The sequence below is a fragment of the Streptomyces sp. NPDC049585 genome (assembly GCF_040675615.1).
GTDB classification, from domain to species: domain Bacteria; phylum Actinomycetota; class Actinomycetes; order Streptomycetales; family Streptomycetaceae; genus Streptomyces; species Streptomyces luteosporeus.
Map to the genome: position 1 here is coordinate 56,161 of NZ_JBFAPE010000008.1, position 57,264 is coordinate 113,424.

General features: G+C 72.1%; 50 protein-coding genes and 1 riboswitch (2 of these 51 cut by a window edge). Of the genes, 15 read left to right on the plus strand and 35 right to left on the minus strand.

All coding sequences use genetic code 11. The features are described from left to right. Both AB0K17_RS12185 and AB0K17_RS12190 read right to left on the minus strand, forming a co-directional pair. A protein-coding gene (locus tag AB0K17_RS12185) for a cytochrome P450 (protein WP_365982884.1) crosses the window boundary here: on the minus strand, window positions 1-423 show its 5' portion. 804 nt of this gene lie to the left of the window's left edge; the window shows 423 of its 1,227 coding nt (coding positions 1-423); its start codon is at window positions 421-423; its stop codon lies off the left edge, out of view. A gap of 94 nt (window positions 424-517) precedes the next feature. Continuing rightward, the gene (locus tag AB0K17_RS12190; protein WP_365982885.1) at window positions 518-1,117 is read right to left on the minus strand and encodes a TetR/AcrR family transcriptional regulator; all 600 of its coding nucleotides are present in this window, start codon (window positions 1,115-1,117) and stop codon (window positions 518-520) included. A 99-nt stretch (window positions 1,118-1,216) separates the two neighbouring features. Between AB0K17_RS12190 and AB0K17_RS12195 the strand changes: the two genes are divergently transcribed. Then, entirely contained in the window at window positions 1,217-2,782 is a 1,566-nt protein-coding gene (locus AB0K17_RS12195) for an MFS transporter (RefSeq protein WP_365982886.1), read from the plus strand. Between the two features lie 346 nt (window positions 2,783-3,128). Then, window positions 3,129-3,554, plus strand: coding sequence for a DUF2992 family protein (locus AB0K17_RS12200; protein WP_365982887.1), 426 nt, complete (start codon window positions 3,129-3,131; stop codon window positions 3,552-3,554). A 67-nt stretch (window positions 3,555-3,621) separates the two neighbouring features. Here the strand turns inward: AB0K17_RS12200 and serA are convergent, their stop codons facing one another. The 6 genes from serA to AB0K17_RS12230 all read right to left on the minus strand — a co-directional run bounded on the left by serA (window position 3,622) and on the right by AB0K17_RS12230 (window position 13,326). After that, window positions 3,622-5,229 (minus strand): phosphoglycerate dehydrogenase, encoded by a 1,608-nt coding sequence (gene serA / locus AB0K17_RS12205; protein ID WP_365968050.1) that lies wholly within the window; start codon window positions 5,227-5,229, stop codon window positions 3,622-3,624. Between the two features lie 231 nt (window positions 5,230-5,460). Next, window positions 5,461-6,462 (minus strand): ketol-acid reductoisomerase, encoded by a 1,002-nt coding sequence (gene ilvC, locus AB0K17_RS12210; RefSeq protein ID WP_344435850.1) that lies wholly within the window; start codon window positions 6,460-6,462, stop codon window positions 5,461-5,463. A 107-nt stretch (window positions 6,463-6,569) separates the two neighbouring features. Continuing rightward, window positions 6,570-7,094: an acetolactate synthase small subunit gene (gene ilvN / locus AB0K17_RS12215; protein WP_365968051.1), complete on the minus strand. Its 525-nt coding sequence runs from the start codon at window positions 7,092-7,094 to the stop codon at window positions 6,570-6,572. 68 nt (window positions 7,095-7,162) lie between these two features. Continuing rightward, on the minus strand, window positions 7,163-9,022 hold the full coding sequence (locus AB0K17_RS12220; RefSeq protein WP_365968052.1) for an acetolactate synthase large subunit: 1,860 nt from the start codon (window positions 9,020-9,022) through the stop codon (window positions 7,163-7,165). A gap of 197 nt (window positions 9,023-9,219) precedes the next feature. Then, entirely contained in the window at window positions 9,220-12,174 is a 2,955-nt protein-coding gene (locus AB0K17_RS12225) for an EAL domain-containing protein (RefSeq protein WP_365982888.1), read from the minus strand. Window positions 12,175-12,360: 186 nt separating this feature from the next. Beyond that, complete coding sequence (locus AB0K17_RS12230; protein ID WP_365982889.1) at window positions 12,361-13,326, minus strand: 2-hydroxyacid dehydrogenase; 966 nt, start codon at window positions 13,324-13,326, stop codon at window positions 12,361-12,363. 85 nt (window positions 13,327-13,411) lie between these two features. Here AB0K17_RS12230 and AB0K17_RS12235 point away from each other — a divergent pair, with 85 nt between their 5' ends. The 3 genes from AB0K17_RS12235 (at window position 13,412) to AB0K17_RS12245 (ending at window position 15,831) form a co-directional block, all read left to right on the plus strand. Next, complete coding sequence (locus tag AB0K17_RS12235; RefSeq protein WP_365982890.1) at window positions 13,412-14,410, plus strand: aldo/keto reductase; 999 nt, start codon at window positions 13,412-13,414, stop codon at window positions 14,408-14,410. Window positions 14,411-14,492: 82 nt separating this feature from the next. Continuing rightward, window positions 14,493-15,644, plus strand: coding sequence for a PQQ-dependent sugar dehydrogenase (locus tag AB0K17_RS12240; protein WP_365982891.1), 1,152 nt, complete (start codon window positions 14,493-14,495; stop codon window positions 15,642-15,644). A gap of 16 nt (window positions 15,645-15,660) precedes the next feature. Then, window positions 15,661-15,831 carry a DUF6191 domain-containing protein gene (locus AB0K17_RS12245; protein ID WP_365982892.1) on the plus strand — a complete coding sequence of 57 codons (171 nt, stop codon included), beginning with the start codon at window positions 15,661-15,663 and terminating at the stop codon, window positions 15,829-15,831. Between the two features lie 91 nt (window positions 15,832-15,922). Here the strand turns inward: AB0K17_RS12245 and AB0K17_RS12250 are convergent, their stop codons facing one another. From AB0K17_RS12250 to AB0K17_RS12300, 11 genes are all read right to left on the minus strand, one after another. Continuing rightward, the gene (locus AB0K17_RS12250; protein ID WP_365982893.1) at window positions 15,923-18,115 is read right to left on the minus strand and encodes an MMPL family transporter; all 2,193 of its coding nucleotides are present in this window, start codon (window positions 18,113-18,115) and stop codon (window positions 15,923-15,925) included. Between the two features lie 182 nt (window positions 18,116-18,297). Next, entirely contained in the window at window positions 18,298-18,888 is a 591-nt protein-coding gene (locus AB0K17_RS12255) for a hypothetical protein (protein WP_365982894.1), read from the minus strand. Between the two features lie 203 nt (window positions 18,889-19,091). Then, the gene (gene gatB, locus AB0K17_RS12260; RefSeq protein ID WP_365968060.1) at window positions 19,092-20,600 is read right to left on the minus strand and encodes an Asp-tRNA(Asn)/Glu-tRNA(Gln) amidotransferase subunit GatB; all 1,509 of its coding nucleotides are present in this window, start codon (window positions 20,598-20,600) and stop codon (window positions 19,092-19,094) included. 23 nt (window positions 20,601-20,623) lie between these two features. Further along, window positions 20,624-20,878 carry a hypothetical protein gene (locus AB0K17_RS12265; RefSeq protein ID WP_365968061.1) on the minus strand — a complete coding sequence of 85 codons (255 nt, stop codon included), beginning with the start codon at window positions 20,876-20,878 and terminating at the stop codon, window positions 20,624-20,626. After that, window positions 20,875-22,368 carry an Asp-tRNA(Asn)/Glu-tRNA(Gln) amidotransferase subunit GatA gene (gatA, locus tag AB0K17_RS12270; RefSeq protein WP_365968062.1) on the minus strand — a complete coding sequence of 498 codons (1,494 nt, stop codon included), beginning with the start codon at window positions 22,366-22,368 and terminating at the stop codon, window positions 20,875-20,877. The genes AB0K17_RS12265 and gatA overlap by 4 nt, the downstream gene beginning before the upstream one ends. 4 nt (window positions 22,369-22,372) lie before the next feature. Next, complete coding sequence (gene gatC / locus AB0K17_RS12275; RefSeq protein WP_344435837.1) at window positions 22,373-22,669, minus strand: Asp-tRNA(Asn)/Glu-tRNA(Gln) amidotransferase subunit GatC; 297 nt, start codon at window positions 22,667-22,669, stop codon at window positions 22,373-22,375. 202 nt (window positions 22,670-22,871) lie between these two features. After that, complete coding sequence (locus tag AB0K17_RS12280; RefSeq protein ID WP_365968063.1) at window positions 22,872-24,974, minus strand: bifunctional diguanylate cyclase/phosphodiesterase; 2,103 nt, start codon at window positions 24,972-24,974, stop codon at window positions 22,872-22,874. Window positions 24,975-25,147: 173 nt separating this feature from the next. After that, complete coding sequence (ligA, locus tag AB0K17_RS12285; RefSeq protein ID WP_365968064.1) at window positions 25,148-27,379, minus strand: NAD-dependent DNA ligase LigA; 2,232 nt, start codon at window positions 27,377-27,379, stop codon at window positions 25,148-25,150. 34 nt (window positions 27,380-27,413) lie between these two features. Beyond that, window positions 27,414-28,445 carry a methionine synthase gene (locus AB0K17_RS12290; protein ID WP_365982895.1) on the minus strand — a complete coding sequence of 344 codons (1,032 nt, stop codon included), beginning with the start codon at window positions 28,443-28,445 and terminating at the stop codon, window positions 27,414-27,416. Window positions 28,446-28,737: 292 nt separating this feature from the next. After that, the gene (locus tag AB0K17_RS12295) at window positions 28,738-29,436 is read right to left on the minus strand and encodes an SDR family oxidoreductase (RefSeq protein WP_365982896.1); all 699 of its coding nucleotides are present in this window, start codon (window positions 29,434-29,436) and stop codon (window positions 28,738-28,740) included. Window positions 29,437-29,450: 14 nt separating this feature from the next. Then, entirely contained in the window at window positions 29,451-29,990 is a 540-nt protein-coding gene (locus tag AB0K17_RS12300; RefSeq protein ID WP_365982897.1) for a TIGR00730 family Rossman fold protein, read from the minus strand. Window positions 29,991-30,210: 220 nt separating this feature from the next. Here AB0K17_RS12300 and AB0K17_RS12305 point away from each other — a divergent pair, with 220 nt between their 5' ends. Next, window positions 30,211-30,810, plus strand: a complete 600-nt coding sequence (locus AB0K17_RS12305) for a hypothetical protein (RefSeq protein ID WP_365982898.1) — start codon at window positions 30,211-30,213, stop codon at window positions 30,808-30,810. Between the two features lie 14 nt (window positions 30,811-30,824). Here AB0K17_RS12305 and mnmA read toward each other — a convergent pair whose 3' ends face one another. Further along, window positions 30,825-31,982: a tRNA 2-thiouridine(34) synthase MnmA gene (gene mnmA / locus AB0K17_RS12310; RefSeq protein WP_365982899.1), complete on the minus strand. Its 1,158-nt coding sequence runs from the start codon at window positions 31,980-31,982 to the stop codon at window positions 30,825-30,827. Window positions 31,983-32,055: 73 nt separating this feature from the next. Between mnmA and AB0K17_RS12315 the strand changes: the two genes are divergently transcribed. Next, window positions 32,056-32,715 carry an N-acetylmuramoyl-L-alanine amidase gene (locus tag AB0K17_RS12315; protein ID WP_365982900.1) on the plus strand — a complete coding sequence of 220 codons (660 nt, stop codon included), beginning with the start codon at window positions 32,056-32,058 and terminating at the stop codon, window positions 32,713-32,715. A gap of 66 nt (window positions 32,716-32,781) precedes the next feature. On the opposite strand, the gene AB0K17_RS12320 is transcribed toward AB0K17_RS12315, so the two are convergent. Continuing rightward, the gene (locus AB0K17_RS12320; RefSeq protein ID WP_365982901.1) at window positions 32,782-33,951 is read right to left on the minus strand and encodes a cysteine desulfurase family protein; all 1,170 of its coding nucleotides are present in this window, start codon (window positions 33,949-33,951) and stop codon (window positions 32,782-32,784) included. A 13-nt stretch (window positions 33,952-33,964) separates the two neighbouring features. Then, the gene (locus AB0K17_RS12325; protein WP_365982902.1) at window positions 33,965-34,990 is read right to left on the minus strand and encodes a YafY family protein; all 1,026 of its coding nucleotides are present in this window, start codon (window positions 34,988-34,990) and stop codon (window positions 33,965-33,967) included. 148 nt (window positions 34,991-35,138) lie between these two features. On the opposite strand from AB0K17_RS12325, the gene AB0K17_RS12330 reads away from it, so the two are divergent. Beyond that, a complete protein-coding gene (locus AB0K17_RS12330) occupies window positions 35,139-35,714 on the plus strand; it encodes a TIGR03086 family metal-binding protein (protein ID WP_365966654.1) in 576 nt (191 codons plus the stop codon). 29 nt (window positions 35,715-35,743) lie between these two features. Here AB0K17_RS12330 and AB0K17_RS12335 read toward each other — a convergent pair whose 3' ends face one another. The 10 genes from AB0K17_RS12335 to AB0K17_RS12380 all read right to left on the minus strand — a co-directional run bounded on the left by AB0K17_RS12335 (window position 35,744) and on the right by AB0K17_RS12380 (window position 46,887). Next, window positions 35,744-36,424, minus strand: a complete 681-nt coding sequence (locus AB0K17_RS12335; RefSeq protein WP_365982903.1) for a trimeric intracellular cation channel family protein — start codon at window positions 36,422-36,424, stop codon at window positions 35,744-35,746. A 79-nt stretch (window positions 36,425-36,503) separates the two neighbouring features. Next, window positions 36,504-37,979, minus strand: a complete 1,476-nt coding sequence (locus tag AB0K17_RS12340; protein ID WP_365982972.1) for a M1 family metallopeptidase — start codon at window positions 37,977-37,979, stop codon at window positions 36,504-36,506. A 152-nt stretch (window positions 37,980-38,131) separates the two neighbouring features. Next, on the minus strand, window positions 38,132-39,190 hold the full coding sequence (locus tag AB0K17_RS12345) for a dipeptide ABC transporter ATP-binding protein (protein WP_365982904.1): 1,059 nt from the start codon (window positions 39,188-39,190) through the stop codon (window positions 38,132-38,134). 11 nt (window positions 39,191-39,201) lie between these two features. Beyond that, a complete protein-coding gene (locus AB0K17_RS12350; protein WP_365982905.1) occupies window positions 39,202-40,251 on the minus strand; it encodes an ABC transporter ATP-binding protein in 1,050 nt (349 codons plus the stop codon). Continuing rightward, complete coding sequence (locus AB0K17_RS12355; protein WP_365966649.1) at window positions 40,248-41,258, minus strand: ABC transporter permease; 1,011 nt, start codon at window positions 41,256-41,258, stop codon at window positions 40,248-40,250. The genes AB0K17_RS12350 and AB0K17_RS12355 overlap by 4 nt, the downstream gene beginning before the upstream one ends. 108 nt (window positions 41,259-41,366) lie before the next feature. Continuing rightward, window positions 41,367-43,127, minus strand: a complete 1,761-nt coding sequence (locus AB0K17_RS12360) for an ABC transporter substrate-binding protein (RefSeq protein ID WP_365982906.1) — start codon at window positions 43,125-43,127, stop codon at window positions 41,367-41,369. A 102-nt stretch (window positions 43,128-43,229) separates the two neighbouring features. Next, on the minus strand, window positions 43,230-44,228 hold the full coding sequence (locus AB0K17_RS12365; RefSeq protein ID WP_365982907.1) for an ABC transporter permease: 999 nt from the start codon (window positions 44,226-44,228) through the stop codon (window positions 43,230-43,232). 304 nt (window positions 44,229-44,532) lie between these two features. After that, on the minus strand, window positions 44,533-45,336 hold the full coding sequence (locus AB0K17_RS12370) for an enhanced serine sensitivity protein SseB C-terminal domain-containing protein (RefSeq protein WP_365966646.1): 804 nt from the start codon (window positions 45,334-45,336) through the stop codon (window positions 44,533-44,535). A gap of 41 nt (window positions 45,337-45,377) precedes the next feature. Next, window positions 45,378-46,124 carry an enhanced serine sensitivity protein SseB gene (locus tag AB0K17_RS12375; protein WP_365982908.1) on the minus strand — a complete coding sequence of 249 codons (747 nt, stop codon included), beginning with the start codon at window positions 46,122-46,124 and terminating at the stop codon, window positions 45,378-45,380. A gap of 178 nt (window positions 46,125-46,302) precedes the next feature. Continuing rightward, window positions 46,303-46,887, minus strand: coding sequence for an AAA family ATPase (locus AB0K17_RS12380; RefSeq protein WP_365982909.1), 585 nt, complete (start codon window positions 46,885-46,887; stop codon window positions 46,303-46,305). Window positions 46,888-47,053: 166 nt separating this feature from the next. Further along, window positions 47,054-47,161: riboswitch (glycine riboswitch) on the plus strand. Window positions 47,162-47,314: 153 nt separating this feature from the next. On the opposite strand from AB0K17_RS12380, the gene gcvT reads away from it, so the two are divergent. The 5 genes from gcvT to AB0K17_RS12405 all read left to right on the plus strand — a co-directional run bounded on the left by gcvT (window position 47,315) and on the right by AB0K17_RS12405 (window position 52,494). After that, window positions 47,315-48,433: a glycine cleavage system aminomethyltransferase GcvT gene (gene gcvT, locus AB0K17_RS12385; protein ID WP_365982910.1), complete on the plus strand. Its 1,119-nt coding sequence runs from the start codon at window positions 47,315-47,317 to the stop codon at window positions 48,431-48,433. Window positions 48,434-48,500: 67 nt separating this feature from the next. Beyond that, window positions 48,501-48,878 carry a glycine cleavage system protein GcvH gene (gcvH, locus tag AB0K17_RS12390; RefSeq protein WP_365966642.1) on the plus strand — a complete coding sequence of 126 codons (378 nt, stop codon included), beginning with the start codon at window positions 48,501-48,503 and terminating at the stop codon, window positions 48,876-48,878. Window positions 48,879-48,913: 35 nt separating this feature from the next. Then, window positions 48,914-50,176, plus strand: coding sequence for a serine hydroxymethyltransferase (glyA, locus tag AB0K17_RS12395; protein WP_365966641.1), 1,263 nt, complete (start codon window positions 48,914-48,916; stop codon window positions 50,174-50,176). A 196-nt stretch (window positions 50,177-50,372) separates the two neighbouring features. Further along, on the plus strand, window positions 50,373-51,755 hold the full coding sequence (locus AB0K17_RS12400) for an L-serine ammonia-lyase (RefSeq protein WP_344435797.1): 1,383 nt from the start codon (window positions 50,373-50,375) through the stop codon (window positions 51,753-51,755). A 151-nt stretch (window positions 51,756-51,906) separates the two neighbouring features. Continuing rightward, on the plus strand, window positions 51,907-52,494 hold the full coding sequence (locus AB0K17_RS12405) for a Uma2 family endonuclease (RefSeq protein ID WP_365982911.1): 588 nt from the start codon (window positions 51,907-51,909) through the stop codon (window positions 52,492-52,494). On the opposite strand, the gene AB0K17_RS12410 is transcribed toward AB0K17_RS12405, so the two are convergent. Genes AB0K17_RS12410 through AB0K17_RS12420 form a run of 3 tightly spaced genes read right to left on the minus strand, consistent with a single transcriptional unit; the run spans window position 52,442 to window position 54,752 of the window. Beyond that, on the minus strand, window positions 52,442-53,029 hold the full coding sequence (locus tag AB0K17_RS12410; RefSeq protein ID WP_365982912.1) for an RNA 2'-phosphotransferase: 588 nt from the start codon (window positions 53,027-53,029) through the stop codon (window positions 52,442-52,444). The two genes, AB0K17_RS12405 and AB0K17_RS12410, sit on opposite strands and share 53 nt — an antisense overlap. Window positions 53,030-53,061: 32 nt before the next feature. Beyond that, window positions 53,062-53,838 (minus strand): AraC family transcriptional regulator, encoded by a 777-nt coding sequence (locus AB0K17_RS12415; protein ID WP_365982913.1) that lies wholly within the window; start codon window positions 53,836-53,838, stop codon window positions 53,062-53,064. Between the two features lie 2 nt (window positions 53,839-53,840). Continuing rightward, the gene (locus tag AB0K17_RS12420; RefSeq protein ID WP_365982914.1) at window positions 53,841-54,752 is read right to left on the minus strand and encodes an SRPBCC domain-containing protein; all 912 of its coding nucleotides are present in this window, start codon (window positions 54,750-54,752) and stop codon (window positions 53,841-53,843) included. 122 nt (window positions 54,753-54,874) lie between these two features. On the opposite strand from AB0K17_RS12420, the gene AB0K17_RS12425 reads away from it, so the two are divergent. Beyond that, window positions 54,875-56,164, plus strand: coding sequence for an AarF/UbiB family protein (locus tag AB0K17_RS12425; RefSeq protein WP_365982915.1), 1,290 nt, complete (start codon window positions 54,875-54,877; stop codon window positions 56,162-56,164). A gap of 65 nt (window positions 56,165-56,229) precedes the next feature. Further along, window positions 56,230-57,264, plus strand: partial view of a KR domain-containing protein gene (locus tag AB0K17_RS12430; protein WP_365982916.1) — the 5' portion only. 222 nt of this gene lie beyond the right edge of the window; 1,035 of the gene's 1,257 nt are visible here — the first part of the coding sequence; it begins with the start codon at window positions 56,230-56,232; the stop codon falls past the right edge of the window.

Sequence of the window (57,264 nt, forward strand, 5' to 3'; positions counted from 1 at the left end):
GCCCTCGGCGAGCATGGCGTCGATCAGGCCGTCGACGATCTCCTGGATGCGCGGGCGCAGGGCGGCGACGGTGCGGTGGCCGAAGTGCGGGATGAGGGGGCGGCGCTCCTCGGCGTGCCGGGGGTCGTCGACGCCGAGGAGCGGGGTGCGGATGGTGGCCTGCTGCTCCACGCGGGGCACCACGACGGGGAAGTGGGGGTCCTGGCGGTCGGAGGAGAAGCGCCGGTCGGCGAGGACGGCGCGGGCCTCGGCGTGGCCGGTGACGGCCCACACCTGGCTGCCGTCGTAGAGGGTGACGCGGGTGACGGGTCCGCCGGCGGCCACGTCGGCGTAGCCGGCGGGCGGGGCGTAGGGGCAGGTGCGGTCCTGCGGGAAGGCGGGGGCGGCAGAGGGAGCGGTGGCGCGGGATCCTGTGGCGGTCATGGACAACCTCCCGTTCGGCACTGACTAGTGTCCTCAGGCAATCAAGTAGACCCCGGCGCCTCGGCCGCCGTCCACCCTTGTGCAGGGCGCCCGTTCACCCCTCGGACGCACCCAGGACGGTGCCCTCCAGGATCCGGCGCATCCCCTCGACGAGGTCGGCGCCGCTGCCGACCGCGGAGGGATCGATGGTCCACTGCACCCACATGCCGATGAACATGGAGTGGTAGAGGGCGCCGGCGGTGCGCGCCACCTCGTCGGGGACCTCCCGGTCGTCCACCCCTTCGAAGATGGCCACCATGCCGCGCCGGCCCTCCGGCATCACACCGGCGAACCGCTCCTTGAGCTCCGGATGCTTGGCCAGCTGGCCGACGACCTCCAACTGGGCGGCCCAGAACGCGCCGTCCTGCGCGAAGCTCTCCTTGATGCGGTCGAGCACCAGGGCGACGCGCTCCTCGCGGGAGACCGAGGCGTCCGTCGTGATGCCGGCCAGCGACCGCCCGACCTCCTCCCCCCACTCCTCGGTCAGGCCCATGAACGCCTCCATCATCAGGGCGTCCTTGGAGCCGTAGTGGTAGCCGATGGAGGCGAGGTTGGCGCCGGAGGCGGCCACGATGTCGCGCGCGGTGGTGCGCACCCAGCCCTTGTCCAGCAGGCAGCGCTTGGCGCCTGCCAGCAGATCTTCGCGGTGTCCCATGCGTCCGAAGCGTAGCCGCGCGCCCATACGGACGTCCAAGACGGTCGTCTTATACATCCGTCATAGACAAGCGTTTAAGACATCCGTATAGTCGTGGCCATGACGAACTCCGGCGCACCTCTGGCCGGGCGCAGGGAGTGGACGGCCTTCGTCGTCCTCCTGCTGCCCCTCCTCCTTGTCTCGATGGACGTCTCCGTCCTGTTCTTCGCGATCCCGGCGATCAGCGAGTCGCTGCACGTGACCGGCACACAGCAGCTGTGGATCTTCGACATCTACGCCTTCGCCCTCTCCGGGCTGCTGATCACCATGGGCTCGCTCGGCGACCGCATCGGCCGCCGCAAGCTGCTGCTCTTCGGCGCCGCCGCCTTCGGCACCGCGTCCGTGGCCGCCGCCTATGCGCAGAACGCGGAGATGCTCATCGCCGCCCGGGCCGTGCTCGGCATCGGCGGGGCCACCTTGATGCCGAGCACGATGGCGCTGGTGCGCACCCTGTTCCGCAACGACAAGCAGCGCACCCTGGCCATCGGTATCTGGTCGGGCGCCATGGCCGGCGGCATCGCGCTCGGCTCGGTGATGGGCGGTCTGCTGCTGGAACAGTTCTGGTGGGGCTCGGTCTTCCTCGTCAACGTGCCCGCGATGGTGCTGCTGCTGATCCTCGCGCCCCTGCTGGTACCGGAGTCCAAGGACCCGGCCCCCGGCCGCTTCGACCTGCTGAGCGTGCCGCTGTCGATGGCGGCAGTGCTGCCGGTGACGTACGGCATGAAGGAGATCGCCGCGGACAACGCGGTGAGCACCCTCTCCCTGCTGTCGATCGCCGCCGGGCTCGTCGTGGGCTGGTTCTTCGTCCGCCGCCAGCGCACCTGCCGGCACGCGATGATCGGCCCGGAGCTCTTCCGGCACCGCGTCTTCGGCGCCGGCATCACCGTCAACACCATTGCCACGTTCGGGATGATGGGCTCGACGTACTTCACCACGCAGTACCTGCAGGGCGTGCTCGGCAAGGGCCCCCTGGAGGCGGCGCTGTGGAGCATCGCGCCGTCGCTGGTGATCGGCGCCACCGGGCCGCTGTCCACCGCACTCGCACAGAAGGTGGACCGGGCGTACGTCATCGCCGCCGGCTTCGTCGTCGCCGCGGCCGGCTTCGCCCTGCTCGCCGTGGCCGGCACCGACGCCCTGTGGACCGTCCTGGCCGCGGCCGCCGTCATCGGCTGCGGCATCATCACGGTGATGTCCCTGGTCTCCGACATGGCGCTCAGCGCCACCCCGCTGGAGAAGGCCGGTACCGCCTCCTCCCTGATGGAGACGGGCCAGGAGTTCGGCGGCGCCCTGGGCATGGCGGTCTTCGGCTCGATCGGCACCGCCGTCTACCGCGACCAGGTCCCCGGCACCCTGCCCGCCACGCTCCCGCAGGGCGTGGCCGGCGCGGTCCGCGAGACGCTGGGCGCGGCGGCGGGGGCCGCGCGGCAGCTGCCGCGGGCGACGGGTGAAGCGGTACTGGACGCGGCCCGCGAGGCCTTCACCCACGGCATGCACCTGGCCGCGCTCGGCGGTACGGCGGTCTTCGTCCTGGCGGCCGCGTTCACGGTGCGGGCGCTGCGAGGACACGGTGCCGCGCAGAGCGCGGCGGCGGAAAACCCCTCTGTGGCCGCCGAGCCCCTCGGCTAGGGCCTGCCACTGCGCCCCGTCAGGGGCGCGGGGAACTGCGCGATCGGTCACCGACGGCCCGCAGGCGAGGCGCGCCGGGCGAAGGGGCAGCATCCCGTCTACGGGCACGTGGTGGCTTGTCGCGCCCACGCGGCGGCAGCCGCGGATCGGCACTGCCCCGCGCCCCTGACGGGGCGCCGTGGTGACCGCGTAATGAAGATCCGCCGGACAGGCGCTAGCCTGAACGACACACAGGACGAGCGAAAACACGGCCCGGTCGGTAGTCCGGGCGCCCGCCCCGCGGGTCAGTAACCTCCCTCCCAGGGTGTCCGGTTCGTCCTTCCGTTCGACAATCATGGGAGGACAGATGCCGAGCACGTTCAGCGTGTTCTTCGAGGACCCCTTCTGGGTCGGCGTACTGGAGATCGCCGGGCCGGAGGGGGTCCGCGCGGCGCGCCACGTCTTCGGCGGCGAGCCGACGGGCGCGGAGCTGGAGGAGTTCGTCCGCCGGGACTTCACCGCCCTGCTGGCCACCGCCCTCGCGGCACCCGCCGTACCGGCCGGCGGCAGGCCCGCCGCCCGCCGGGTGAGCGCCAAGCGCGCGGCCCGGGCCGCGGCCCGCGAGCAGGCGGCGCGCCCGGTGACCACCGCCGCGCAGGAAGCCCTGCACGAGGCACACCAACAGGCGCAGGCACAGAACCGGGCGGCGGCCAAGCGCCGCCGCGCCGCCGAGGCCGAGGAGCGCCGGGCCCTGACCCGGACGAAGGCCCGAGCCAGGCGCCGGGGCCGGTGACCGCACGAAGGCCAAGGGCCCGGCCCCGCACCTCACGGTGCGGGGCCGGGCCCTTCGTTCGTACCCGCTAGTCGGCCAGGTTGACCGCGCGAGCGTAGTTCGCACCGACCTCCTGGGCGATCTCCGCCAGCACCGGGGCCGGGATGGACTCGTCGACGGTGAGCGCGACCAGGGCCTCGCCGCCCTCGACGGCGCGGGAGACCTGCATGCCCGCGATGTTGATGCCGGCCTCGCCGAGGATGCGGCCCAGCGTGCCGACCACGCCGGGCCGGTCGGCGTAGCGCAGGAAGGCCATGTGGTCGGCGAGGGCGAGGTCCACGTCGTGCTCGCCGACGGCCACGACCTTCTGGATGTTGCGGGGGCCGGCCAGCGTGCCGGAGACCGAGACCTCGGAGCCGTCGGAGAGCGTGCCGCGCACGACGACGACGTTGCGGTGGTCGGCGGACTCCGAGCCGGTGGTCAGCCGCACCTCGACGCCGCGCTCCTGAGCGAAGAGGGGGGCGTTCACGTAGGAGACCGTCTCGTCGACGATGTCCTCGAAGACGCCCTTGAGCGCGGACAGTTCGAGCACCTTGACGTCGTGCTGGGTGATCTCGCCGTACACCTCGACGTCGAGGCGCACCGCGACCTCGCCCGCCAGGCCCGTGAAGATCCGGCCGAGCCGCTCGGCGAGCGGCAGCGCGGGCTTGACGTCCTCGGCGATGACGCCGCCCTGGACGTTGACGGCGTCCGGGACGAGCTCGCCGGCCAGCGCCAGGCGCACCGACTTGGCGACCGCGATGCCGGCCTTCTCCTGCGCCTCGCCGGTGGAGGCGCCCAGGTGCGGGGTGGCCACGACGGTGTCGAAGTCGAACAGCGGCGAGTCCGTGCACGGCTCGACGGTGTAGACGTCCAGGCCGGCGCCGGCGACCCGGCCCTCCTTGAGGGCACTGGCCAGGGCCGCCTCGTCGACGATGCCGCCGCGGGCGGCGTTGACGATGCGTACGCTCGGCTTGACCTTGTGCAGGGCCTCGTCGCCGATCAGACCGAGGGTCTCGGGCGTCTTGGGCAGGTGGACGGTGATGAAGTCGGCGCTCTCCAGCAGCTCGTCGAGGGAGACCAGCTTCACGCCCATCTGCGCGGCGCGGGCCGGCTGGACGTACGGGTCGTAGGCGACGATCTTCATGCCGAACGCGGCCATCCGCTGGGCCACGAGGACGCCGATGCGGCCGAGGCCCACCACGCCGAGGGTCTTCTCGGCGAGCTCGACGCCGGTGTACTTCGACCGCTTCCACTCCCCGCGCTTGAGCGCGGCGTTGGCCTGGGGGATGTTGCGGGCGGTGGCCAGGAGCAGGCCGCAGGCGAGCTCGGCGGCGGTGACGATGTTGGACGTCGGGGCGTTGACGACCATCACGCCGGCCTTGGTGGCGGCGGAGACGTCGACGTTGTCCAGGCCGACGCCGGCCCGGGCGACGACCCGCAGGCGTTTGGCGGCGGCGACGGCCTCGGCGTCGATGCGGGTCGCGGAGCGCACCAGCACGGCGTCGACATCGGCGAGGGCGGGCAGCAGCTGGGCGCGGTCGGCGCCGTCGCAGTGCCGGATCTCGAAGTCGGGGCCGAGGGCGTCGACGGTCGCGGGCGAGAGCTCTTCGGCAATCAGAACGACGGGCTTGCGTGACGAGGCAGCAGGGCTCACGGTGACTCAGTCCTCACTGTTCCTTCGCAGACGGCCGTCCCGACGGCCGAAGGCGGTGAAGGGGGGCAGCCGCGTGGAAGACGCACGACGCTGTGAGCCTGACGCGTTGTGCGAAGCAGTGTATCGGCACTTTCCGGTGCCGTTTCCGCCTTCCCGCAAGGATCACACCACGGCGGCGGGACGGAAGGCGGGCGGGGCCGCGGCGACTGCCGCGGCCCCGCCCGAAGGAGATCACTCCTTGTCGTCGACCCAGCTCATCAGCTTGCGCAGCTTCTTGCCCGTGGTCTCCAGCAGGTGGTCCTCGTCGGCCTTCTTGTACTCGTTGTACTTGGGCAGGCCGGCCTGGTACTCCTTCATCCAGTTCTCGGCGAAGGTGCCGTCCTGGATCTCGCCGAGGACCTTCTTCATCTCGGCCTTGGTGGCGTCGTTGACGATGCGCGGGCCGGTGACGTAGTCGCCCCACTCGGCGGTCTCGGAGACCGACCAGCGCATCTTCTCCAGGCCGCCCTCGTACATCAGGTCGACGATGAGCTTGAGCTCGTGCAGGCACTCGAAGTAGGCGATCTCCGGCTGGTAGCCGGCCTCGACCAGGGTCTCGAAGCCCGCCTTGACCAGGGCGGAGGCGCCACCGCACAGGACCGCCTGCTCGCCGAAGAGGTCGGTCTCGGTCTCCTCGGTGAAGGTGGTCTTGATGACGCCGGCGCGGGTGCCGCCGATGGCCTTGGCGTAGGAGAGGGCGAGCGGGAAGGCGCTGCCGCTCGCGTCCTGCTCGACGGCCGCGATGCACGGGACGCCGCGGCCCTCCTCGTACTGGCGGCGCACGAGGTGGCCCGGGCCCTTGGGGGCGACCATGCACACGTCGACACCGGCCGGGGGCTTGATGAAGCCGAAGCGGATGTTGAAGCCGTGGCCGAAGAAGAGGGCGTCGCCGTCCTTGAGGTGGTCCTTGACGGACTCCTCGTAGACCTTGGCCTGGACCGGGTCCGGCACCAGGATCATGATGACGTCGGCCTCGGCCGCGGCCTCGGCGGGGGTGACCACGCGCAGGCCCTGCTCCTCCGCCTTCGTCCGGGACTTCGAGCCCTCCGGCAGGCCCACGCGGACGTCGACGCCCGAGTCGCGCAGGGACAGCGCGTGGGCGTGGCCCTGGCTGCCGTAGCCGAGAACCGCGACCTTGCGGCCCTGGATGATGGACAGGTCGGCGTCGTTGTCGTAGAAGAGCTCGGCAGCCACTTGGGGGTATCTCCTTGTTTCCGGTGTCGGTCGAATCCCGGTTCGCGTCCCACCGTATGACGGGCGGTCGCCGGATGGTCTGGGGGTAGGGGGTTTGCGGCGCCCGGTCAGGCCGAGCGGTCCAGGGCGCGCAGGCTGCGGTCGGTGATGGAGCGGGCACCCCGCCCTATCGCGATGGTGCCGGACTGCACCAGCTCCTTGATGCCGAACGGCTCCAGCATCTTGAGCATGGCGCCGAGCTTGTCGCTGCCGCCGGTGGCCTCGATGGTGACGGCCTCCGGGGAGACGTCGACGGTCTTGGCGCGGAAGAGCTGGACGATCTCGACGATCTGCGAGCGCGTGTCGTTGTCGGCGCGCACCTTCACCAGGACGAGCTCACGCTGGATGGCGGCGCTGTCCTCCAGCTCCACGATCTTCAGCACGTTGACGAGCTTGTTGAGCTGCTTGGTGACCTGCTCCAGCGGCAGCTTCTCGACGTTGACGACGATGGTGATGCGGGAGATGTCGGGGTGCTCGGTCACCCCGACGGCGAGGGAGTCGATGTTGAAGCCGCGGCGGGAGAACAGTGCGGCGACCCGGGCGAGGATGCCGGGTGTGTTCTCCACCAGGACGGAGAGCGTGTGCTTGGTCATGGGATCGGTCTTCCGTTTCCTCGGCGTGTGCCGTGCGGTGGTGGCCTCAGTCGTCCGTCAGTCGTCCGTCAGTCGTCGTCGATGCCGTCGAAGTCCGGGCGCACGCCGCGGGCCGCGAGGATCTCGTCGTTGGAGGTGCCGGCGGCGACCATCGGCCAGACCATCGCGTCCTGGTGGACGATGAAGTCGACGACGACCGGGCGGTCGTTGATGGCGTTGGCCTGTTCGATCACCGCGTCCAGCTGCGCCGGGTCCTCGCAGCGCAGACCCACGCAGCCCATCGCCTCGGAGAGCTTGACGAAGTCCGGGACGCGCGTGCCGGCGCACGGCTCGGTGCCGGCGGCCTCGGGGCCGGCGTGCAGGACGGTGTTGGAGTAGCGCTGGTTGTAGAAGAGGGTCTGCCACTGGCGGACCATGCCCAGCGCCCCGTTGTTGATGATCGCGACCTTGATCGGGATGTTGTTCAGCGCACAGGTGACCAGCTCCTGGTTGGTCATCTGGAAGCAGCCGTCGCCGTCGATCGCCCACACCGTGCGCGCGGGCATGCCGGCCTTGGCGCCCATCGCGGCGGGGACCGCGTAGCCCATCGTCCCGGCGCCCCCGGAGTTGAGCCAGGTCTGGGGCTGGTCGTAGTCGATGTAGTGCGCGGCCCACATCTGGTGCTGGCCCACGCCGGCGGTGAAGATCGTGCCCTCGGGGGCGAGCTGCCCGATGCGCTGGACCACCTGCTGGGGGGCCAGGCTGCCGTCCTCCGGCTTGTCGTAGCCCAGCGGGTACGTCCGCCGCCAGCGGTCGAGGTCCTCCCACCACTGGCCGTACTCGCAGGCGTGGCCCTCGGCCTGCTCGGCGCGCACGGCCGCACTCAGGTCGGTCAGCACCTCGCGGGCGTCACCGACGATGGGCACGTCGGCGGTGCGGTTCTTGCCGATCTCCGCCGGGTCGATGTCGGCGTGCACGATCTTCGCGTACGGCGCGAAGGAGTCCAGTCTGCCGGTGACGCGGTCGTCGAAGCGGGCCCCGAGCGCCACGATCAGGTCGGCCTTCTGCAGCGCGGTCACCGCGGCGACCGAGCCGTGCATGCCCGGCATGCCCAGGTGCTGCGGGTGGGTGTCGGGGAAGGCACCGAGCGCCATCAGCGTCGTGGTCACCGGGGCGCCGGTCAGCTCGGCGAAGGCCCGCAGCTCCGCCGTGGCCCCGGCCTTGAGCACGCCGCCGCCGACGTAGAGCACCGGGCGCCGGGCCTGGGTGATGAGCTTGGCGGCCTCGCGGATCTGCTTGGCGTGCGGCTTGGTGACGGGCCGGTAGCCGGGCAGGTCGGTGTGCGGGGGCCAGGAGAAGACGGTCTGCGCCTGCAGCGCGTCCTTGGCGATGTCGACCAGCACCGGGCCGGGGCGGCCGGTGGAGGCGACGTGGAAGGCCTCGGCGATCGTGCGCGGGATCTCGGCCGGGTCGGTGACCAGCCAGTTGTGCTTGGTGATCGGCATCGTGATGCCGCAGATGTCCGCCTCCTGGAAGGCGTCCGTGCCGATGGACTTCGAGGCGACCTGGCCGGTGATGGCCACCAGCGGCACCGAGTCCATGTGCGCGTCGGCGATGGGGGTGACCAGGTTGGTCGCGCCCGGGCCGGAGGTGGCCATGCACACCCCGACCTTGCCGGTGGCCTGCGCGTAGCCGGTGGCCGCGTGACCGGCGCCCTGCTCGTGGCGCACCAGCACGTGGCGGACCTTCGTGGAATCCATCATCGGGTCGTAGGCGGGCAGGATCGCGCCGCCGGGGATGCCGAAGACGACCTCGGCGCCGACCTCTTCCAGGGAGCGGATGAGGGACTGCGCACCCGTGACGTGCTCGGTGATGGGCTGCTGGGAGGCCGCACCACCGCGGGGCCGCGGGTGCGGATGATGGTGAGCGCCGGGGGCCTGCTCTGTCATCGACTCTTCTCTTCTCGGAGACAGGAACGAACGAAAACAGGAAACAAAAAACCCCTCGTGCCGTAAGGCAAGCGAGGGGAGCGCGTCGGTGTGGTCGGCAGGTCCGGAGGGGACGGCCTGCTTCAGCCGACGCGCTGTCCAAGTACGAGAATTCGGGTGCGCATGGGACCGACCCTCCCCCCGCCGCACCTGAAGTGTCAAGTGGGTGGGACGGGCGTCTCATTATTTGAGCGCAATGGAGCATGGGCGAGGGCTCCGGCCCCGCCCACGACGCCGGATCGTACGGGCAGTGCGCCGCCCACGAGCACCTGTTGCCCCCCGTCCGTGGGATCACCCGGCAGGGTGTTCGGCAGGACGTAGGGGCCGCTGTCGAGGGTGTGGCGCAGCCGGTGTTCGTCGAGGGCGCCGGCGAAGACCATTCCCTGGCCGTGGGTGCAGCCCATGGCCATCAGGGCGTGGGCCTGCTCGGGGGTGTCCACGCCGTCGGCCACCGACTCCATGCCCAGGTCGCCGGCGATGCGCAACAGGCCTGCGGTGATCTTGTGCAACCGCGCGGATTCGGTCACCCCGTCGACCAGGGTGCGGTCGAGCTTGAGGACGTCGACGGGCAGCCGGCGCAGGGCGCTCATGGCCGCGTAGCCGCTGCCGAGGCCGTCCAGCGCGATGCGGACGCCGAAGCGCCGCAGGGCCGCCAGGCGCCGCTCCAGCTCGTCGAGGCACAGGCGCGGATCGCTGCCGGAGAGCTCCAGGACCAGCGTGCCCGCGGCCAGGCTGTGCCGCAGGACGAGCTCCTCGATGTTCTTCGGCGCCTGCGAGCGGTCCAGCAGCCGGGCCGCGGGGATGCGGACGTGGACGGGCACCAGGTGCCCGGCGCGGCGCCGCTCACCGGCCTGCTCGGCGGCCTTCTCCAGCGTCCAGCGGCCGAGTTCGGCGGTGCGGGCGCTCTCGTCGCAGCGCTCCATTTCGGCCACCCGCAGGAACTCGTCGGGGGTGAAGAGGATGCCCTGCGCGGAGCGCCAGCGGGCCTGGGCGCTGACGGCGGTCACCCCGCCGGTGGCGAGCTCGACGACCGGCTGGTGCAGCAGCGCGAACTGCCCGTCGTGCAGCGCGCTGCGCAGCCGGCTGACGGCCTCGGTGCGGCGCACGACGTCGTGCTGCATCTGGGGGGCGTACAGCTCGACGCGGCCCTTGCCGGCCTGCTTGGCCCGGTACATGGCGAGGTCGGCGTTGCGCATGAGCTCGCCGGGGCTGATGTCGGCCTCGGCGAAGGCGACGCCGATGCTGGCGTCCACCCGCACCTCGGTGCCGCCCTCGACCAGGTACGGCTGGGAGAGGGTGACCCGCAGCCGCTCGGCGATCTCCAGGATGCGGTACTCGCGGGCGGCGGCGTCGCGGCTGCCGTCGCCGATGATGAGGGCGGCGAACTCGTCGCCGCCGAAGCGGGCGGTGGAGTCCCCGGCGCGCACCGAGTCCTGCAGCCGGCGGGCGGCCTGGACCAGCAGCTCGTCACCGGCCTGGTGGCCGACGGTGTCGTTGACGGCCTTGAAGCCGTCGAGGTCGATGAAGAGCACGGCGGTGCCCGCGTCGGTCACTCTGCGCCCGGCGAGGGCCTGCTGGACGCGCTTGGTGAACAGGGCGCGGTTGGGCAGGTCGGTGAGCGGGTCGTGCTCGGCGGTGTGCTGCAACTGCGCCTGCAGCCGGACGCGTTCGGTGACGTCGCGACTGTTGAAGATCAGCCCGCCGTGGTGCCGGTTGACGGTGGACTCCACGTTGAGCCACTCGCCGCTGCCGGAGCGGAAGCGGCACTCGATGCGGGTGGTGGGCTCCTCGGCAGGCGGTGCGGCGAGGAAGCGGCGCACCTCGTGGACCACGCGGCCGAGGTCCTCGGGATGGATGAGCGAGGCCAGTTCGGAGCCGACCAGCTCCTCGGCGTCGCGCCCGTAGACGCCGGCGGCGGCGGGGCTGACGTAGCGCAGTATGCCGGTGGGCGCGGCGATCATGATGACGTCGCTGGAGCCCTGCACCAGGGAGCGGAAGTGGTTCTCCTTCTGCGCCAGCTCCTGGGTGAGGGAGATGTTGTCCAGCAGCATGATGCCCTGGCGGACGACGAGCGCCAGGACGACCGTGCAGCCGGTGAAGAGCACCACGCGGTCGACGTGGTGGCCGTCGAGGACGTTGTAGAGGATGCCCAGCGTGCACACGGCCGCCGCCAGGTACGGCGTGAGGGCCGCGAGGGAGCCGGCGATGGGCCGGCCGGAGGGCGCCGCCGTCCTGCCCCGGCGCGGCGCGCCCTCGCCGCCCTCCTCGCGGGCCACCCAGGGCGCGTAGGCCATGAGCATGTAGCCCGCGAACCAGCCGGCGTCCAGGATCTGCCCGGAGCGGTAGTTGGCCCGCAGCAGGGGCGAGGTGAACAGGGCGTCGCACAGGACGGTCAGGGCGAGGGCGGCGATGGCCGTGTTGATCGCCGAGCGGTTGGCCGAGGACCGCTTGAAGTGCAGGGCCAGCACCATGGACACGAGCACGATGTCCAGCAGCGGGTAGGCCAGCGACAGTGCGGCGTGGGCGACGGACTCGCCGGCGAAGTGCGCGGTGTGCGCGAGCGCCAGGCTCCAGGAGAGGGTCAGCAGCGAGCCGCCGATGAGCCAGGAGTCCAGGGCGAGGCAGACCCAGCCGGCCCGGGTGACCGGGCGGCGGGCGAGCACCAGCAGGCCGATGATGGCGGGCGGGGCGAACAGCAGGAAGCAGAAGTCCGCCGGGGAGGGGCTCGGCACGCGCTCGGCGAGCACGACCTCGTACCAGCCCCAGAAGAAGTTGCCGAAGCCGGCCATCGCCGAGGACGCCGCGAACAGCAGCCAGGCGGGCCGGAAGCGGGTGCTGCGCGTGCGCCCGTACCAGAAGCAGGAGACCGCGGCCAGGCCGGCGGCGCCGCCGAGGCCGAAGTCGCCCATGGTGTTGGCCAGCTCGGGCGAACCCCACCCGAGGGCGGCGCCCGTGGCGTAGCCGCCGCAGACCAGGGCGAGCACGAACTGGGAGAGCATGCCCGAACCCCCGGCCGGCACGGGCCGGCGGGGGAGCGCCGCTCCGGGGGCGCTCACCGCGCCGCCGTCCGGGGTCGTGGTGGGTGGTTGAGCCGCGTCGGGTAGATCGTCCATTGGCCGTGCATCGCCCGTCGCCCCCCTCGAGTTCCGGTCCTTCGCTGCGCCCGTACGGTGCCCGGAGCAGCCCCCGTCGGGACGATACACCAGGTTCGTCACTCAGGGACATAGCTCATATACATAGCGTAACTAGCGACGGGATTACGGATACGCAGTGCATCCAAATGCTGTCTCTGCGTGGCATCAGTCCACAACGGCTACGACATTCCGCAGAGGCTCGTCCAGTACGAATCTGGCCAGCTGATCGCGCAGCAACGCCTTGGCCCGGGGCAGAAAGGCCGAAGAGGGGCCACCCACATGGGGGGTGATGAGGACGCCGGGTGCCGTCCACAGCGGGTGCCCGGGCGGCAGCGGCTCGGGGTCGGTGACGTCGAGGGCGGCGCACAGCCGCCCACGCTGCAGCTCGGCCAGCAGCGCCGCGGTATCCACCACCGGGCCGCGGGAGACGTTGACCAGAAGCGCGCCGTCCTTCATCCGGGCGAGGAAGCCGGCATCGACGAGCCCGCGGGTCTCCTCGGTCAGCGGCGTCACCAGGATCACCACGTCGGCGTCCGGCAGCAGGGCGGGCAGGTCGGCGACCGCGTGCACCGGGCCGCGTGCCACCGTGCGCGCCGAGCGTGCGACGCGCACGACCCGCGCGCACTCAAAGGGTGCGAGCCGGTCCTCGACGGCGGCGCCGATCGCGCCGTAGCCGACGATGAGCACCGACTTGTCCGCGAGCGCCGGCCGGAACTCCTGCCGCCACCGGCCCGCGTCCTGGTTCCGTACGAAGCCGGGGACGTCCCGCAGGGCGGCCAGCACGAGGGTGAGCGCCAGTTCGGCGGTGCTCGCGTCGTGCAGCCCGCGCGCGCTGCACAGCCGGGCACCGGCCGGCAGCACGGACAGGGCGGGCAGCAGGTCGTCCACGCCCGCGGTCAGCGCCTGCATGACGCGAAGGCGCGGCATCCGCGGCAGCGGCCGCAGGCTCACCGCCGTGCCCTTGAGGTAGGGCACGGCGTAGAAGACGCACCGCGCCGGGTCGGTGGGGAAGTCCGGGCCGCCGTCCCAGTGGGCGTACTCCAGGCCCCCGGGCAGGCCGTCGATCTCCTCGGGCCGTATCGGCAACCAGGCGACGGCAGGACCGGTGGAACCGCTGTGATCTGCGCTCATGTCTGGAGGCTATGCGATGGGACCACAGGTGCAGACGTTAGTTTGGGTCCGCCGCACAGGAGGGGAACGGGAGGGGAAACGGCCGGTGGAGCGCAGGACAATCGGTGCGACAGCGCTCGAAGTGGGTGCGGTCGGCCTGGGGTGCATGCCGATGCACTGGGCGTACTCCGCCTCCCAGCAGAACGGCGAGACCGCGCTGCGCACGGTGCACGCCGCACTGGACGCAGGCTCGAACCTCCTGGATACGGCCGACATGTACGGCCCGTTCACCAATGAGTTGCTGGTGGGGCGGGTGTTGCGGGAGCGGCGTGCCGAGGCGTTCGTCTCCACCAAGTGCGGCCTGCTGGTGGGCGATCAGCACATCGTCGCCAACGGCCGCCCGGGCTATGTGAAGCGGGCCTGCGACGCCTCGCTGCGCCGGCTGCAGACCGATGTCATCGACCTCTACCAGCTGCACCGCCCCGACCCCGAGGTGCCCGTGGAGGAGACCTGGGGCGCGATGGCCGAACTGGTCTCCGCCGGCAAGGTGCGCGCGCTGGGCTGGTGCGCGGTCGGCGCCCGCGCCCGCAGCGGCTACGGCGCGGGGTCGGGGATGTACGACGCGACGATACGCCAGCTCGAGCGCGTCCAGCAGGTCTTCCCCGTCAGCTGCGTGCAGGCCGAACTGTCGGTGTGGTCGCGCGAGGCACTGGAGCGGCTGGTGCCCTGGTGCGCCTCCCGGGGCGTGGGAGTGCTGGCGGCGATGCCCCTGGGGAACGGTTTCCTCAGCGGCACGCTCACGCCGGGCCAGGGATTCGAACCGGAGGACGTCCGCGCCCGGCACCCGCGCTTCACCGCCGAGATGATGGCCGCCAACCAGCCGATAGTCGCCGGGCTGCGGCGCGTCGCCCACCGCCACGGCGCCACGCCGGCGCAGGTCGCGCTCGCCTGGGTGCTCGCCAGCAGCCGGCACGTGGTGCCGGTGCCGGGCACGAAGAAGGCCGAGTGGGCGGCGCAGAACGCCGACGCCGCACGACTGCGCCTGACCGCCGAGGACTTCGCCGAAATCGCGGCACTTCCGCCCGCGATGGGCTCCTGGGACTGACCGCGGGTGTATCAAGGAGGGGTGTCCCGCTCATCCGGGATATGCCCTTTGTCAGGCATCCGCCCGAGAGGAGCACCGCGTCGTGCCCGTCCCCGCCGCAGGGCGCACTCCCCGGACCGTCCCGGTCGTCGCCGCCCTCTGCCTCCTGCTGGCCCTCGCCGGCTGCTCCGGCGGCTCCTCCCCCGGCCGTACCGGCGGCCCGGCGGCCTCCGACTCGCGGGCGGCCTCCGCCGCGCCGGCGAAGGGCTCGGCCGAGGTCGTCCGTACGGTGGCCACCAAGCTGAACTCGCCGTGGGGCCTGGCCGCGCTGCCCGGCGGCGACCTGCTCGCCGGCTCGCGCGACACCGGCCGCATCGTGCGGATCTCGGCGAAGGACGGCGGGCAGACCCCGCTCGGCACCGTGCCGGGCGTCGCGGCCAAGGGCGAGGGCGGGCTGCTGGGCCTGGCCGTCTCGCCCCACTGGTCCGACGACCACACGCTCTACGCGTACTTCACCACCGACTCCGACAACCGCATCGCCCGCATGCAGGTCGACGAGCGGCGCCCGGAGGGGCAGCGGCTCGGCGCGCCGGACACCCTCGTGCGCGACATCCCCAAGGGCGAGATCCACAACGGCGGCCGCATCGCCTTCGGTCCCGACGGGATGCTCTACGCCGGTACGGGCGAGAGCGGGCGGGGCGGGCTGGCGCAGAACCTGGAGTCGCTCGGCGGCAAGATCCTGCGCATGACGCCGGACGGCCGCCCCGCGCCCGGCAACCCCGGCTCGTCCTCGCTGATCTACAGCTACGGCCACCGCAACGTCCAGGGCCTGGCCTGGGACGCGGCCGGGCACCTGTGGGCGTCGGAGTTCGGCCAGAACACGTGGGACGAGCTGAACCTCATCCGCCCGGGGGCGAACTACGGATGGCCCGAGGCCGAGGGAAAGGCCGGCAAGCCGGGCCTCACGGACCCGCTGGAGCAGTGGCACCCGGCCGACGCCTCCCCCAGCGGACTGGCCTACGCCAAGGGCTCGCTGTGGATGGCGGGCCTGCGCGGCGAGCGACTGTGGCGCATCCCGCTGCGCGGAACGGAATCCTCCGGGCCGCCCGAGGTGTTCTTCCAAGGGAAGTACGGGCGGGTGCGCACGGTTCTGGCCACCGATGACGGCGGTCTGTGGCTGACCACGAGCAACACCGACGGCCGGGGGCGGCCCGGGCCCGAGGACGACCGGTTGCTGCTGCTGAAGGTGACCTGAGAGCGGAGGACGAAGGATGTTCAGTGCACTCCAAGAGCTGTTCGCTCCCGGGCGCAAACACACCCACGAGGAGGAGCGGCGGCTCGAACTGACCCGTGAGGACACGGGTGACGCGGACCCGGGCCGCGGCCCCATAGACCTCGACTCGGGCCACGTGGTCATCCGGCCCCGCCGGGGCGGCGGCTAGACCGTGGGCATGGCGCCCCGTAAGGGGCGCCGTGGTGGCGCATGACGAGGACTCGCCCGGCACGGCCGAGGGCCGGCGGCCAAGACCAGGGCTACAGCCTTCCCGCGTCCACCAGCTGTTCGTGGGCCTGCTGTGGCACGGCCGCCTCCGGCGGCTCGATGCTGATGCGCGGCAGCAGCCGCTCCAGCCAGGCCGGCAGCCACCAGTTCGCGCCGCCGAGCAGGTGCATCAGCGCGGGCACCAGCAGGGTGCGCAGCACGAAGGCGTCCAGGGCGACGGCCGTGGCCAGGCCGATGCCGAACATCGCGATCACCCGGTCGCCGCTGAGCAGGAACGCCAGGAACACCGAGATCATGATCACGGCCGCCGAGTTGATCACGCGGCTGGTCTCGGCCAGTCCGACCCGTACCGCCCGCCGGTTGTCGCGGGTGGCCAGCCACTCCTCGTACATGCGGCTGACGAGGAAGACCTGGTAGTCCATCGACAGGCCGAAGAGCACCGAGACCATCACCACGGGCAGGAAGGGCTCGATGGGGCCCGCGCCGCCCAGGCCGAGCAGGTCGCTGCCCCAGCCCCACTGGAAGACGGCCACGATCAGGCCGAACGAGGAGGACACCGCGGCGATGTTCATCGCTGCCGCCTTCAGCGGTATGCCGATGCTGCGGAAGGCCAGGAGCAGCAGGACGCAGCCGAGGCCGACCACGACGCCGACGAACAGCGGCAGCTTGTGCAGGATGACGCCGGCGAAGTCGTCGTAGGCGGCCGTCAGTCCGCCCACGCGCACGTCCAGGCCGCTGCCGGCGGTGGCCCGCGGCAGCACGTCGGTGCGCAGCCGCTGGACGAGCGCGCTGGTGGCGTCGGACTGCGGCGCGCTGGTGGGCACGACCGTGATGACGCCGGTGTCCCCGCTGCGGTCGAGCACCGAGGGGCTGACGGCGGCGACGCCGGGGGTGTGCCGCAGGGTGTCGGGGAGCTGGTTGAACGCCAGGCTCTCGGCGGCGCTGTCCAGGGGGGCGACGAGGGTGAGAGGGCCGTTGACGCCCGGGCCGAAGCCGCGGGCCAGCATGTCGTACGCCTGCCGGGTGGTGGCCTGCGGCGGGTTGTTGCCCTGGTCGGAGGTGCCCAGGTGGAGGGAGAACGTGGGCAGCGCCAGTACCAGCATCACGGCGGCGGCCAGCGCGCCGAGCGCCTTGGGGTGCCGTTCGACGAGCGCGGACCAGCGGGCCGCCAGGCTCGTCGGGGTATCCGGCCGGGGCCCGCCGGTGGCAAGGCTGCGGCGTTCGCGTCGGCTGAGGGCGCGGTGACCGATGAGGCCGAGCAGAGCGGGCAGCAGGGTGACGGAGGCGGCGACGGTCAGCACGACCGTCAGGGAGGCGGCCACGGCCACGCCGGTGAGGAAGCTCAGGCGCAGCACCAGCATGCCGAGCAGGGCCACGCACACGGTGCCGCCGGCGAAGACGACGGCGCGCCCGGTCGTGGCCACGGCCCGCTCGGCCGCGACGGCCACCGGCAGGCCCTGGCGCAGGCCCTTGCGGTGGCGGGTGACGATGAACAGCGCGTAGTCGATGCCGACGCCCAGGCCGATGAGGGTGCCCAGCATGGGGGCGAAGTCGGCGACCTTGGTCAGGTGGCCGAGCAGCTGGGTGGCCATGGCGGCGGTGCCGACGCCGACCAGGGCCGTTCCTATGGGCAGCAGGCTGGCGGCGAGCGAGCCGAAGACGAGGAAGAGGACGACGGCCGCCACCGCGACGCCGATGGCCTCGCTGAGGTGGCTGTCGGAGCTCTCCGTGACGGCGATGCCGCTGCCGCCGAGGGCGATGTGCAGGTTGCCGGTGGCGGCGCCGCGGGCGGTGGCGACGACCCGGGCGACCTGGGCGCGGTCGGGGTCGCCGCCCTTGCCGGCGAAGGCGACGGTGGCGTAGGCGGTGTGCCGGTCGGGGCTGATGCGGTCGGCGCCGCCGCTCGCGTAGGGGCTCTCGACGGCCGCGACGCCGGGCAGGGCGGCGATCTGGTGCAGGACGTCGCGCATGCGCTGTTCGACGGCGGGGGCGCGGACGGTGCCGCGGTCGGTGTGCCAGACGATCTTGTCGTCGCCGTCCTCGCCGGGGAACGCCTTCTGCAGCAGCGCTGTGGCGCGGGAGGACTCGGTGCCGGGAACGGAGTAGTCGTTGGAGTACGCCGGGCCGCCGAGCGTGGCGGCCGCCGTGGTGCCGGCAAGGGCGACGAGCCAGAGCACGATCACGGCGAAGCGGCGGCGCAGGCACCACCGGGCGAGTGCGGTCATGGCGTGCTTCCCGGGTATCGCGTCGATCTCGCCGGGAGCGACCCGTGCATGACGACCGCTGGGCAAGGTGAGCATGGTCAAAGGCCCCTCGGGGCCTCCGACCGACCACTGTGACAGCAGGATAAGATCCTTTGTCGTATTTGTGGGTTATGCCACACGCTGCCCGGAGGCGGGCCACCTGGTCAGCGGAATCCCTGCCAGCTGTGCGCGACGTCGACCACGAGATGGTTGCTCTCCTGGAACACCCGGAACGGCAGCCGGGCCCGTACGCCCAGGCCCACCTGGGTGTCGCCCTCGAAGCTGCCGCCGAAGCGGGCGTCCTGGAAGGTGCGGTAGCCGGCGAGGTCCACCTCCGGCAGCGGCTGGCGGGCCTTGCCGTCGTAGGTGACCTGGCCGGTGGCCGGGTCGTACGAGGGGGCCGCGACCCGCACCTCGAGGATCGCGCCGCCGCTCACGGGGATCACGTCGCCCGAACCGTCCTGCTGCAGCTTGTCCACGTAGCGCACGTGGTAGCCCACCGGGCCCGTCCCCGGGCCCAGGATGTCGAACACCATGCGGTCGTAGCACTCGTGCCGGCCGGCCCTGATGTCCCGCAGCGGCTTGTACTCGGTGGCCGTGCTCACCTTCGGCAGGCTCCCCCAGCCCGCCGTGCACCGCGCCTGCGCCGTGGCTGCGCTCCCGGCCGCCGCGGCCGTCCCCGCCGGTACCGCGGCCGCCGTCAGCCCGGCCCCCGCCAGCAGCAACGCCGCCAGCCCGGCATGCAACCGTCGCATGTCTACCCCCAGCCTTTCGGTGCGGGCTCCTGGACCGGCCCGCTGCCAGGGATCATGCCGGACCGTTTCGGCGCATGGGGGGCGTATCGGCGAATTCCGGCCAGGACCCGCTTCGGACACGACAACGGCCGCCCCTCACAGGAGGGACGGCCGTTGACAGCCGGAATTGACGGGGCGGGATCGGCCCCGTCGACGGGGCGGGATCAGCCCTCGACGCCCAGCTTCTCCAGGATGAGCTCGCGCACGCGCGCCGCGTCCGCCTGACCGCGGGTGGCCTTCATGACCGCGCCGACCAGCGCACCGGCCGCCGCGACCTTGCCGGCGCGGATCTTGTCCGCGATGGCCGCGTTGGCCGCGATGGCCTCGTCCACGGCCGTGCCCAGCGCGCTGTCGTCGGAGACCAGCTTCAGACCGCGCTTCTCGACGACCTCGTCCGGCTCGCCCTCGCCGGCCAGCACGCCCTCGAAGACCTGGCGGGCCAGCTTGTCGTTGAGGGAGCCCTCGGCGACCAGCGCCGCGATCCGGGCGACCTGCGCCGGGGTGACCGGCAGCATCGCGAGGGCGACGCCCTCCTCGTTGGCCCGGCGGGCCAGCTCGCCCATCCACCACTTGCGGGCGGCCGCGGAGTCGGCGCCGGCCTCGACGGTGGCCTCGATCAGGTCGACCGCGGCGGCGTTGAGGATCGACTGCATGTCGTGCTGGGAGATGCCCCACTCCTCGCGCAGCCGGTTGCGGCGCACGCGCGGCAGCTCGGGCAGGGTCGCCCGCAGCTCCTCGACCCACGCACGGGCGGGGGCCACCGGCACCAGGTCCGGCTCGGGGAAGTAGCGGTAGTCCTCGGCCTCTTCCTTGATGCGGCCCGACGTCGTGCTGCCGTCCTCCTCGTGGAAGTGCCGGGTCTCCTGCACGATCGTGCCGCCGGAGGACAGCACCGCCGCGTGCCGCATGATCTCGTAGCGGGTCGCGCGCTCGACGGACCGCAGGGAGTTGACGTTCTTCGTCTCCGAGCGGGTGCCGAACGTCGAGGAGCCCTTCGGCATCAGCGACAGGTTGACGTCGCAGCGCATCTGGCCCATCTCCATGCGGGCCTCGGAGACGCCGAGCGCCTTGATGAGCTCGCGCAGCTCGGCGACGTACGCCTTGGCGACCTCGGGGGCGCGCTCGCCCGCACCGGTGATCGGCTTGGTGACGATCTCGATGAGCGGGATGCCGGCGCGGTTGTAGTCCAGCAGGGAGTGCTGGGCGCCGTGGATGCGGCCGGTGGCACCGCCCACGTGCGTGGACTTGCCGGTGTCCTCCTCCATGTGGGCGCGCTCGATCTCCACGCGGAAGACCTCGCCGTCCTCCAGCTGGACGTCCAGGTAGCCGTTGAAGGCGATCGGCTCGTCGTACTGGGAGGTCTGGAAGTTCTTCGGCATGTCCGGATAGAAGTAGTTCTTCCGGGCGAAACGGCACCACTCGGCGATCTCGCAGTTGAGCGCGAGGCCGATCTTCACGGCGGACTCCACGGCCGTGGCGTTGACGACCGGGAGGGAGCCGGGCAGGCCGAGGCAGGTGGGGCACGTCTGCGCGTTGGGCTCGGCGCCCAGCTCGGTGGCGCAGCCGCAGAACATCTTGGTCTTGGTGCCGAGTTCGACGTGCACCTCGAGGCCCATGACGGGCTCGTAGGTCGCCAGCGCGTCCTCGTACGACACCAGTTCAGTGACGGTCACGGAAATTTACCTCTCAGTCCCGGCTAGCCCGCGAGGACGTCGTCGCTGTTCATGCGGCGCAGCTCGCGGACGAGCAGGGCGACGCCGGTGGCGATGGCGGCGGCGGAGACGACCGCGTCGACCAGCTGGAGCGTGTCCTGCTCGGTGCGGGCGGACTTCGCCTGCTTGATCACGCTCACCGCGCCGAACAGCGTGGTGCCGATGGACAGGTACGTACCGGCCTTGGACTTCTTGAAGCCCTTGGCCTTCTTCAGCGCGCTCTTCTTCTCGCTGCTCACAGCGACGGTGCCTCCTCCAGCAGTCGGTGGCCCCAGCGCTCGGTGAACGCGGCCTCGACCGCGGCACCGACCTTGTAGAGCCGGTCGTCCTTCATGGCGGGGGCGATGATCTGCAGGCCCACCGGGAGCCCGTCCTCCGGCGCGAGGCCGCACGGCAGCGACATGGCCGCGTTGCCCGCGAGGTTGGTCGGGATGGTGCACAGGTCGGCCAGGTACATCGCCATCGGGTCGTCGACGCGCTCGCCGATCGCGAAGGCGGTCGTCGGCGTCGTCGGCGAGACGATCACGTCGACCTGCTCGAACGCCGCGTCGAAGTCGCGCGAGATGAGCGTGCGGACCTTCTGGGCCGAGCCGTAGTACGCGTCGTAGTAGCCGGAGCTCAGGGCGTACGTGCCCAGCATGATGCGCCGCTTGACCTCGGGGCCGAAGCCGGCCTCGCGGGTCAGGGCGGTGACGTCCTCGGCCGAGCGGCTGCCGTCGTCACCGGCCCGCAGGCCGTAGCGAAGGCCGTCGAAGCGGGCCAGGTTGGAGGAGCACTCCGAGGGCGCGATCAGGTAGTACGCGGCGAGCGCGAGGTCGAAGGACGGGCAGTCCACCTCGACGATCTCCGCGCCCAGCTCCTTGAGCAGCTCGACCGACTCGTCGAAGCGCTGCAGGACGCCGGCCTGGTAGCCCTCGCCGCGGAACTGCTTGACGACGCCGACGCGCATGCCGGCGACCGAGCCGTTGCGGGCCGCCTCGACGACCGGCGGGACCGGCGCGTCGATGGAGGTGGAGTCCAGCGGGTCGTGGCCGGCGATCACCTCGTGCAGCAGGGCCGTGTCCAGGACCGTACGGGCGCAGGGGCCGCCCTGGTCGAGGGAGGAGGAGAAGGCCACCATGCCGAAGCGGGAGACGGCACCGTAGGTGGGCTTGACGCCGACGGTGCCGGTGACGGACGCGGGCTGGCGGATCGAGCCACCGGTGTCGGTGCCGATCGCCAGGGGCGCCTGGTAGGCGGCCAGGGCGGCGGAGGAACCGCCGCCGGAACCGCCAGGGATCTTGGTGAGGTCCCAGGGGTTGCCGGTGGGGCCGTAGGCGCTGTTCTCGGTGGAGGACCCCATGGCGAACTCGTCCATGTTGGTCTTGCCGAGGATGACGACGTCGGCGTCCTTCAGACGCTTGGTGAGCGTCGCGTCGTACGGCGGGATCCAGCCTTCGAGGATCTTCGAGCCGACGGTGGTCGGGACGCCCTTCGTGGTGAAGATGTCCTTCAGCGCCAGCGGGACGCCGGCCAGCGGGCCGAGCTTCTCGCCGCGCTCGCGCTTGGCGTCGACCTCACGAGCCTGGGCGAGCGCGCCCTCCCGGTCGACGTACAGGAAGGCGTGCACCTTCTCGTCGACGGCGTCGATGCGGGCCAGGTGGGCCTCGGTGACCTCGACGGCCGTGAGCTCGCCGGAGGCAATCTTCTCGGCGATCTCGGCCGCGGTGAGCTTGATGATGTCCGTCACGGTCTCAGTCCTCCCCCAGGATCTGGGGCACCTTGAAACGCTGCTGCTCCTGGGCGGGGGCGCCGGAGAGCGCCTCCTGGGGGGTCAGCGACGGGCGGACCTCGTCCGCCCGCATGACGTTGGTCAGGGGCAGCGGGTGGGAGGTCGGGGGTACGTCCTCGTCGGCCACATCGGAAACGCGGGCGACCGCGCCGATGATCACGTCGAGCTGTCCGGCGAAGTGGTCGAGCTCTTCGTCCTTCAGCTCCAGACGCGACAGCCGGGCGAGGTGGGCGACCTCCTCGCGCGTGATGCCAGGCATGCAGCGATCCTCAAGGGTGGGATGTATAGGGTTTCGGCCCAATCCTATGGCTCAGGCCCCCCTGCCCGCGAAATACGTTTCGCTGCCGCCCGGCGTCGGCAACGCCGCGGGTTGCGGGCAGGCGTTCCGCTGGGGTCCCCCCAGCGGTGGCCGGGGGAGGAACGGCTGGGCGCAAACCACCCACCGGCGTGCACCGGCCCGGTCACGTGACCGGTTGATCCGCAGCATCGGGGTCCGGGGCCGGCACGACCTCCGGGGCCAGGGGAACCCGGCGCCAGCCGGACTCGTGGCGCAGCCGCAGCCACGCCGTCGTCTCGTCCGGCGGCATCGCGGCCGCCACCAGCCACCCCTGCACCGCGTCGCAGCCCAGGTCGCGCAGTCGCTCCCACGTCTCGTCGTCCTCGACCCCCTCGGCGACGACGAGCAGGCCCAGGGAATGCGCGAGGTCCAGCGTGCAGCGGACGATCTCGGCGTCCTCGTTGTCGATGGCGAGCCGGGCCACGAAGGAGCGGTCGATCTTCAGCTCGCTGACCGGCAGCCGGCGCAGGTGGACCAGGGAGGAGTAGCCGGTGCCGAAGTCGTCGAGCGACATCTTCACCCCGTGCCCCGTCAGCCCGGCGAGCGTGTCGGCCGCCCGCTGGGGGTCCTCCAGCAGCACGTGCTCGGTTATCTCCAGTTGCAGGGCGCCCGGTGGGACGCCGTGCCGGGCGAGGCGGGCGGCGACGGAGCCGGCGAAGCCGGGGGTGTGCACGTCGCGGGGCGAGACGTTGACGGCGACGGGCACCTCCAGGCCCATCGCCCGCCACTTGGCGACCTGCCCGAGGGCGGTCTCCAGGACGTACTCGGTCAGGCGGGGCATCAGCCCGGAGGACTCGGCGATGGCGATGAACTCGTCCGGCGAGACCCGGCCGCGCTCGGGGTGGACCCAGCGCACCAGCGCCTCCAGGCCCTCGACGTGGCCGTCGAAGCCGACCTTGGGCTGGTAGTGCAGTTCGACGTCGCCGGCGTCGAGGGCGCGGCGCAGGTCGCCGAGCAGGCCGAGCCGGTCGGGCGTGTTGCCGTCGCGGCGGGCCTCGTAGACCTCCACGCCGCTGCGGTCGCGCTTGGCCTGGTACATCGCGACGTCGGCGCGGCGCAGCAGCCCCTCGGCGTCGAGGGCGTGGTCGGGGTAGACGGCGACGCCGGCGCTGGCCTCGAGGACGAGGGTGAGCCCGTCGAGGTCGAGGGGGGAGCCGAGGTCGGCGACGAGGGAGCGGGCGACGCGCTGGGCGCTGGTGAGGGAGTCGGTGACGGGCAGCAGGACGGCGAACTCGTCGCCGCCGAGCCGGGCGGCCTCCGCGTCGCGCGGCAGGGCCAGGCGCAGCCGTTCCGCTATCTGCAGCAGCAGCCGGTCGCCGGCGAGGTGGCCGAGGGTGTCGTTGACCGATCGGAAGCGGTCGAGGTCGATCAGGACGAGGGCGGTGCGGGCGCCGGCCTGTTCGGCCTCGTCGAGGGCGGTCCAGGTGCGCTCCAGCAGCCACTGGCGGTTGGGCAGGCCGGTGAGGGGGTCGCGCAGTTGTTCCTCGGCGCGGGCGCGGGCGATCCACAGCGTGGAGTCCAGGGCGACGAGGGGGACGGCGAACAGGGGCAGCAGGACGGGCGAGTGGTCGGCGACGACGGCGATGAGAGGGGCGATGCCGAGCAGGGCGCCGCCGACGAGGGCCTGGCGCAGCAGTGCGGTGCGCGCGATGGAGGTGAGCGCGGCGCGCGGGGCCATGGAGCGCCACAGCAGGGCGCGGGTGACGGCGAGGTAGCAGAACGCGGCGGCGGCGATCTTGGGGGCGGCCGCGGGCGTCCAGGTGTCGGGCAGCCAGGGGGCGTCGACGCCGGGGCCGGCTCCCAGGGCGGCGAGGCCGAGCCCGGCGGCAGCGATGCCGAGGACGTCGACCGCGCCGTGGAGTAATGCCTGGCGCCACCGGTGCCGGCGGGCGGCGGTGACCAGGGTGACGACGGCGACGCCGGCGAGGGCGGCGGGCACCCAGCCGTACAGCAGGAGCACCGCGAGGGTGAGGGCGGCACCGGATCCGGTGCCGCCCCACCAGCGGTCCCTGCCGAGGGCGACGAGGTGGACGACGATGAGCGCGGTCAGCGCGGCCAGCGCCCAGCCGGCGGTGCCGCCGGGGAAGAGGGCGTGTCCGCCGGCGAGCTCGCCGAGGACGCCGCCGGCGAGGGTGAGCGCGGCCAGGGTCACGCAGACCGTGGGCAGCGTGGGTGGGGAGAGCCGGCGCAACCGTGATGCCGGTTCGGCGCTGTCGGTGGGTTTCATGCCCGTCCCTCTCACAGCCGGCGGTGCCCGCGTCACGGCAGGCGCACATCTCAACAGTAGGCCGCAGAAGGCTACGGCGGGCAGCGATCGGCAGCGGTTGCCCGAATGCGATCCGGCGTTCTGTAGCCATCTGGTACGCGCTGTAGGGGTAATGCCCACTGACTATGCGGGCATTACTCCGCGGGGGTGGCCTCCTGGGGCACGGCCGCCGCGCGCGCCGCCTCCGGCCCTTCGTTCAGGAGTACGACGAAGGCGTCCTCTTCGAGCACGGGAACCTTCAGCTGCATCGCCTTGTCGAACTTGGAGCCGGGGTTGTCGCCGACGACCACGAAGTCGGTCTTCTTCGACACCGACCCGGTCACCTTCGCTCCGCGCTGCTGCAGGGCCTCCTTGGCGGCGTCGCGCGTGTAGCCGGCGAGGGTACCGGTGACGACGACGGTCAGTCCGGCCAGCGGACGCGGACCCTCGTCCTCGGCGGCCTCCTCCTCCATCCGCACGCCCGCGGCCTTCCACTTGGCCACGATCTCGCGGTGCCAGTCCTCGGCGAACCACTCCTTGACGGACGCCGCGATGACGCCGCTCACGCCCTCGACGGCGGCCAGCTCCTCCTCGCTCGCCTCGGCGATCCGGTCGATCGAGCGGAACTCGCGGGCCAGCGCGACGGCCGCGACCGGACCCACGTGCCGGATGGACAGACCGGTCAGGATGCGGGCCAGCGGGCGCTGCTTGGCGGCCTCGATGTTGGCGAGCATCGCCTCGGCGTTCTTCTTCGGCTCGCCCTTCTGGTTGGCGAAGAAGGTGACGACCTTCGGCTCACCCGTCTCCGGGTCGCGCTTGGGCAGACCGGAGTCCGGGTCGACCACGTAGGACTTGACGGGCAGCAGTTCGTCGATGGTCAGGTCGAACAGGTCGCCCTCGTTGCGCAGCGGCGGCTCGGAGGGCTCCAGCGGCTGGGTGAGCGCGGTGGCGGCCACGTAGCCGAGGTTCTCGATGTCCAGGCACTTGCGGCCGGCGAGATAGAACAGTCGTTCGCGGATCTGGGCGGGGCAGGAGCGGGCGTTGGGGCAACGGAGGTCGATGTCGCCCTCCTTCATCGGGCGCAGCTCCGTCCCGCACTCGGGGCACTGCGCCGGCATCACGAACTCCCGTTCGGTACCGTCACGCAGGTCGGACACCGGGCCGAGGATCTCGGGAATGACGTCACCCGCCTTGCGCAGCACGACGGTGTCGCCGATGAGCACGCCCTTGGCCTTGACGACCTCCTGGTTGTGCAGGGTCGCGAACTCCACCTCCGAGCCTGCGACCGTGACCGGCTCCACCACCGCGTACGGGGTGACCCGGCCGGTGCGGCCGACGCCGACGCGGATGTCGAGCAGCTTGGTGTTGACCTCCTCCGGCGGGTACTTCCAGGCGATCGCCCAGCGGGGCGCGCGGGAGGTGGAGCCGAGGCGGCCCTGCAGCGGGATCTCGTCGAGCTTGACGACCACGCCGTCGATCTCGTGCTCCATCGAGTGCCGCACGGCGGGGTCGCCGTAGTGCGCGATGAACCGGCGCACCTCCGCCAGCGAGCCCACGACCTCGGCGTGCGCGGCGGTGGGCAGGCCCCACTCGCGCAGCAGCTCGTACGCCTGCGACTGGCGCTCGATGGCGAAGCCCTCACGGGCGCCCACGCCGTGCACGACCATGTGCAGCGGGCGGGAGGCGGTGACCTTGGGGTCCTTCTGGCGCAGGGAGCCCGCGGCGGCGTTGCGCGGGTTGGCGAAGGGCGGCTTGCCGGCCTCCACCAGGCGCGCGTTGAGCTCCTCGAACTTCTCCACCGGGAAGTAGACCTCGCCGCGCACCTCGACCAGGTCGGGGATCCGCTTGCCCTCGAGCTGCTCGGGCACGTCGCCGATGGTGCGGATGTTGGGCGTGATGTCCTCGCCGGTACGGCCGTCCCCGCGGGTGGCGGCGCGGGTGAGCCGGCCGTGCTCGTAGGTGAGGTTGACCGCGAGGCCGTCGACCTTGAGCTCGCACAGGAAGTGGTACGGCGTGCCCTCGCCGATGTCCTTGGCGATGCGCTCGGCCCAGACGGTGAGCTCCTCGTCGTCGAAGGCGTTGTCGAGGGAGAGCATCCGCTCGCGGTGCGCGACCTCGGCGAACTCCGTCTCGTACTGCCCGGCCACCTTCTGGGTCGGCGAGTCGGGGCTGCGCAGCTCCGGGTGGCGCTCCTCAAGCTCCTCCAGGGAGCGCATCAGCTTGTCGAACTCGGCGTCGCTGATGACGGGAGCGTCCTTCACGTAATAGCGGAAGCGGTGCTCCTCGATCTGCTCGGCGAGCAGGGCGTGCTTCTCCCGCGCCTCCGCGGGCGTGGTGCTCGTGCTCGTACTGCCCGCGAGCTCTTTGCCGTCCCGTTCGACCGCCACCGTCTCGTTCCTCCCGTTGCGCCCCCGAGCACCGTCACTCAGGGTTGTCTGCGAGTGATTTCGCCGCCCGGACGCAATGGGCGAGCACCGCGCGGGCATAGGCGGGCGAAGCGCCCGCGAGCCCGCACGCGGGAGTGACCACCACGAACTCGCTCAAAGTCCCCGGGGTCAGCCCCAGCCTGCGCCACAGCGTCCTGACACCCATGACGCTACCGGCAGGGTCCGACAATCGGCCGTCCACGCCGGGCACGACGCCCGCGAAGAGCGTGGTGCCGGCCTCCACCGCCTCGCCCAGCGCGTCGTCCTCACGCTCGGTGAGCAGCGAGAAATCGAACGACACGGCGTCGGCGCCCGCCCGGCGCAGCAGCTCGAAGGGCACGCCGGGGGCGCACGAGTGCACGACGAGCGGCGCCCCGGCCTCCTTCGCGACCGCCGCGAGCTCCCGCAGCGCGCCCTCGACGACGGCCCGGTCCACCGCCCGGTGGGTGCGGTAGCCGCTGGCCGTGCGCACGTGCCCGGCCAGCACGGCCGGCAGGGACGGCTCGTCCAGCTGCAGCACCGGCCGCGCGCCCGGCACCCGGCGGCGCAGGTCCGCCAGGTGGGTGCGCAGGCCCTCGGCGAGCGAGGCCGCAAGGTCCCGGCAGGCGCCGGCGTCGCTCAGGGCGGCCTCGCCGCCGCGCAGCTCCAGGGAGGCGGCGAGCGTCCAGGGCCCGACGGCGGAGACCTTCAGCGCACCCTCGTGGCCCTGGGTGAACTCCTCCAGAGCGTCGAGGTCCTCGCCCAGCCAGGCCCGGGCCCGCCGGGTGTCGCGCCCGGGCCGGTCGCTGATCCGCCAGCCGCTGGGCTCCACGTGCGCGTAGACGTCGACCAGGAGCCCGGCCGTCCGCCCGATCATGTCGGCACCCGGGCCGCGCGCGGGCAGCTCCGGCAGGTGGGGCATTGCCTCCAGCGACCCGGTGACGGTCTTCGCGGCCTCGCGCGCGTCCTCCCCCGGCATCGAACCGACGCCGGTGGCGGCCCCGGCGCCCCACACCTTCGACTTACTGTTCTCGCTGTTGTGGCTCACCGGGGAAGCCTACGAGACCCGGCGCCGGGGCCTGTCCGGCCAGGGCCCGTCCGGCGGATCCCCGCCGGACTCGGCCTCGGGTATGTGCGGCGGATCATGCAGTGTCCCGTAGGGGCGCGGGGCGGTGTCGATGTGCGGCTACCGCCGCGTGGGCGCGATCGGCCCGCGACGGGCCGCAGCCGACACGCCACCCCGGGGGCCGACTGCGGGCACGTCGTTGCTTGTCGCGCAGTTCCCCGCGCCCCTTGCGGGGCGCCGTGGTGGTGCGTGACGACGATCCGCCGGAGTCGGCCTAGCCCCCGGAGTAGCCCGGGCGCACCGACAGGTCGTGGACCTCCGCGTCGCGCGGCAGGTCCAGGGCGAGCAGCATGGTGGCGGCCACCGACTGCGGGTCGATCCACTTCTCGCCGTCGTACGCGGCGCCCTCCTGCTGGCGCACGCGCACCTGCATGGGCGTGGCCACGCGGCCCGGGTAGACGCTGGTGACCCGCACGCCGTTGGTGTGCTCCTCGGCGCGCAGCGAGTCGGCGAGCGCCTTCAGGCCGTGCTTGCTGGCCGCGTACGCGCCCCACTGGGGGTTGGCGCGCAGACCGGCACCGGAGTTGACGAAGACCACGTGTCCCTTGGAGATGCGCAGCTGCGGCAGCAGCAGCCGCGTCAGCTCGGCGGGGGCGACGAGGTTGACCGCGAGGGTGCGGTTCCAGGTCTTGGTGGTCAGCTCCCCCACCGCACCCAGGTCGGCGACGCCGGCGACGTGCAGCAGGGAGTCCAGCCGGTCGGGCAGCGCCTGGTGGCCCAGGGCCCACGACAGCCGGTCGGGGTTCTCCAGGTCGGCCACGAGGGTGCGCGCACCGGGGAAGCGCCCGGCCAGCTCCTTGGCCCGCCCGGCGTCCCGGGCCACGAGCCACAGCTCGTCCCCCCGCTCGTGCAGCCGCCGGGCGACGGCCTCGCCGATGCCCGACCCGGAACCGGTGATCAGATGTGTTGCCATGCCCCCAGCTTGCCCTAGTGGGGGGCCAGGGACTCCTCCAGGTACGCCATCGCCGCGGCGCCGTCCTCGGCGAAGAACACCAGGTCGGCCAGGGGGCGCGGCAGGAAGCCCTCCGCTTCCATCCGGCGGAACTGCTGCAGCAGACCGTCGTAGAAGCCGGCCGCGTTCAGCAGCACGACCGGCTTGTCGTGCAGCCCGTGCTTCTTCAGCTCCAGGATCTCGGTCGCCTCGTCGAGCGTGCCCGTCCCACCGACCATGACCACGATCGCGTCGCCCCGGGCGAGCAATTGGGCCTTGCGTTCGCCGAGGTCCTTGGCGATGACCATCTCGTCGGCGTTCTTGCGGGCCTTCGCCGCGAGGAACTCCACCGAGACCCCGACCAGCCGGCCCCCGTGCTCCTGCACGCCGTCGGCCATCACCTTCATCAGCCCCGACTCCGAGCCGCCCCACACGAGCGTGTGTCCTCCCTTGCCCATGAGTTCGGCGAACTCGCGGGCGGGGGCGGTGTAGCGGTCGTCGAGGTCGGCGGCGGAGCAGAAGACGGTGAGATGCATGGCATCACGGTACGCCGGGCGCACCACCCGCGCGCCCTTGCGCATATGACCCGTTTTCAGCCGCCCCAAGTAGCGGTTCGGAACCCGTTCCGTCGCGGGGGTGTCACAGAACGCCCCTGGATTTGGCGGGGTGTAAGGACGTTGTTAGCGTGACGTGCGCTCGTCAAGAGACGGCAAAATCCAGTCATCGATCCAGTCACTCCAACGGGGGAGTTCCAGCGTGAAGCTTCGTCACGTCCGCGCGGCCGCGGTCTTCGGCGTCTGCGTCGTGGCCCTGACCGGTGCGCGCGGCCACCACGGCGGCAGCTGCGGCGGGTCCAGCCACGGCAGCAGCCACCACTCGTCCTCCGACAGCGGCAGCACCTCGACGAGCGGCGGCACCACCGGGGGCTCCACGGGCAGCGACTCCTCGTCGGGCGGCTTCACCTCGGGCGGCACGGGCAGCGGCACCACCAGCGGCACGGGCAGCAGCGGCAGCACGACCTCCGGTTCCACCACCGGGGGCGGCATCGGCGGCAGCCGCACCGACGCCATGCGCGACATCAAGATCAACGACTGTGCCTACAGCGATCGCCTCGGCATCACGGCGAAGCTCAGCGCCACCAACAGCAGCGCGACGCTGAAGTACACCTACCGCCTCACGGTGCAGTTCACCGACCCCACGGGCAAGGTCACCGTCCGCAACCCGTCGATCCCCTACGTCTCCCCCGGCAAGACGGAGAACCTCGACGTCTCGACCCCGTACGTGCCCAAGGCGGGCTCGCCGAGCACCGGCGGCAAGTGCGAGGTCACCAACGTGACGCGGACGATCGAGCGCTGATCCCGCAGGGAACGCTAGCGGGCGGCCGCCGACGAGGTGGTCGCCCGCTCCGTCGACGCGATGGTCGCCGAGCCGACGACACGTGTGCCGTCGTACAGGACGATCGCCTGGCCCGGCGCCACGCCGCGCACCGGCTCCGCGAAGCGGACGTGCAGCTCGTCGCCGACGAGCTCCGCCGTCACCTCGGTCTCGCCGCCGTGCGCGCGCAGCTGCGCGGTGTACGTGCCGGGGCCCTCGGGGGCGACGCCGCACCAGCGGGGCTTGATCGCGGCGAGGGCGCACACGTCCAGCGCCTCGGCCGGGCCGACCGTCACCGTGTTGTTCACCGGCGAGATGTCGAGGACGTAGCGCGGCTTGCCGTCCGGGGCCGGGTGGCCGATGCGCAGGCCCTTGCGCTGACCGATGGTGAAGCCGTATGCGCCGTCGTGGGTGCCCAGCTTGGTGCCGGACTCGTCGACGATGTCGCCCTCCGCCCTGCCCAGGCGCTTGGCCAGGAAGCCCTGGGTGTCGCCGTCGGCGATGAAGCAGATGTCGTGGCTGTCGGGCTTCTTCGCCACGGCCAGACCCCGGCGCTCCGCCTCGGCGCGGATCTCTTCCTTCGTGGTGATCGTGTCACCCAGCGGGAACAGCGCGTGCGCCAGCTGGCGCTCGTCGAGGACACCGAGGACGTACGACTGGTCCTTGGCCATGTCGGAGGCCCGGTGCAGCTCGCGCGTGCCGTCCTCGTTGAGGACGATCGTGGCGTAGTGGCCGGTGCACACCGCGTCGAAGCCCAGGGCGAGCGCCTTGTCCAGCAGCGCCGCGAACTTGATCTTCTCGTTGCAGCGCAGGCACGGGTTGGGGGTGCGGCCGGCCTCGTACTCGGCGACGAAGTCCTCGACGACGTCCTCGCGGAAGCGCTCGGCGAGGTCCCAGCAGTAGAAGGGGATGCCGATGACGTCGGCGGCGCGGCGGGCGTCGCGGGAGTCCTCGATGGTGCAGCAGCCGCGGGCACCGGTGCGGAAGGACTGCGGGTTCGCGGACAGGGCGAGGTGCACGCCGGTCACGTCGTGCCCGGCCTCGACGGCGCGCGCGGCGGCGACGGCGGAGTCCACGCCGCCCGACATGGCGGCGAGCACACGGAGGCGACGTCCGTCGCGGGGACCTGAAGGTGCACCAGGGAAGTCAGTCATAGCCCTCCCAGGGTACGGGGTGCGCGGAACCGGACGACTGTCGCACGCGTGTCCGGTGCGGAGGGGGTGGGTCGTGGTGGGGACGGAACGGGAGAGGCGACCGGGCATCGACCGGCGCGGGCTGCTGATCGGGGCCGCGGGCGCCGCGGCGGCCACGGCGGGGTACCTGGAGCGGGACGAGCTGGCGCGGTGGTGGTGGCGGGTCACGGGACGGGAGAGGCCCCGGACCGACGGGGCCGTCGACCACCCGGGCGCCGAGTGGGTGGCCGCGTCCTCGGCGAACTGGCGGAGGGCCTCCCGCCCCGACGACTACGCGATCGACCGGATCGTCGTCCACGTCGTCGAGGGCGACTACGGGGAGGCCCTGCAGGTCTTCCGCGACCCCCTGCACAAGGCCGCCGCCCACTACGTCGTGCGCCGGGACGGACACGTGGCGCAGACCGTCCGCGAGCTGGACGTGGCGTTCCACTCGGGCAACCGGGCCTTCAACGAGCGCAGCGTCGGTATCGAGCACGAGGGGTACGTGGACCGGCCGGGCGACTTCACGGACGCGATGTACACCGCGTCCGCCCGGCTCGCGGCGGGGATCTGCGCCCGCTACGGGATCCCGGTGGACCGGGGGCACATCGTGGCCCACTCCGAGGTGCCGGGCACCGACCACACGGACCCCGGCCCGCACTGGGACTGGGACCGGTACGTGGGCCTGGTGCGGCGGGCGCGCGCGGCGGTCTAGGGACTGCCCGGCGGATCTTCGTCACGCGCCACCACGACGCCCCGCAAGGGGCGCCGTGATCACGCCCTAGCTCAGTCCCGCGCTGCGTGCGCGCTCGACCACCGGGCCGATCGCCTCGACGACCGCCGCGACGTCCTCGCCCGTCGAGGTGTGCCCCAGGGAGAAGCGCAGCGTGCCGCGCGCCAGGTCCGCGTCCGTCCCGGTGGCGAGTACGACGTGGCTGGGCTGGGCCACGCCCGCCGTGCAGGCCGAGCCCGTCGAGCAGGCGATCCCCTGCGCGTCCAGGAGCAGCAGCAGGGAGTCGCCTTCGCAGCCGGGGAAGGAGAAGTGCGCGTTGCCGGGCAGCCGCCCGGCCGGGTCGGGGTCGCCGCCGAGGACGGCGTCGGGGACGGCGGCGCGGACGCCCGCGACGAGCTCGTCGCGCAGGGCGCCGATCTCGCGGGCGAAGTCCGCGCGGCGTTCGGCGGCGAGGGTGCCGGCGACGGCGAAGGCGGCGACGGCGGGGACGTCGAGGGTGCCGGAGCGCACGTGGCGTTCCTGGCCGCCGCCGTGCAGCAGCGGTACGGGCGCGTACTGGCGTCCCAGGAGGAGGGCGCCGATGCCGTACGGGCCGCCGATCTTGTGGCCACTGACGGTCATCGCGGCGAGACCGGAGGCGGCGAAGTCCACCTCCAGCTGGCCGACGGCCTGGACGGCGTCGGCGTGCAGCGGAACATCGAACTCCGCGGCGACGTCGGCCAGTTCGCGCACCGGCATGACGGTGCCGATCTCGTTGTTGGCCCACATGACGGTGGCCAGGGCGACGTCGGCGGGGTTGCGGGCGATGGCCTCGCGGAGGGCGTCGGCGTGCACGCGGCCGTGGGCGTCGACCGGGAGGTACTCGACGGTGGCGCCCTCGTGCGTGGCGAGCCAGTCGACGGCGTCGAGCACGGCGTGGTGCTCGACGGGGCTGGCCAGCACGCGCGTGCGGGCCGGGTCGGCGGCGCGCCGTGCCCAGAACAGGCCCTTGACGGCGAGGTTGTCGGCCTCGGTGCCGCCCGCGGTGAAGACCACTTCGCTGGGGCGGGCGCCGAGGGCGGCGGCGAGGGACTCGCGCGCCTCCTCCACGGTGCGGCGGGCCCGCCGTCCGGCGGCGTGCAGCGACGAGGCGTTGCCGGCGAGCGGGAGCTGGGCGGTCATCGCCTGCACCGCCTCCGGAAGCATGGGGGTGGTGGCGGCGTGGTCGAGGTAGGCCATGGTGGCACCGATTCTACGAGGCGGGGTGCGCACCCGTGCGGGGCGTTCCCGGCCGCCTCGTCCCGCCCGGCGACGGCACCTCCTCCCCCTGCCGCTCGTACTGCCGCACGACGGCCGCCGCCATGCGGGCGAGGTCGTCGCGGACCTCCTGCGGGGCGACGACCTCCACGTCCGGGCCGTAGGCCAGCAGGGAGCGCGCGCCGCGCGGGTCCGGGAAGGCGAACTCCACGGTCGCCGGGTCGCCGTCGCCGGGCGGCCCGGTGACGAACCGGCCGAGGATCCGCAGCAGCATCTCCAGGCGGGTGCGGCGTACGAGGGCGGTGACGTGCAGGCCCGCGGGGCGCTGTTCGACCTCGCGGCGCAGGACGTCCCAGGCGTCGGCCAGCTCCACGCCGGGCCGGCGCCGTACGGGATCGTCCAGCACGGTCACGGCCTCGGTGCGGTCGGCGCGGTACAGGCGGGGGCGGCCGCGGTGGTCGGCGACGAGGTACCAGACGCCGGCCTTGGCGACGAGGCCGTAGGGGTCGACGGTGTACGCCCGGGGACGCGTGGTGCCGCTGTGGCGGTAGCGCAGGCGCAGCCGGCGGTCGGTGAAGACGGCGTCCTGCAGTTCTCCCAGCTCGCCGGTGGGGCCGGGGCCGGGCATCCAGCGGACGGGGTCGACGAGGATGCGCCGCCCGGTGGCCTCGGCGGCCGGGCGGTGCGGGGCGGGGAGCGCGGCCATGACCTTGCGCAGGGCGGAGCCGAGGGCGGCGTCGAGGCCGAGGGCGCTGTGGGTGTCCCCGGCGGCGAGGACGAACAGGGCGCGGGCCTCGTCGGCGGTGAGCCCGGTGACGTCGGTGCGGTAGCCGGGCAGGAGGCGGATCCCGCCGTGCCGGCCGCGCTCGGCGTAGACGGGGACGCCGGCGGCCGAGAGGGATTCGACGTCGCGGTAGACGGTGCGGACGGAGACCTCCAGGCGCTCCGCGAGCTCGGCGGCGGGCATGCGGTCGCGGTTCTGCAGGAGCAGGAGGATCGACAGCAGCCGGGATGATTTCACGCTTGTCGCACCTATTCGGGGTCCTGTGGAAAACCTGACGGCAGGTGTCAGCTTATGCAGGCATGCTCGTTCTCGGCCGAAGGAACGGCGACGGCGAATCCCAAGGCAGAAGACAAAAGGCAACGGGACCGAGACGAAGGAGCCTGCCATGCGCACCACCGACCCCCGCCCCCTGCTCGACCGCGCCACCGCCCAGGTGGCCGAGTTGATCGCACGGGTGCCCGCCGAGCGGATGGCGGACCCCACGCCGTGTACGGAATTCGACGTCCGCGCCCTGTTGGGGCACCTGGTCGCGGGGGTGCGGGCCGCGGCCGCGCTGGGCGAGACCGGCGAGCGCACGGGCCTGGTGCCGCCGGCGGACGTGCCGGACGACGGCTGGGCCAAGGCGTACGAGGAGGGGCGCGAGCGTCTGCTCGCGGCCTGGGCCGACGACGCCAAGCTGGAGGCGCCGATCAGCGTGCCGTGGGGCGAGATGCCGGGCCGGGCGTATCTGTTCTCGGGGTGCGTGCTGGAGTCGGCAACGCACGCCTGGGACCTGTCAATAGCCCTCGGTGGTCCCGTGGCGCTGGACGAGGAGCTCGCGGAGCGGGCTCTGGAGTGGGCGCACCGGTTCCTGCCGGCCGAGCGGCGGGGCGAGGGCGTTCCGTTCGAGCCGGTGCGCCCGGCTCCGGAGGGTGCGGACGCCTATGGGCGGCTGGCGGCGTGGCTGGGCCGTACGGTCTGACGCCCGCGCGGGCCCGGGCCAGCGGAACGTTACACCGCGCCGCTGCCGGTGGCCGGGTCCTCGGTGGCCGCGCTGCGCCGGTGCCAGGCACGGGGGGCGCGCCAGTTGTAGCGCATGGCCAGCAGGCGCAGGGAGAAGGCGGTAGCGGCGGAGATCATGCTGGTGGTGACGTTGAGCGCGTCGTAGTGGATGAGCAGGGCCGCCATGGTCGATCCGACCATGGCCGGCACGGCGTACAGGTCGCGGTCCCAGCGCAGGAGGCTGGGCACCTCGTGGGCGAGGACGTCGCGCAGCACGCCGCCGCCGACGGCGGTGGTGAGGCCGAGGCTGGCCGCGAAGGTCAGGCCGAGGCCGTGGGAGTGGGCCTTGACGGTGCCGGCGACGCAGAAGAGGCCGAGCCCGGCCGCGTCGAAGGCGTTCACGGCCTTGGTGATCCGCTCCACCTCGGGATGGAGGAAGAAGACGATCACAGTGGCGAGCAGCGGGGTGACGAAGTACCCGAGGTCGGTGAAGGCGGCGGGCGGCACGGCACCGATGATCAGATCCCTGATGAGCCCGCCGCCCAGGGCCGTGGCCTCCGCCAGCACCGCCATGCCGAAGACGTCGAAGTTCTTGCGGACGGCGAGGAGGGCACCGGAGATCGCGAAGACGAAGATCCCGGCAAGGTCCAGCGAGTGCTGGACGGAGGGGGTGAACAGATCGGTGAGCACGCGACATTCTTACTCGTCGGAGGCGATGCCCCGTCCCCGTCCCGAGGGGTGGGACGGCCCGTACCGGCGGGGAGCCGGGTCACTTCTTCGGCAGTGCGGGCTTGCCCGGCTGCGACAGCCAGGTGCCGAACAGGTCGCCGAGGTCCTGGTGGGAGACCGCTTCGGCGAGGCCGATGAACTGGGAGGTGCGCACGTTCCCGCCGCGGTGCAGCTTGGTCCACCGCGGCAGCAGCCGGAAGAAGGCCCGGTCCCCGATGCGCTCGCGCAGCATCTGCAGGGTCATGGCGCCCCGGAAGTAGACGGCGCGCGAGAAGAGGGTGTCGCGCTGCGGGTCGGCGATGTCGACCTTCCAGAAGGGGTCGTCGGCCTTGCGCTGGTTGTAGGCCTCCAGGAAGGACTGGTGGGCGCTCTTGTGCTGCTTGTGCTCCGCCCACAGCCACTCGGCGTAGGTGGCGAAGCCCTCGTTGAGCCAGATGTCCTTCCAGCGCTCGATGGACAGGGAGTCGCCGAACCACTGGTGGGCCAGTTCGTGGACGACCGTCGACTCGTCGCGCACGGCCGAGTAGACGGGCTTGCTCTGGGCCTCCAGCGAGAACTCCGCCTGCGGCATGTCGTCGACGACGGCCCCGGTCTCCTCGAAGGGATAGGGGCCGAAGAGGGCGGCCCAGTAGTCGGTGGCCTCGGCGGTGATGCCGTAGAAGTCGAGCTTGCCCTTGGGCAGTGCCGGGTCCGTGGCCACGTAGATGGGGATGCCGCCGGGGGTGGTGCCGCGGCGGACGTCGAACCTGCCGATGGTGGCGGTCACCGCGTAGGTGGCCATGGGCCTGGTCTCGCGCCAGTGGCTCACGGTGGTGCCGCCGCGGTCCTGGGTGGCCAGCAGCCGGCCGTTGGAGACGGCGGTCAGGCCCTTGGGGGCCCGGATGCGGATGTCGTAGGTCGCCTTGTCGGAGGGGTGGTCGCTGGAGGGGAACCAGGTGGAGGCCGCGTTGGGCTCGCAGGCGACGAAGACGCCGTCCTTGGTCTTCATCCAGCCGTACTTCGAGCCGAAGACGATGGGGCCGCTCATCGCCTGGGGTATGCCGCCGTAGACGACGGTCGTGGTGAAGGTGCGGCCCTTCTCCAGCGGGACGGCCGGGCGGACGCGCAGGTCGTCGCCGCTGCGGGTGAAGGCGGCCGGGAGGCCGTCCACCTCGACGGACTTCACTGCCAGCTGCTGCAGGTCCAGGTGGAAGGAGTACAGGCTCTGGACGGCCCGGGCGGTGATCGTGGTGCGGCCGTCCAGGCGCCCGGAGGCGGGGGCGTACTCCACGTCGAGGTCGTAGTGCCGGACGTCGAAGCCGCCGTTGCCGAGCCCGGGGAAATAGGGGTCCCCGATGCCGGGGGCCCCGGCCGTGGGCACGCCGTGGAGGTCGGGGGCCGCGTCGTCGTCGGGTGCGAAGGCCGTGACCGCGGTGGCGGCGACCGCCACCGCCAGGGCCAGGACCCGGATGGTCCGCCGGCGCCCGCCCACGGCGCGTATCAGACGGGCGGGGCGTATCAGACCGGCGGGGCGCATCAGGTGGGCCGGGCAGGCCCGGCGTATCGAGCGGGAGAGTGCCATGAGCCGTCCCTTCGAACCTGCCGGCCCGTGCGGCAAGGGGCCGGCTCCGCACCCTCCCCGCTCGCCTCGCTCGCCGCACTCACGTCCTCACCAACGTGGCACGGCCCTCACCCGGTCGCACCTTCCGTTACTGCGTCGGTGGGACCGGCGTCCTCCGGGGCGTTCTCCGGGTGGTGGCACGCCACCCGGTGGCCGGTGCGCAGCTCGGCCAGCGGGGGCTCCTGCTGCTTGCACACCTCCGTCGCCTTCCAGCAGCGGGTGTGGAAGCGGCAGCCGGACGGCGGGGAGATCGGCGAGGGCACGTCCCCCTTGAGCAGAATGCGTTCCCGCTTGGCGCGCCGCTTGGGGTCGGGCACGGGCACGGCCGACAGCAGCGCCTTGGTGTACGGGTGCATGGGGCGCTCGTACAGCGAGCTGCGGTCGGTCAGCTCCACGATCTTGCCGAGGTACATCACGGCGATGCGGTCGGAGACGTGCCGGATGACCGACAGGTCGTGGGCGATGATCACGTATGTCAGGCCCAGCTCGTCCTGCAGATCGTCCAGGAGGTTGACCACCTGGGCCTGGATGGAGACGTCCAGGGCGGAGACGGGCTCGTCGGCGACCACCAGCTTCGGCTTCAGGGCCAGGGCCCGGGCGATGCCGATGCGCTGCCGCTGGCCGCCGGAGAATTCGTGGGGGTAGCGGTTGTAGTGCTCGGGGTTCAGGCCCACCAGCTCCAGCAGCCCCTGCACCTCCTTCTTCACCCCGCCCTCGGGCGCGATGCCCTGCAGCCGGAAGGGTGCGCCGACGATGGTGCCGACCGTGTGCCGGGGATTGAGCGAGGAGTAAGGGTCCTGGAAGATCATCTGGACGTCGCGGCGCAGCGGCCGCATGCCGGAGACGCCCAGGTGGCTGATGTCGCGCCCCTCGAACTCGATCCTGCCCCCGCTCGGCTCTATCAGCCGGGTGATGAGCCGGCCCATGGTCGACTTGCCGCAGCCGGACTCCCCCACCACGCCCAGGGTCTCCCCCGAGCGCACCTCGAAGTCGATGCCGTCGACGGCGCGCACGGCGCCGACCTGGCGGCGCAGCAGGCCCTTGGTGATCGGGAAGTGCTTGACCAGGCCCTCGACCTTCAGCAGGGTCTCGGGGGCGGCGGGCGCCTGCTGTTCGGGGATCGTCATCTGGTGGTCCTTCACAGCTTGGGCGCAATCTCTTCGGTCCAGATCCGCAGGCGCTCCTCGGGCGAGAGGTGGCAGGCGGAGTGGTGCGGCCGGCCGTCGTCGGTGCCCGGCACCAGCTGCAGCTCGGGCCGCTCGCTGCGGGTGATGCCGTCCTTGGGAAGATCGGCGTACGGGCAGCGGGGGTTGAAGGCGCAGCCGGGTGGCACGTTGATCAGGCTGGGCGGGGAGCCCTTGACCGGGATCAGCCGCTCGGTCTGGGCGCGGTCGATGCGCGGCATGGAGCCGAGCAGACCCCAGGTGTAGGGGTGCTGGGGCGAGGAGAAGACCTTCTCGGCCGGTCCGCGCTCCACGCACCGCCCGGCGTACATCACCAGCAGGTCGTCGGCGAGCTCGGCGACGACGCCGAGGTCGTGGGTGATGATGACGACCGCGGAGCCGAACTCCTTCTGCAGGTCCCGGATGAGGTCGAGGATCTGGGCCTGGACGGTGACGTCGAGGGCGGTGGTCGGCTCGTCGGCGATGAGCAGTTCGGGGTTGTTGACCAGCGCCATCGCGATCATGGCGCGCTGGCGCATGCCCCCGGAGAACTGGTGCGGGTAGTCGTCGACGCGCCGGTCGGGCTGGGGGATACCGACCCGGTCGAGCATCTCGATCGCCCGCTTGCGGGCGGTCTTCTTGTCGACGTCGTGGTGGGTGCGGTACGCCTCGACGATCTGGGAGCCAACCGTGTAATAGGGGTGCATGGCCGACAGCGGGTCCTGGAAGATCATGGCCATCTTCCGGCCGCGCAGGGTGCGCACCCGGTCGGGGTCGGCGGCGATGAGCTCCTCGCCGTCGAGCCAGACCTCGCCGGAGATCCTGGCCCGGGCGGTGCGGTGCAGGCCCATGACGCCGAGCGAGGTGACCGACTTGCCGGAGCCGGATTCGCCGACGATGCCGAGGGTGCGCCCGGCGCGCACGTCGAAGCTCACGCCGTCGACGGACTTGACCAGGCCGTCGTCGGTGTCGAAGTGGATGCGCAGGTCGCGCACGGAGAGGAAGGCTTCGGCGTGCTCGCTCACGAGTACCTCACCCTGGGGTCGATGGCCGCGTAGACCAGGTCCACCAGCAGGTTGCAGACGACGATGAAGAAGGCGGCGACCAGGGTCACGCCCATGACGATGGGCAGGTCGTTCTCGGTCACTCCCTTGACCGCGTACTCGCCGATGCCCTTGAAGGAGAAGACCGACTCGGTGATGACCGCACCACCGAGCAGCAGGCCGAAGTCCATGCCGAAGATGGTGACGATGGGGGTGAGGGCCGAGCGCAGTCCGTGCCGGACGACGACCTTGCGTTCGGTGAGGCCCTTGGCTCGGGCGGTGCGGATGTAGTCCTCGTTCATCGTCTCCAGCATTCCGGCGCGGGTGAGCCGGGCGTACAGGGCGGAGTAGAGGAAGGCGAGGCTGCACCAGGGCACGAGCAGATTCCAGGCCCACTGGGCCGGATCGTCGGAGAAGGGGACGTAGTTGATGCCGTGCCAGATCTCGACGTCGACCGTCAGGACGTTCAGGGCCAGCATGCCGGTGAAGAAGATCGGCAGCGAGACGCCGGCCAGGGCCACGCCCATGAAGAAGCGGTCGAGCAGGCTGCCCCGCTTGAGCGCGGAGAGCACGCCGATGGCCACGCCGGTGACGACCCAGATCACCGCGGCGCCGATGGCCAGCGACAGGGTGACGGGGATCCGGGAGGTCAGCTGCGGCCAGACCTCGACGTGGGTCTTGAAGGAGTAGCCGAAGCACGGGGCCGAGCAGTGTGCGGCGTCGGGGCCGAACCTGTAGTCGGCGCCGACCACGATGGCCTTGATGAAGTGCCAGTACTGCAGGTAGAGCGGTTGGTCGAAGCCGAGGTTCTTCTTGACCGCGGCGACGGTGTCGGGGTTGGCGTCCTTGCCCACGTACTGGGTCGCGAGCTGGTCCATCGTCTGCCCGGCGATGCGGGGGACGAGGAAGAAGATCGCGAAGGTGACTGCGCTGACCACCAGCAGCAGCAGTACCGCGGCGAACAGGCGTCGGATGATGTACGCAGCCACAGTTGTGCGGCGCCGGGCGCGCCGGACCGGAAGGCGGGCCTTGCCGGTCCGGCGGCCGCAGGTGCCTTCACCTGCCTTTCGAAACTCTTCGGCGGACTGTGCCCGCTGCTACTTGGCGGAGCCCATCAGCAGGTAGTTGTACGTGCCGAGGTAGGCCTGGTCGACGGTGACGTTGGTGGCCGACTTCGGCCGCAGGAGCAGGTTCTTGCGGTAGACCAGCGGCACGGCGGAGGCGTTCTCCGCGATGAGCTTGTCCACGTCGCCCCAGGCCTTGACGCGGGCCGCGGCGTCGGTGTTGGCGATGCCGTCGTTGAGGGCCTTGTTGACCTGCGGGTCGTCGAGCTCCTGGACGTTGTTGCCGCCGGAGGGCTTGATGGCGGAGCCGTTGGCGATCTGGTCGAGGAAGCCGAAGCCGGTCGGCCAGTCGGGGCCCCAGGCGGTCATGAGCATGCCCAGGTTGTGGCTGTGGACGTAGTCCGGGACGCCGGCGAAGTTGGTGAAGTACTTGCCGGTCGGGAAGGACTTGATCTCGACGTTGATGCCGATCTTCTTCATCGAGGCCTGCACGGCCGTGGCCATGGCCATCTCCGCCGGGCGGTCCGAGCGGGCCGTCAGGTTGGTGGAGAAACCATTCGGCTGACCGCATTCCTTCAGCTCGGCCTTGGCCTTCTCGATGTCGCCCTTGCTGCCGGGCGTCTGGTAGAGGTCGAACTTGGTGTAGCCGTCGACGGACGGCGGCAGCAGCGTGCTGGCCACGTCGCCCTTCGGGTCACCGCCCATGGCTTCCTGGACGGAGACCTTGTCGATGCCCCACTGCACGGCCTTGCGGCAGTGGATGTTGTCGAACGGCTTCACCTTCAGGTTCAGGCCGATGTAGCCGGTGGCGCTGGCGTACGGGTTGTCGGTCTGGTTCTTCAGCTTCGCGTCCCGCAGCACCTTCGGCTGGGTCTGCGGGGCGACGCCCGCACCGCCGGCGTCGACGCCGATGCTGTCGTTGAGCAGGTTGTTGTCGACCGTGACCTGGTTGACCTTGAACTTGATGGTGATCTTGTCGGGCAGCGCCGGGCGGTTGGGGTCCGTCTTGGGGTCCCACTGCGCGTTGCGCACCAGCGTGGCGCCCTTGCCCTCCTCGTACGACTCGAACTTGTACGGGCCGGAGGAGATGACGTGCTGGACGTACTGCGCGCCCTTGTCGGCCTTCTGGGGGACGGGCGCGGTCTGCGAGAAGGTCGCCAGGTAGTCGAAGTCCGCGAAGGCGTCCTTGAGGTGGAAGACGATCGTCTGGTCGTCCGGCGTCTCGATGGACTTGATTCCCTCGGGCGACTTGTCCTTGTACGGGCCCTCGTACTTGTCGCCGCCCTCCAGGTGGGCCTTGAAGTACGTGGGGCCGTTGGACAGGGCCTCGGGCGCGAAGTTGCTGCGCTCGATCGCGTACTTGACGTCCTTCGAGGTGATCGGCGAGCCGTCCTCGTACTTCAGGCCCGCCCGGAGCTTGTACGTCCAGGTCTTGGCGTCCGCACTCGGCTTGCCCAGGCCCTCGGCCAGGTCCGGGACGACCTTCAGGCCCTCCTTGCCGGGGGCCGGCTTGAACATGGTCAGGGTGCGCCCGTAGAGCCGGGCGAAGTTCTGCACCCAGCCGTAGTAGGTGTTGCCCGGGTCCAGCGAGTCGGCGGCGTCCGCTATCTCGAAGGCGAGCGTGCCGCCCTTCTTGTCCGACTTGTTGGCGAGCCCGGTCAGCGCGGCGTTGGCCGCCGAGCTGCCACCGCCCTTGCCGCCGTCGCTCTTGTCGTCGGAGCCGCCGCACGCGGACGCCCCCAGGGCCAGCACCACCGCCGTGGCGATCGCAACCGTCGTTCTCTTCGTCTTCACCTGAGGAAAGCCCCCTCTTTCGTCTTCGTGGCACGGTGGACCACAAGGGCCGCCGCTGATCGCTTGCTGTGGAGAGGTGTGGAGAGGTCCGGTGGCCCGGGATCACTTGCTGCGCGGGTCGAGCGCGTCGCGCAGCCCGTCCCCGAGCAGGTTGAAGGCCAGCACCGTGATGAAGATGGCGAGGCCGGGCACGAACATGTACTGCGGGTCGGCCTGGTAGAGGTCCGTGGCCTGGCTGAGCATGCCGCCCCAGGAGGCCTGCGGCGGCGCGATGCCGACGCTGAGGAAGCTCAGCGCGGCCTCGAAGAGGATGTTGGTCGGGATCAGCAGCGTGGAGTACACCAGGATCGGCGCGACCAGGTTGGGCAGCAGCTCGCGGAAGAGGATGAACGTCCCCCGGGCACCGAGGCTGCGCGACGCCTCGACGAACTCGCGTTCGCGCAGGCTGAGCGTCTGGGCCCGCACGATGCGGCCCATGTAGGGCCAGTTGAAGAAGCCGATCACAAAGATGAGCACGCTGATGCGCAGCGGCAGACCGGACAGTCCGAAGGCGCCGTCCTGCAGGGCCGCGGAGATGGAGATGGCGAACAGCAGCAGCGGGAAGGCCAGGAAGGTGTCCATCGTCCTGCTGATCACGGTGTCCGCCCAGCCGCCGTAGAACCCGGCGACCACGCCCAGGACGGTGCCGATCACCACGGACAGCAGGGTGGCCCCGGTGGCGACCAGCAGGGAGACCCACGAGCCCTCGATGATGCGCGCCAGGATGTCGCGGCCGTACTGCGGGTCGACGCCCAGCGGATGCTCCCAACTCATGCCGCCCCAGGCGTCCTTGGGCGCGAGCAGGCTGGGGTCGATGAGGTCCTGGTGGAACTCGTTGGGGTCCAGTCCGAAGACCGCCTCGATCGGCTTGGCCAGGACGGCGAGGAGGATCAGCAGGATCACCACGATGCCGCCGGCCACGGCCACCTTGTCCCGCTTGAAGCGCAGCCAGGCGATCTGAGTGAGTGATCGACCCTCGATCTGGCTCTTGGGGGCACCGGCCAGAACGGCTTCCGGCTGCGCCCCGGCGGCCGACCCCGTGGTCTCGATAGGTGCGGTCACTGTGCCAACGACCCCTCTCGGCCGGAGGTGACCGGCCCACGCCCGCCGCAACACTCGCGGCCTGGTACTCACATGTACGGGAGATGTGCAAGTGGTGCAGATGGAGCGGAGGTTCGGAAAAGAGAGCCCGCGACGCGCCGTGATGCCGGCCGGGCCGTCTCTTGTTGGCGGGAGTCTTCATCGCGTCGGCGATCACTCGCCAGCCCTCGCCCGCAATGTATGCGCAACCGTGATGTGTGATGGAGGGTTCCGTTATCCGGACAGCACGACCGGCTGCCCGGTGCGCGCCCGCAGGGCGCGCAGGTCAGTACGCCCCGGCCTGCCAGCCCTGGGGCGGCTGCGGGTAGCCGTAGGCACCCGAGGGACCGGCCGGCGCGGCGGCACCGCCGCCGTAGGCGTCACGGTCGAAGAAGGGCCGGGCATGGGCCCGCATCCACAGCGCGACCGGGTCGTACTCGTCGGCCATCGACACCGTCGACACCGGCAGCCCCTCGGGCACCACGCCGACCGACTGCTGCATCATCTGCCGCACGGCCTCGACGGCCGCCGGCGAGCTGTCGTACAGGTCCAGACCGATGCACAGGTACGGGGTGCCCAGGGCCGGCTGCACCCAGGCCCGGCGCAGGGTGCGCACGACAGGCGTACGGTGGGCGTTCTGCCCCAGCAGGGCGTAGAACTGCGGGATCTCCACGGCCGGTTCGCTCAGCTGCAGCGGCCCGGCCGGCAGCCGCTCCATGCCCTCGGCGACGCGGCGCAGGTCCGCCCAGGGAATGCCGACGCCCCCGCCGGGCGCGTGCGGGTTCAGCCACAGGCCCCAGCGGTCCGGGTACAGGGAGGCGGCCACGGTACGGCCGGAGACGACCTCGTGGGAGCGGTTCCAGCCGCTGGCGGCGAGCTCCTGGGCGGAGGTCACGCACGGGGCGTAACCGAGGCCCTCGACCTCCATGTTGCCGTACTGCGCCTCCGGCGAGCCCGGCTCGCCGTGCCACAGCAGCATCCACACCCGGCCCTCGGCCACGGCCCGCAGCAGCGCCTCGTACGCGTCGTAGCGGCCCGGCGCCACTTGGCGCAGCACCTGCTCGACGCCGCTCTCCGCGCCCGCGCTCACCTGGGTCCGCCTTGTCTCTCGGCCGTGTGTTGCCACCAAGCTTACGAGTACAGGTCGCGGTCGTAGAACGGACGCAGCTTCTCCCGCATCCAGTGCCCCACCGGGTCGTCCGCCACGTCCAGGAACACCAGCTGCACCGGCCAGGCCACGGGAGCCGTGGCCAGCGCCCGGCCCACCGCGTCCATCGCGGCGCCCCGGCTGCCGGGATCCGGAAGATCCAGCTCCACCCCGATGAACAGCGCCGGATCGGCGCCCTCCACACTCGCCAGCGCGCGACGCGCGGTCCGCACCGGACCCGCGGCCGCCAGCTCCAGACCCGCCGCCGCCAGGAACGCCGTCGGCTCCTCCTGCCAGTCCGGCTCGAACAACCGCACCCGGCCGCCCGTGGGATCGCCCTCCCACGTCGCCCGCCCCACCCTGCACAACTGTGCGACGGCCTGCGGCGGCAGCGGCACCCCTACCGTGCCCTCCGGATTCACCACGATGCCGACCTGCGGGGGCAGCCCCCGCGCGAACTCCACGGCCGGAGCCACCGCGAACGCCATGGCCGGCCCGGCGACGGCGACGAACTGCTCGTGCGAACTGAACACCGGCACGAACGCGGCACCGTCCAGCTCGATCGCCGGCAGATCCAGATCCGCGCTCTGCGGCCCCCCGCCCTTGGGCAACGGCACCCACACGCTGCTGCGGCCGAGCACGTCGAGGATGCGCGGGGCGGCGTCGGGGACGCCGACGGAGGCGGCGAGGACTTCCTCGAGTTCATTGGCGGGCCAGGCGCAGTTGCTCACGCTCCCGCACCTTAACGGCTGCGCCTGGGCTGTGGTACGGGGGGTGGCTGCTGCCGGGGCTCCGCCCCGGACCCCGGTCCTCAATCGCCGGACGGGCTGAATGGTGCACCTGGTTGTGGGCAATCGTGCCGCTGGGCGGCACGGGTGGGCACAACCGGCCCACCGGCCGCCCGCAGGACTAGCCGAACGTCAGCGCGCGCAGCGTATCCGCGGCCTCGCGGTCCAGGAGGGCCGCCGATGCGGCGCCGCGGGGCGTGCGGCCGGCCTCCGCATCGGTCACGAGCCGCCGCATCGCCTGCCGGTGGCGGGCGAAGGAGCGCGGGGGGACGCCGCGGCCGCGGGCCCGCTGGCCCGCCCGCGCCTGCGCCGCGTCCACGACCAGCATCACGACGTGCAGCCGCCGCCCCCGCCGCCGCGCCTCGCGCGCCAGCCACCACCGCACCCAGCCCCACTGTCCGCAGTCGTGCACGACGACGCTGCCTCCGGTGCGCAGGGCGCGCCAGAGGGCGGCGTAGTGGGCGAGTCGGGCGGCCGGCCGGTAGGCGGCGTACGGCAGCTGCCGGGGTACGCGGCGTTCGATGCGGCGGCGTGTGTCCTGGGAGTCCACGCGGTGCACGCCGGGTCCGACCACGCGCCGCATCAGGGTGGACTTGCCGGCTCCGGGCAGCCCGGAGACGACGACCAGGTCTCCGGCGCGGTAGCGCAGCTCCTCGACCGTCCCTCCGCGCAGGTCGACCACGCCCGCCACACCCCCCGTACGCACCGTGACCGTCGCCCCCTCCTTTCGTACGCAAAGGAAAGGTAATCCAAATCGGGACCTGGTGGGCGGTCCGTCGCATGGCCGTACGTGCAATGATGTGCGCGCCAAGCGCCATCGGCACGCTCGACAATCGCACGACCATTGCACGACCAACTGCATATTGGCCGCTCGAATCCGCGCGGGAGAGTCCTGGTGTGCTGCGTTGCGCCGTGCACCGGGCGCCGAAGGAGCAAGTTCCTCCCTTGAATCTCTCAGGCCCCGATACCGCGAGGATGAGGCAGATCTGAAAAGCGGGCCGCCCCGGCGGTCCCACCCAAGGTGCAAGCCGGGCTCTCCGACGGGGCTCCCGGTGAACCTCTCAGGTTCCGATGACAGATGGGGAGGCCCCGATTCCTCGGTACCTCCGTGACTCTTGCCCGGGAGCCTGACCATGACGACCGACGCCCCCCGCCGTACCGCCCTGGACGCGCTGCACCGCGCGCTCGGCGCGACCATGACCGACTTCGCGGGTTGGGACATGCCGCTGCGCTACGGCAGCGAGCGCGACGAGCACGTGGCGGTGCGCACCCGCGCCGGCCTGTTCGACCTCTCGCACATGGGGGAGATCACCCTCACGGGTGCCGAGGCCGGCCGGGCCCTCGACTTCGCGCTCGTCGGCAACATCTCCGCGCTGGCCGTGGGCCGCGCCCGCTACACGATGATCTGCAACGCCGACGGCGGCATCGTGGACGACCTGATCGTCTACCGCCTGGCCGAGCAGGAGTTCATGGTCGTCGCCAACGCCTCGAACGCGCAGGTCGTGCTGGACGCGCTGACCGAGCGGGCCGCCGGTTTCGACGCGGTCGTGCGTGACGACCGCGACGCCTACGCGCTGATCGCGATCCAGGGCCCGGCCTCCCCGGCGATCCTGAAGTCGGTCACGGACGCCGACCTGGACGGGCTGAAGTACTACGCGGGCCTGCCGGGCACCGTCGCCGGCGTCCCGGCGCTGATCGCCCGCACCGGCTACACGGGTGAGGACGGCTTCGAGCTGTTCGTGGCCCCGGGCGACGCCGAGAAGCTGTGGCAGGCGCTGACCGAGGCGGGCGCGGACGCGGGCCTGGTGCCGTGCGGGCTGTCCTGCCGGGACACCCTGCGCCTGGAGGCGGGCATGCCGCTGTACGGGCACGAGCTGACCACCTCGCTGACCCCGTTCGATGCGGGCCTGGGCCGCGTGGTGAAGTTCGACAAGGCGGGCGACTTCGTGGGCCGCGAGGCGCTGGCCGCCGCTGCCGAGCGCGCCGAGAGCGCGCCGCCGCGCAAGCTGGTGGGCCTGGTGGCCACGGGCCGCCGCGTGCCGCGCGCCGGCTTCGCCGTGGTGGCGGGCGGCACGGTCGTGGGCGAGGTCACTTCCGGCGCCCCCTCCCCGACGCTCGGCAAGCCGATCGCGATGGCGTACGTCGACGTGGCCCACGCCGCCCCGGGTACGGATGGGGTGTCCGTGGACATTCGAGGCGCCCATGAGCCGTACGAGGTCGTGGCGCTCCCCTTCTACAAGCGGGAACGCTGAGACCCTCTCATCTCACCTGTCAAGACCCCTTGCACAAGCACTCACGCGCGTACAGGAGAATCTAGCCATGAGCAACCCCCAGCAGCTCCGTTACTCCAAGGAGCACGAGTGGCTCTCGGCCGCCGACGAGGACGGCGTGGCGACGGTCGGCATCACCGAATTCGCGGCCAACGCGCTCGGTGACGTCGTCTACGCCCAGCTCCCGGAGGTCGGGGCGACCGTCACCGCGGGCGAGACCTGTGGCGAACTGGAGTCGACGAAGTCGGTCAGCGACCTGTACTCCCCGGTCACGGGCGAGGTCGTCGCGGCCAACGAGGACGTGGTGAACGACCCGGCGCTGGTGAACACCGCCCCGTTCGAGGGCGGCTGGCTGTTCAAGGTGAAGGTCACGGACGAGCCGGTGGACCTGATGTCCGCCGACGAGTACACGGACTTCGCCGGCTGAACCCCGCTCCCCCCTCCCTCGCCCAGGAAGAACTCATGTCGCTCCTCAACAGCTCCCTCCATGAGCTCGACCCCGACGTCGCCGCCGCCGTCGACGCCGAACTCCACCGTCAGCAGTCCACCCTCGAGATGATCGCCTCGGAGAACTTCGCTCCGGTCGCGGTCATGGAGGCCCAGGGCTCCGTCCTCACCAACAAGTACGCCGAGGGCTACCCGGGACGCCGCTACTACGGCGGCTGTGAGCACGTCGACGTCGTCGAGCAGATCGCCATCGACCGCATCAAGGCGCTCTTCGGTGCCGAGCACGCCAACGTGCAGCCGCACTCCGGCGCCCAGGCCAACGCCGCGGCGATGTTCGCCCTGCTCAACCCGGGCGACACCATCCTGGGTCTGAACCTCGCGCACGGCGGTCACCTGACCCACGGCATGAAGATCAACTTCTCCGGCAAGCTCTACAACGTGGTCGCCTACCACGTCGACGAGCAGACCAACCGGGTGGACATGGAGGAGGTCGAGCGCCTCGCCAAGGAGCACCGCCCGAAGCTGATCGTCGCCGGCTGGTCCGCCTACCCGCGCCAGCTGGACTTCGCGGCCTTCCGCCGGATCGCCGACGAGGTCGGCGCGTACCTGATGGTCGACATGGCCCACTTCGCGGGCCTGGTCGCCGCCGGGCTGCACCCCTCCCCGGTGCCGCACGCGCACGTGGTGACCACCACCACGCACAAGACCCTGGGCGGCCCGCGCGGCGGTGTGATCCTTTCCACGGCCGAGCTCGCCAAGAAGATCAACTCTGCGGTCTTCCCCGGCCAGCAGGGCGGCCCGCTGGAGCACGTGATCGCCGCCAAGGCGGTGGCCTTCAAGGTCGCGGCCAGCGAGGAGTTCAAGGACCGCCAGCGCCGCACCCTGGAGGGCGCGAAGATCCTCGCCGAGCGCCTGATGCAGGACGACGTGCGCGAGGCCGGCGTCTCCGTGCTCTCCGGCGGCACGGACGTCCACCTCGTCCTGGTCGACCTGCGCAACTCCGAGCTCGACGGGCAGCAGGCCGAGGACCGCCTCCACGAGGCCGGCATCACGGTCAACCGCAACGCCATCCCGAACGACCCGCGCCCGCCGATGGTCACCTCCGGCCTGCGCATCGGCACCCCGGCCCTGGCCACCCGCGGCTTCCAGGCCGAGGACTTCCGCGAGGTCGCCGACATCATCGCCGAGGCCCTCAAGCCGTCCTGCGACACCGAGGCCCTGCGCGGGCGCGTCACGGCCCTGGCCGCGAAGCACCCGCTGTACCCCGGCCTGAAGTAGCACGTCGGCACCGCATTAACGCCGGATTAACCGGTTGGTACGGGGCATCCCGCACACTGGAGAAGTGAGCGGGATGCCCCGCACCACGTGGCGCACCCCACGCGTCACAGGGCGTGACACCCCCGCGTACCCCCTTGCGCTCCCCCACGCCCGCCGCACGACCCCCGTACCACCCCCGACCCGAGGAGCAGCCACCGTGGCCATCTCCGTATTCGATCTCTTCTCGATCGGCATAGGCCCGTCCAGCTCTCACACGGTCGGCCCCATGCGCGCCGCCCGCATGTTCGTGGGCCGCCTGAAGAAGGACGGCCTGCTGGCCCAGACCACCGCCGTGCGGGCCGAGCTCTTCGGCTCCCTCGGCGCCACCGGCCACGGCCACGGCACCCCCAAGGCCGTCCTGCTCGGCCTGGAGGGCCACTCCCCCCGCACCGTCGACGTCGAGATCGCCGACGACGAGGTCGAGCGCATCCGCACCACCAAGCGGCTGCGCCTGCTCGGCGCCGAGATCGGCACCGACCACGAGATCGACTTCGACGAGTCCACCCAGCTGATCCTGCACCGCCGCCGCGCCCTGCCGTACCACGCCAACGGCATGACCCTCGCCGCCTACGACGAGACCGGCGCGCCCCTGCTGGAGAAGACCTACTACTCCGTCGGCGGCGGCTTCGTCGTCGACGAGGACGCCGTCGGCGCCGACCGCATCGTCCTCGATGACACCGTCCTCAAGTACCCCTTCCGCACCGGCGACGAGCTGCTGCGCATGTCCCGCGAATCCGGCCTGTCGATCTCCGCGATGATGATGGAGAACGAGAAGGCCTGGCGCACGGAGACCGAGATCCGCGAGGGCCTGCTGGAGATCTGGCGCGTCATGCAGGCGTGCGTCACCCGCGGCATGTCCCGCGAGGGCATCCTCCCCGGCGGCCTGAAGGTCCGCCGCCGCGCCGCCAGCACCGCCCGCCAGCTGCGCGCCGAGGGCGACGCCCAGGCCCGCGCCATGGAGTGGATCACCGTCTACGCCATGGCCGTGAACGAGGAGAACGCCGCCGGCGGCCGCGTCGTCACCGCCCCCACCAACGGCGCCGCCGGCATCATCCCGGCCGTCCTGCACTACTACATGAACTTCGTGCCCGGCGCGGACGAGGACGGCATCGTCCGCTTCCTCCTCGCCGCCGGCGCCATCGGCATGCTCTTCAAGGAGAACGCCTCCATCTCCGGCGCCGAGGTCGGCTGCCAGGGCGAGGTCGGCTCCGCCTGCTCCATGGCCTCCGGCGGCCTCGCCGAGGTCCTGGGCGGCACCCCCGAGCAGGTCGAGAACGCGGCCGAGATCGGCATGGAGCACAACCTGGGCCTGACCTGCGACCCCGTCGGCGGCCTCGTCCAGATCCCCTGCATCGAGCGCAACGGCATGGCCGCCGCCAAGGCCGTCACCGCCGCCCGCATGGCCCTGCGCGGCGACGGCCGCCACCACGTGTCCCTCGACAAGGTCATCAAGACCATGAAGGAGACGGGTGCGGACATGAAGGTCAAGTACAAGGAGACGGCACGAGGCGGCCTGGCCGTCAACGTCATCGAGTGCTGATCCGGCCCCACGGCCGCCGGGGCGGGTACACGCTTGCGTGTACCCGCCCCGGTGCGTTCATCGCCACCCGTGCGGCCCGCGGGCCGCACTAGCATGATTGCGGTGCCTCCGGCCGCGCTGTCGGGCCGCTGAACGAAAGGAGCGAGCCGCCATGACGATCGCCCCCGACCAGGCAGGGAACGACACCCTCCACTACCAGCTGCTGCGCGACGTCGTCGAGCAGATACAGGACAACGTGCCCGGAAAGCTGGAGATCACGAAGGAAGGGATCGTTCACGACATGATGTCGCCCGGGAGGCCGCACGAGCTGACGGCGCTCCGCATCAGGCGTGAGCTGGACAAGGTCCTGCCGGACGACGTGGTGGCCCACACGGGCACGCCCGACGTGGAGGACGTGAACGAAGGCGTCATGCGGCACCCGGATGTCATGGTGATCCGGGAGGAGGACATGGAGGGCGACGGCTCTTTCGACCCGCGCACCCTGATCGCCGCCATCGAGGTCGTCTCCCGGTCCAACCCGGACAACGACTGGGTGAGCAAGGTGCGGGACTACCCCATGATCGGCATCCCCATCTACGCGATCTTCGACCCGCGCACGGGTGAGGGCGCCGTCCTGTCCGACATCCACCCGACGCCGTCGGGCCCGCGTTACGCGGTGCGGAAGGACTTCGTGTACGGCGAGGACGTCATGATCGGCGACTGGACGATCCCGACGAAGAACCTGCCGCGCTACGCGTAGGAAACCGCACGAACTCCGGCGGCACCGCCGCCGTCAGCCACACCCCGTTGCCGGTCACGTGGAAGACGTGGCCGGCTCGGTGCATTGCGGCCGCGTCCACCGCCAGGACGACCGAGGTGCCGCGGCGGGCGCCCACGCGGGTGGCGGTTTCGCGGTCCGGGGAGAGGTGGACGTGGTGGCGGGCCATGGGGCGCAGCCCCTCGGCGCGGATGGCGGCGACGCTGCGGGCCACCGTGCCGTGGTAGAGGTACGCGGGCGGCTGGGCCGGGGGCAGGGCGAGGTCGACCGTGACCGAGTGGCCCTGGCGGGCTCTGATGCGGTCGGTGTCGAGTTCGAAGCGCTGCTTGTCGTTGGCGGCCACGACGTGTTCCAGCTCCGCACGGCTCACGGCGAAGCCGTGTGCGGCGGCCGCGGTCAGCAGGACGTCGACGGCAACCCAGCCGTGCGCGTCGAGTTCGATCCCGATGCGGGCGGGCTCGTGGCGCAGGTGCTTGGAGAGGTACTTCGAGATGCGTACGGTGCGTCGTTCGTCCATGCGTCCAGGTTGGCGCGCCAACAGCCCGGGTGTCATCGGGTTTCTGCGACCAGCAGCAGCGGCAGTGCCAGGACGATCGGGGGGTCGCTCGGGGCCGGGGGGCGCAGGCGGAGGGTGAAGGCGCCGTGGGTGGGGGCCGGGGTGGCGGCCACCAGGCGGTGGGTGCCGGCCGGGTCGTCGAGGGCGTCGGCCACGCGGGTGGTGCGCTCGAAGCAGACGGCCAGCACCTGGTGGCCGGGGCCGGGCGGGGGGCGCAGGCGTACGGGGGCGGGGGTGGGGACGACCGTGCAGGCCAGGGGGAGGTCCTGGGGGACGCCGTGGGGGAAGAGGCCGGCGAAGACGATGCCGTCGGCGGGGACGCGGCCGGTGATGCGGCCCGTGATGCCGTCCGCGGGCGCCGGCAGGGCCGCGGCGTCGACCACGTCGCCCACGCGGTGGTCGCCGTAGCGCTCGGCCAGGGCCTTGAAGCGGCTGGGCGGCATGCCCACCAGCCGGGTGAACTGCGTGGTGAAGGTGCCGAGGCTGGAGTAGCCGACGGCGGTGCACACGTCGGTGACGCGGGGCGAGCCGCGGAGCATCAGGCGCTGGGCCTCGGCCATGCGCAGTGCGGCCAGGAAGCGGGCCGGGGTGACGGCGGTGACGCTGCGGAAGACGCGGTGGAAGTGGAAGGGGCTGAACAGGCCGGCCTCGGCGTGGTCGGTGAGGCACTGGACCTCGCCGAGGTGGTCGCGCATGCGGCGGATGGCGCGCTCGACGGAGGCGAGCTGGCCGGCCGACGGGGGCGGCGGGGCGGGCGCGGCCGGGCGCACGGTCAGTCCGGGCCGGCGGCGCGGTGGGCGCGCTCGCGGGCGGCGGCCAGCGAGGCGATCCAGGTGGCGGTGAAGCGGCGGCGCAGTTCCTGGGCCCGCCCGTCGGGCAGGCCGAGCCGGGTCCAGCCGCGGTGGGCGAAGGCCAGCCGGTGACCGGTGCCGTCGGCGAGGGGTGCGAGGGTGACGTGGGCGCCGGGGTGGGCACGGGCGCCGGGGATCTCCACGGCGAACTCCAGGCGCTGTCCGTCGCGCAGTTCCCAGTCGCGCAGGGGGAAGCGGCGGGGTCCTTCGTCGTCGACGACGAAGAACCAGGCGGGCCGGAAGCCGTCCTCGGCGACGGGCAGCCAGTCCAGGAGCGCGGGGTAGGTCAGCGGCCGATAAGGGCCTGGGGGCAGGTCGACGGCGCCGTCGATGTCGTCGCGCAGCGCGTAGCGGGCTCCGGTGCCGGTGTGCAGGTGGGTGGCGAGGCGGGTGAGGAAGTCCCGCCAGCCCTCCAGCAGCTGGCCGGCCTCGGCGGGGGTGCGGGTGGTGTCGTGGTCGGTGACGGTCAGCAGGGTGCCGGTGCCGTCCTCGTCGAGGGTCCAGGCGATGCGCTGCTGCTTGCCGATGCCCAGGAAGCGCCACTCGTAGGCGAGTTGGCGTGCGGGCACGAGGAGGGTGGGGCGCAGGGTGAAGAAGTCGCCGTCCTCGAAGTCGAGGCGGTTGTCCTCGCCGGGGCGCAGCGGGGCGGCGAGGTCGCCGAACCACTCGGCCACCCGGTCGGGCTCGGTCAGTGCGGGCCATACGTGCTCGGGCGGTGCGGCGAGGCGTACGGCGAGGCGCACCGCTCCCGGCACCGCCTCCCCGGCGGGCACCCCGAGGGTCGTCGCGTGCGGCAGCTGGTCCGGGTCCCGGCCCGGTGCGTCCTGCGGCATGGTCGTCCTCCGTCGCCGCTTCCGCCGGACAGATCGCTCCCATATTATGTAGCCTCCCGGCACTGTCAACGCTCCAAGTCGGCGTTTCTCCAGGCGAGTTCGCCCGCCGAGAGGAGAGAACGTTGCAGAGATCCGAATGCACCGCACCCGTCGGCCGTGCCGCGCTCGCGGCCCGCGTCGCGTGCCTGACCGCGCTGACCGCCCGGCACGCCGCGGCCGGCACCCTCGACGCCGTACGGGCGGGGCCGCGCCAGATGCCGGACGTGCTCGGGCGCCGGGCAGCGCAGCTGTTGTGCGGCCTGGGACCGACGTACGTCAAGGGCGGGCAGTTGCTGAGCACCCGCAGCGATCTGCTGCCGCCTCGGGTGTGCACGGCGCTGGGCCGGTTGCACGACCGGGTGGCACCGATGACCCGGGCGCAGACGGACCGGGCGCTGGCCGAGGCGTACGGGCCGGAGCCCGCGGCGCGTCCGTTCGCCGTGTTCGACCACCGGGCCACGGCCAGCGGCAGCATCGCGTGCGTGCACCGGGCCGAGCTGGTCGACGGGCGCCGGGTGGCGGTCAAGCTGCGCCGCCCGGGCATCGAGCGCCGCATGCGCGCCGACTTCGCGCTGTTGCGGGCGGGTGCGCTGCTGGTGCAGCGGTTGCCGCCGTTGCGCAAGGTGCCGGCGCTGCGCATCGTCGAGGAGGTCGGTGGCGCGGTGCTCGGCCAGCTGGACCTGGAACAGGAGGCGCGGTCGCTGGCCGCGCTGCGGGCGAACCTGGCCGCGCTGCCGTACTTCCGGCTGCCGGCCCCGGTGCCGGAGGCGTGCGGTCCGGGCGCGCTGGTGATGGACTTCGTCGAGCCCCTGCACCGCTTCCGGGCGGGGCAGCTCGACCGCGAGCAGCGGCGACAGGTCGTGCAGCACGTGCTGCAGGGCGTGTACCGGATGCTGTTCATCGACGGTCTGGTGCACTGCGACATGCATCCGGGCAACCTCTATCTCGCCCCGGACGGGGTGGTGGTGCTGCTGGACGCGGGGTTCGTGATCCGGCTGGAACCGCCGGTGCGCCGGCTGTTCGCCGAGTTCTTCATGAACATGTCCCTGGGGCGGGGCGCGGAGTGCGCCGACGTGGTGCTGCGCAGCGCCGAGCACATTCCGCCGGGCGTCGACCTGGACGTCTTCCGGGCCGGCATCGTCGCGCTGGTGGCGGCCACGACGGGGCGCAGGGCCGGGGAGTTCCGGCTGGCGCCGTTCGCCACCCGCCTGTTCGACCTGCAGCGGCGCTCGGGGATCGCGGCCGCGCCGGCGTTCGTCTTCCCGCTGATGTCGCTGCTGGTCCTCGAGGGAATGATCAACGAGCTCGACGTGGACGTCGACTTCCAGGGGGAGGCCATTCCCACCCTGCTCACGGCCCTCAACACCTACTGAAACACCTACTGAAACACCTGCTGAAACACCCACTGCTGAAGCACCTACTACCTCCTGGAGCCTTCATGGACGGCCCGGCAGCGGTACGAGGAGTACGAGCGTTCCGTACGGCTCCCCAAGCGCTGGCCGACGAGGGCACCGCCCCGGCCGCCGCCCCCTTCCGCTGGTGCGTGCTGCACGGCACGGCCGCGCCCGACCGCCTCGTCGCCGCCCTGCAGCACGCCTCCCGGCCCGACGGCGAGAGGGCCGTCGCCGTCGTGCTCGGCGCCGAGCACCGGCCGCGGGACAACGCCCTGCTGCTGGAGGGCGTCGCCCGGGCCGCCGCCACCCCCGGCCGGCGGCTGGTGCTGGTGCACCGGGGCGCGGGCGGCGCGAGCCTGTTGCGGGCGGCGGCGTTGGAGGCACCGGGCCTGAAGGTCACCGCGCTGGAGCAGGCCGGTCCGCTCACCGCCGAGCGCGTCGCCCGCCTGGTGCGGGCGGCAGGCGACGGGGCCGAGGTGCGCGTCGCCCAGGACGGTACGGCCACCCGCACCGTCTGGCAGCCGGCCGCCCTGCCGGCGCCCGCCCCGGCCGGCGGCACCGTACTGGTCACCGGCGGCCTGGGCGGGCTGGGGCTGCGGGCGGCGGGCGTGCTCGCGGCCCGCGCCGGGTGGCGGCCGGTGCTGCTGGACGTGACCGCACCCGGGCAACTGGACGCCACCTCCGCCCGCTTGCTGGCCCGGCTGCGGGCCGCCGTGCCCCGTACCCGCGTGCTCACCGCGGACGTCACCGACCCCAAGGCCGTGGCGTCCGCCCTGTGGCGCCTGGCCACGCCCGTGCACGCGGTGGTGCACTGCGCGGGCCTGGTGGACGGCGGCACGGTGGCCGGCAGCCACCCCGCGGACCTGGCCCGGCTGCAGGCGGCCAAGGCCGGCGGCCTGCACGCCGTCCTGGACGCCCTCGACGTCGGCGTGCTGCGGCAGGTGGTCGTCTTCGGATCGATCACCGCCCGCGTGCCGCACCGGCAGATGGGCGGCTACGGGTTCGCCAACGAGCTGCTGCGCCGGCAGGCCCTGCGCCGCGCGGCCGCGCTGCCGCACTGTGCGACCGTCGTCGCGGAG

Coding starts and splice junctions, on each gene's coding strand:
- AB0K17_RS12190 (WP_365982885.1), bottom strand. CDS start 1,117: ATGGGACACCGCGAAGATCTGCTGGCAGGCGCCAAGCGCTGCCTGCTG.
- AB0K17_RS12195 (WP_365982886.1), top strand. CDS start 1,217: ATGACGAACTCCGGCGCACCTCTGGCCGGGCGCAGGGAGTGGACGGCC.
- AB0K17_RS12200 (WP_365982887.1), top strand. CDS start 3,129: ATGCCGAGCACGTTCAGCGTGTTCTTCGAGGACCCCTTCTGGGTCGGC.
- ilvN (WP_365968051.1), bottom strand. CDS start 7,094: ATGACCAAGCACACGCTCTCCGTCCTGGTGGAGAACACACCCGGCATC.
- AB0K17_RS12220 (WP_365968052.1), bottom strand. CDS start 9,022: ATGACAGAGCAGGCCCCCGGCGCTCACCATCATCCGCACCCGCGGCCC.
- AB0K17_RS12225 (WP_365982888.1), bottom strand. CDS start 12,174: ATGGACGATCTACCCGACGCGGCTCAACCACCCACCACGACCCCGGAC.
- AB0K17_RS12230 (WP_365982889.1), bottom strand. CDS start 13,326: ATGAGCGCAGATCACAGCGGTTCCACCGGTCCTGCCGTCGCCTGGTTG.
- AB0K17_RS12245 (WP_365982892.1), top strand. CDS start 15,661: ATGTTCAGTGCACTCCAAGAGCTGTTCGCTCCCGGGCGCAAACACACC.
- AB0K17_RS12250 (WP_365982893.1), bottom strand. CDS start 18,115: ATGACCGCACTCGCCCGGTGGTGCCTGCGCCGCCGCTTCGCCGTGATC.
- AB0K17_RS12255 (WP_365982894.1), bottom strand. CDS start 18,888: ATGCGACGGTTGCATGCCGGGCTGGCGGCGTTGCTGCTGGCGGGGGCC.
- gatC (WP_344435837.1), bottom strand. CDS start 22,669: ATGCCTGGCATCACGCGCGAGGAGGTCGCCCACCTCGCCCGGCTGTCG.
- AB0K17_RS12280 (WP_365968063.1), bottom strand. CDS start 24,974: ATGAAACCCACCGACAGCGCCGAACCGGCATCACGGTTGCGCCGGCTC.
- AB0K17_RS12295 (WP_365982896.1), bottom strand. CDS start 29,436: ATGGCAACACATCTGATCACCGGTTCCGGGTCGGGCATCGGCGAGGCC.
- AB0K17_RS12300 (WP_365982897.1), bottom strand. CDS start 29,990: ATGCATCTCACCGTCTTCTGCTCCGCCGCCGACCTCGACGACCGCTAC.
- mnmA (WP_365982899.1), bottom strand. CDS start 31,982: ATGACTGACTTCCCTGGTGCACCTTCAGGTCCCCGCGACGGACGTCGC.
- AB0K17_RS12320 (WP_365982901.1), bottom strand. CDS start 33,951: ATGGCCTACCTCGACCACGCCGCCACCACCCCCATGCTTCCGGAGGCG.
- AB0K17_RS12330 (WP_365966654.1), top strand. CDS start 35,139: ATGCGCACCACCGACCCCCGCCCCCTGCTCGACCGCGCCACCGCCCAG.
- AB0K17_RS12340 (WP_365982972.1), bottom strand. CDS start 37,979: ATGCGCCCCGCCGGTCTGATACGCCCCGCCCGTCTGATACGCGCCGTG.
- AB0K17_RS12345 (WP_365982904.1), bottom strand. CDS start 39,190: ATGACGATCCCCGAACAGCAGGCGCCCGCCGCCCCCGAGACCCTGCTG.
- gcvT (WP_365982910.1), top strand. CDS start 47,315: ATGACGACCGACGCCCCCCGCCGTACCGCCCTGGACGCGCTGCACCGC.
- gcvH (WP_365966642.1), top strand. CDS start 48,501: ATGAGCAACCCCCAGCAGCTCCGTTACTCCAAGGAGCACGAGTGGCTC.
- glyA (WP_365966641.1), top strand. CDS start 48,914: ATGTCGCTCCTCAACAGCTCCCTCCATGAGCTCGACCCCGACGTCGCC.
- AB0K17_RS12405 (WP_365982911.1), top strand. CDS start 51,907: ATGACGATCGCCCCCGACCAGGCAGGGAACGACACCCTCCACTACCAG.
- AB0K17_RS12410 (WP_365982912.1), bottom strand. CDS start 53,029: ATGGACGAACGACGCACCGTACGCATCTCGAAGTACCTCTCCAAGCAC.
- AB0K17_RS12420 (WP_365982914.1), bottom strand. CDS start 54,752: ATGCCGCAGGACGCACCGGGCCGGGACCCGGACCAGCTGCCGCACGCG.